We start from the raw sequence: 55,237 nt of genomic DNA on the forward strand, positions 1-55,237 counted from the left end.
AGGCAGATGGCTCTGGTCGGTCATCACATCTCTCCGTCTTGCCCCCATGGATAGGCCGCCGCTCAGGCCCTCGCGACCCGAAACCTGCGCCATCGGCGTTGCACCGGTCCCCGCCCCGCGCCAAAAGGGCCCATGGCCAAACAACTCCCCTATGCCGCGATGCGCGAAATCTTCGCCCGTTTCCAGGCCGCCGAGCCGGAACCCAAGGGCGAGTTGGAGCATGTGAACGCCTACACCCTGGTCGTCGCAGTGGCCCTGTCGGCACAGGCGACGGATGCGGGCGTAAACAAGGCCACGCGCGGGCTTTTCGCGCAGGCCGACACGCCACAAAAGATGCTCGATCTGGGGCTGGAGGCGGTGACCGAACACATCCGCACCATCGGCCTGTACCGCAACAAGGCCAAGAACGTCATCAAGCTCAGCCAGATCCTCGTGGATGACTACGGCGGAGAGGTCCCGTCAAGCCGCGCCGCCCTGCAATCCCTGCCCGGCGTTGGGCGCAAGACGGCCAATGTGGTGCTCAACATGTGGTGGGGTCACCCCGCGCAGGCGGTCGACACCCATATCTTCCGCGTCGGAAACCGCGCCGGTATCGCGCCCGGCAAGGACGTCGATGCCGTCGAACGCGCCATTGAGGACAACATTCCCGCCGAATACCAACGCCACGCGCACCATTGGCTGATCCTGCACGGCCGCTACACCTGCGTGGCCCGCAAACCGAAATGCGGTGCCTGCCTGATTGCAGACCTCTGCCAGTTCGAAGACAAGACCCCCTGACGACAAACCCACCCCCCTGTTTCTTCTCGGCGCAAATACTCCGGGGGTCCGGGGGCAGAGCCCCCGGCGGATCGGCCCGCGCCAGCGGGCCGAGACCCAGAAAGGACCCGACATGACCCATGATGTGATCGGCATCGGCAACGCGATCGTCGATGTGATTTCCCCCTGCTCCGACACGTTCCTCGACCAGATGGGAATCGAGAAAGGCATCATGCAGCTGATCGAGCGTGACCGCGCCGAGCTGCTTTATGCGGCGATGTCCGAACGGGTCGAGGCGCCGGGCGGCTCCGTCGCGAACACGCTGGCGGGGATCGGCGCGCTGGGGCTGTCGACGGCGTTCATCGGCAAGGTCAAGGACGATGCCCTGGGCCGGTTCTATGCCCAGACGATGCAGGCATCCGGCACCGCCTTCCCAAACGCACCCAAGGATGTGGATCTACCGACCTCCCGCTCCATGATCTTCGTGACACCCGATGGGGAGCGGTCGATGAACACCTATCTCGGGGCGGGTGCCGACATCGCATCTGCGGACGTGCCGGACGTCTTCGACGGCGGCGGCATCCTGTTCCTCGAAGGGTATCTTTTCGACAAGGACGACGGCAAGACGGCCTTCTCCGAGGCGGCGACCAGGATGAAGACGGCGGGCGGACGCTCTGCCATCACCATTTCCGACCCGTTCTGTGCCGAGCGTCACCGCGCCGATTTCCAGCGCCTGATCGCCGAGGACATGGACATCGCCATCGGCAACGCCGCCGAATGGATGACGCTTTATGAAACGGACGACCTGGACCGCGCGGTCGGCATGGCCGCCGACGTCTGCGAGGTCGTGGCCTGCACCCGCTCGGGCGAGGATGTCTGGGTCCGCTCTGGCAGCACCCGCGCCACGGCACCGGTCACGCCCGCCAAGGTGGTGGACGCAACAGGCGCGGGCGACCAATTTGCCGCCGGGTTCCTGTACGGCCTGGCCTCGGGCCGCGATCTGGAGACCTCGGCCCGCATGGGTGTCGTCTGCGCCCGCGAAGTCATCGGCCACATGGGCCCCCGTCCCGCCGAAGACGTCGCCGCACTGTTCCGGGCCGAGGGGTTGCTCTGATCCGGTGTGAACTGTTCTGCGAAAAGGTGTCCACCGATGGGGGCGTCCCGGCCCTGGGTGTGGTGCGGTCAGATGAGCATTTTTGCCGAGACGAGGACCAGGTTGGATAAATATCGCCAGGCCGGTCGATTGTCGCATCTGGTCCCGGGGCCGCGTCGCGCCTAGTTTGCCCCCGGGACAGGAGGACGGACCATGCATATTCTCATCACCGGCGCAGCCGGCATGATCGGGCGCAAACTCACCGAGGCGTTGGTGGCGCGCGGCACTCTGCGCGGAGAGCCGATCTCCGCGATGACGCTGGTGGATGTCGTGGCCCCCGTACTGCCCGACGGCATTCCGGGGGCGGCCTTGGCCGCGGACCTGAGCGACCCGGCCGCGGCTCCCGCGCTGACAGAGGCGCGGCCGGACGTGATCTTTCACCTGGCCGCAATCGTATCGGGCGAGGCCGAGGCGGATACGGCCAAGGGCTATGCGGTCAATCTGCAGGGAACGATATCCCTGTGCGAGGCGATTGCCGCGCAGGACGACTATGCGCCGCGCCTGGTCTTCACCTCATCCATTGCCGTCTTTGGCGTCCCCCTGCCGCAGGTCATCGGTGACGACGTGCAACCAAAGCCGCTGACGTCCTATGGCACGCAAAAGCTGATGGGAGAGCTGCTGATCAATGACCTCAGCCGCAAGGGATTGCTCGATGGCATCTCCCTTCGGCTGCCGACGATCTGCATTCGCCCGGGCAAGCCCAACGCGGCGGCGTCGGGCTTCTATTCCTCCATCCTGCGGGAACCGCTTGCGGGTCAGCGCGCGACGCTGCCGGTGTCGGAGGATACGCGGCACTGGTTTGCCTCGCCGCGCGCCGCCGTCGGGTTCCTGATCCACGCGGCGGAACTCGATACCTCCGGTCTGGGCCAGGACCGCGCGCTGAACCTGCCCGGCGTCGATGCCACGGTGGGCGACGAGATCGCGGCGCTGGCTCGGGTCGCGGGCACCGAGGCGGCGGCGCGCATCGACCGGGTCGCGGACCCGGCGGTGGCCGCGATCGTCGCGGGCTGGCCGCAGGCCTTCGATCCGGTGCGGGCCCGTGCCTTGGGGTTCAAGGCGGAGCCGAACATGGACACCATCATTCGCGTCCATATCGAAGATGAACTCGACGGTCAGATCGGCTGATCCCAGCCCTGCGGGCTCCTCGTCCCGCCGTCCGCGCCGCGCGGCGGTGCCCGGCCCGAACCCCGCGCAGCGGTCGGGGCCGCGCGTCCTACCAGTGCGGCGGGCGCTGATCGGCCAGGGCCGCGGTGCCGCCGGCATCCAGCTCGGCCTCGGCGGCCCGTTCCATCAACATGCGCACGCGACGTTCCAGCAGGGCGATCTCGTCCGATTGTCGGGCCACGACATCGGACAGGTCCTCGACCGCGCGGGTCAGGTGGGCGATGCGTTCTTCCAGTTGCTGCATGAGACGCGATCCTTGGTTGCGGCACGGGGGCGCGGCCCGTATTGGACGCGCGACGAAAGGAGGGCGAACCATGGCCAAGAAGCAGAAAATCCGCCGCCCCAGCGCACAGACGCCCAAGGGCTTCCGCGACTATTTCGGCGCTGAGGTCACCCAGCGCAAGGCCATGCTCGACCAGATCGCCCATGTCTACCATCTCTATGGGTTCGAGGCACTGGAATCCTCGGCGGTGGAGACGGTCGAGGCTCTGGGCAAGTTCCTGCCCGACGTGGATCGCCCCAACGAAGGTGTCTTCGCCTGGGAAGAAGACACCGACTGGCTGGCGCTGCGCTATGACCTGACCGCCCCGCTGGCGCGGGTCTATGCCCAGCACCGCAACGACCTGCCGACCCCCTATCGCCGCTATGCGATGGGGCCGGTCTGGCGCAACGAAAAGCCGGGGCCGGGGCGGTTCCGGCAGTTTTATCAGTGTGATGCGGATACGGTGGGCACGGCCTCGGTCGTCGCCGACGCGGAAATCTGCGCCATGCTGTCGGATGTTCTGGAAAAGGTCGGAATCGCGCGCGGCGATTACGTGGTGCGGATCAACGACCGCAAGGTCCTGAACGGCGTGATGGAGGTGGCGGGCGTGCTCGACCCCGCCGACCCGGACGCCCACGCCCGCGAACGCGGCATCGTGCTGCGCGCCATCGACAAGCTGGACCGGCTGGGGCCGGACGGCGTGCGCGCCCTGCTGGGCGAAGGCCGCAAGGACGACAGCGGGGATTTCACCGACGGGGCGGGTTTGGCTGCTGCGCAGGTCGAGACTGTCATGGCCTTCATGGACGCCCGCCGCGACACCGGGGCCGACACGCTGGCCCGCCTGCGCGAGATCGTCGGAGACAGCGCGACCGGTGCCGACGGCGTCGCCGAACTCGAACAGATCGCGGCCCTGCTGGACGCTCAGGGCTACGGCCCCGACCGCATCGTCATCGACCCCAGCGTCGTGCGCGGCCTGGGTTATTACACCGGCCCCGTCTACGAGGCCGAGCTGACTTTCGAGATCACCGACGAAAAGGGCCGCCCGCGTCAGTTCGGCTCCGTCGCGGGGGGCGGGCGCTACGACGATCTGGTGACGCGCTTCACCGGGCAGGCGGTGCCTGCCACCGGTGTCTCCATCGGGGTGGACCGGCTGCTGGCCGCACTGACCGCCAAGGGCCGGATCGACAAGGCGGCACCCGGCCCGGTCATCGTCACCGTCATGGACCGCGACCGCATGGCCGACTACCAGTCGATCGTCGCGACCCTGCGCCAGGCCGACATCCGGGCCGAGGTCTATCTGGGCAACCCCAAGAACTTCGGCAACCAGTTGAAATACGCCGACAAGCGGGCGTCGCCGGCGGCGATCATCCAGGGCACGGACGAAGCCGCGCGCGGTGTCGTGCAGGTCAAGGATCTGGTGCTCGGGGCGAAACTGGCGGCAGAGGCCAGCCTGGAGGAGTGGAAAGAGAACCCCTCTCAGACCGAGGTCCCCTTGGCCGATCTGGTGCCCTTCCTGCAAAGGTTGTTGTCATGATCACCGCCAGCGACCGGACCCGTGCCGCAGGCCTGCTGGCGCAGTTGCAGGCCGCCGGCGCCGCCACCGTCGAGACACCGATCCTGCAACCGGCGGGCACGCTGCTGGACCTCTACGGCGAAGACATCCGCGCCCGCGCCTTCACCACCACCGACCCGGCGGCGGGTGAAATGATGCTGCGCCCGGATTTCACCGTGCCCGTCGTTCAGGCCCATATGGACGGCGGTGCCGAACCCGCGCGCTATGCCTACATGGGCGAGGTGTTTCGCCGCCAGGAAGACGACCCCACCCGTGCCCGCGAATACCTGCAGGTCGGCTACGAGGTTTTCGACCGCGACCGCCCGGCGGATGCCGATGCGGAGGTTTTTGCCCGGATGACCGAGGTTCTGGCCCCCTGGAGCCCCGTGCCCGCGACCGGCGACCTGGGTATCCTGATCGCCGCCGTCGAAGGGCTCAGCACCAGCCCGCGCCGTCGCGCGGCGCTGCGCCGGCACCTGTGGCGGCCCGCCCGCTTCCGCCGGTTGATGGACCGCTTCACCGGCAAGTTGGAAACCCCGGCAAAACGCGCAACCCTGCTTGCGCGGCTCGCCGTGGATGGGCCCGAAACGCTGATCGCCTCTGCCGGCACCCATGTCGGCCTGCGCGACACGGGCGAGATCGCGGCACGCCTACAGGCGCTGTCGCAGGACGCCGCGGACGCAGCCCTGCACCCCGCCGAGGCCGAGGTGATCAATACGATCCTGACCATGGAAGGGACGATGACCGCCGCGCTGTCGCCGCTGCGCGACCTGGCGGTCGATCTGCCCGCCCTGACCCCGGCCGCCGACCGGCTGGAGGCCCGCGCCGAGGCGATGGCCCGTCGCGGCCTGACGCCCGATACCTTGCCGTTTGCGCCGGCTCGTGGTCGGACGGCCATGGAATACTACGACGGGTTCGTCTTTACCCTGTCCGCACGGGGGCGCCCAGGCCAACCGCCGCTGGCGACTGGCGGGCGCTATGATGCGCTGACGTCGGTGCTGGGTCGGGGACGATCCATCCCTGCCGTGGGCGGCGTGATCCGGCCCGGCCTGTTGGAGGCGCTGTGATGATTCTGCTTGGCGTACCGTCCAAGGGACGGCTAATGGAAAAGACCTTCGACTGGTTCGGCAAGCGCGGTCTGACGCTGTCGCGCAGCGGGTCGGAACGCGAATATGCGGGTCACGTCGACGGGGCGGAGGTCGGCCTCGTCCTGCTGTCGGCCTCGGAGATTCCGCGCGAACTGGCGGCGGGGCGCATCCATCTGGGCGTCACCGGCAGCGACCTCGTGCAGGAGAAACTGGTCGGTTGGGACCAACAGGTCGAGGCCGTGGCCCCGATGGGGTTTGGCCATGCGGACCTGATCCTGGCGGTGCCGAAGGTCTGGGTCGATGTCGATAGCCTCGACGATCTGGACGCGGCTGCCGCCCAGTTCCGGGCGACCCACGGTCACCGGCTGCGGATCGCCACCAAATACCACCGCCTTGTCCGCGATTTCCTGCGCGAAAAGGGCGTGGCGGACTATCAGCTGGTCGATAGCCAGGGCGCGACCGAAGGCACCGTAAAGAACGGCACCGCCGAGGCCATCGCCGACATCACGTCGACGGGGGAAACGTTGCGGGCCAATCACCTGAAGGTGCTGGACGATGGGCTGATCCACGCCAGCCAGGCAACGCTGTTTCGCGCGCGCAAGGCCACCTGGTCCGACGCGGCGCGCGCGGAAATGGCGCGCCTGATGCAGCAACTGACCTGAGGTTCGCGACCGCGGATCAGAGCGTTCGGATGCTCCGGTCAAATCCGCCGGGGATTTGCGCGCGCTAAAGCGGCGCGCGCCCGTCCGGTGCCTTGCGCGCCAGAAGCATCACGTTGTTCGCGGGCATCTCGACCACCTCTTGCGTGAAATCCAGGACGCCCAGCACGGTCTGCAGCACCGCGATGTCTTTCAAACCTACCTCTGCGTCCTTGGCCCGCAAAGCCGCGTCAAATTGCGCATCGCCCTCGCTGCTCGCCTGGCCGTCGCGCAGAAACGGTCCGTAAATCGCAAGAATCCCGCCCGGCGTCAGCGCCTTGGCCGCCTCATCCAACAGCACGGCCATCTCTGCATCCGAGATCAGATGCAGCAAGTTCACCACGACGATGGCGTCGGACGCCTGGGTGACGGCCCACCCCGGAACGCAGGCATCCAGGTCGCCCGCGGGCGCGACATTCTGCAACCCTGCGCAGCGTGCGTCGATCGCGACACGCCGCGCACTGTCGGGTTCTGTCGGGTGAAAGGTCAAATCCGGACGGTGCGCGGCCAGCGCCGCGATATGCTGCCCCGTGCCCGAGGCCAGTTCCAGCACCGCGCCCTTGCGTGGCAGGCGCGGCAACAGCACGTCCAGAATCGGCGCTTGGTTGCGCGCCGCCGCGGGCGCGGTCATCAGGCCGTCGGCCTCGACCGGTGGATCCATCCCCAACAGGCGCGGACGCCGCATCATGCGAAGCGCCTCGGGTCCAGCGCGGCCACCACGCTCGCGTCCAAGGCCGGGGTCCGGCCAGCCACCAGATCGGCCACCAGAGTCGAGGCCGCCGGTGCCGTCTGAAAGCCGTAGCCGCCCTGCCCCGCAACCCACCAGAACCCCTCGGTCCCGGACGGGCCAAGCGCGAGGGATCGGTCCGGGGTGAACGTCCGCAGGCCGGCCCAGCTGGCAATCGGGCGGGTGACCGGCTCGGTCACGGCCTGCGCATAGCGGTCCAATCCCTCGGCCAGGTCCATATCCTCGGACCAGGCGTCCATCGGGGCCGACGGCGTCTCATCCGCGGGGGAAACGATCAACGCGCCTGCGTCGGGTTTGGCGTACCAGCTTTCGCCTGCGCCCAGCATCATGGGCCAAGGGGCCACATCGTGCCCCCCCGGTGCCGCGATCCGCGCGACAGAGCGGCGACGCGGCACCAGGCCCAGGGGCCGCACACCCGCCAGCCCGGCCACCCCGTCGGCCCAGGCCCCGGCCGCGTTGAACACCATGCGCGTCGTCGTTGAATGCCCCTGCGAGGTCACACGCCAGCCCGCGCCGTCGCGGGTAATAGCGGTGACCGGGCGGTTGGTTTCCGCCGCGCCGCCAGATGCGCGAATCTGGCGCAAGGCGCGCTGTTGCAGCGCGTCGGTGTCCAGATCGAAGGCTTCGACATCATAGGCCGCGCGCGCCACGGTGCCCGACAGGATCGGAACAAGGGCGCGCGCCTGGTCGGTACCGATCTCCTCCATACCCATCGCTTTGATATCGTTCTGAAACGCCGTTTCCTGCCCGGCTTGGGCCAACAGCATCAGACCGCGTGGCGACAGATCCCCACAGGCCGCATGGGCCGCGTGCGAGGCGCGGTTGAGCGCGATGGTCGTTGGCAGGCCATAGCTTTCCTCGAACATGGCAGCAGAGCGGCCCGAGGCTTGCGTCCCGAACTGCGACTCCGCCTCCCACAAGACGACCCGTCCGATGCGTGACAAAGCGGCACCAACGGTCACCCCGGCAACGCCGCCACCGACGATTAAGAAATCGTTATCCATGCCGGCGAGTCATACATGCATGGCCCTGACGCTCCAAGCTCCGGGCCGGAAATGGTGGGTTTCCAGATCGTGTCACGCCTCTTCGAGGCGGTCCGTGGCGGGGGGCGGCGTGGGCGACAGCGCGGTTGTACGGGCATAGAGATCATCGTCCAGGGTGACCGACAGCGCCGCAAGGGATGGGGCCAGTTGCGCGGCGGACCGGGCCGAGATAATGGGCGCGGTCACGGCGGGATGACGCATGGCCCAGGCCACGGCGAGCGTCGCGGGATGCATCCCGGCCTCGGATGCGAGGGCGGACAGATCGACGGCGGCCCGGTGCATCCAGTCTTGCCCGTAACGCGCGGCGTAGCGGTCGTCAGTGCTGAGCCGGCCGGTATCTCCGGAGGCGTACTTGCCAGTCAGAAGACCGCCACCTAGTGGGGAATATGGCACGATATCAATATCTTGATCCTGCGCCATCGGGAAGATTTCGACCTCGGCCTGACGTTTGACCAAGGAATACATCGGCTGCATCATTTCGATCCGCAGATCGAAGGTCGCGGCGACGGCCTGGGCCTTCATCACCTGCCAGGCGGCGTAGTTGGACACCGCGATGTGACGGATGGTGCCCCGGTCCTTGAGACCGGCCAGGGTTCCGAAGGTTTCTTCCAGCGGCGTGCCCCCGTCCCAGCGGTGCATGTAAAGGACATCGACCGTGTCCAGCCCCATGCGCGACCGGCTTTCATCCAGACTTGTCAGGATGTTATCGCGACCGGCCCCGCCCGTGTAGCTGGCCTTGGTGGCAATGATCAGGCTGTCACGTTCGTCGCGGACAAAGCGCCCGAGGAAGGTCTCGGAGGTGCCGCCGGTATAGACGTGGGCCGTGTCGAAGAAGGTCACGCCTGCTGCGCGGCAGGCATCATACATCCCCTGTGAGGCAGCTTCGTCGGCGGTTCCGCCGAATTGCATGGCTCCGAAACAGAGGGGCGAGAGCGGGGTGCCATCGGGCGCGGTGATTTTGGTCATGGCGCGGAGTTTGCCCCATTTTGGGGGAAACGACAGCGGGGATTTTCACGTTTTGGGGGAAAATACCCATGCCGGAGACTGGCATTATTTAACGATTCCATTATTTAACAAATCGGTTTATAACAAGTGCCATGACCGACCCGCTCGACCTTGCTTTCGCCGCCCTCGCCCATCCGACCCGACGGGCCATCCTTGATCGCCTCTGCACGGGTGAGGCGACCGTCAACGAGCTCGCCGAGCCGTTCGAGATGAGCTTGCCCGCCGTGTCCCGGCACCTTCGGGTTCTGGAGGACGCGGGGCTGATCACACGGGGGCGCAAGGCACAGACGCGGCCCTGCCGGATCAACCCGGATGCATTGGCCCGGGTCGCCGCCTGGGCGGAGGGCTACCGCCCGATCTGGGAGCTGCGGTTCGACACGATGGCCAATCTGCTGGCCGCTGAACAGGAGAGCGACGATGACTGACGAACAGACCTGGGTGCGAATCATCCGCAACTTTGCTGCCCCGCGCGCGGCGATCTGGAAGATGTGGACGGACCCGGCGGCCTTTGCCCAGTGGTACGGGCCCCGTGGCATGTCAGTTCCGGTGGCGGAGATGGACCTGCGGGTGGGCGGCCTCCGGCGGATTTGCATGACAATGGACGCACCGGACCGGGACATGACCATGTGGTTCACCGGCGTCTTCAAGGAAATCCGGGCACCCGAACGGTTGGTCTACACCGAAAGCATGTGCACCGAAGACGGGACGCTGATTTCTCCCGCATCAATGGGCATGCCCGAGGGCACACCGGATGTAACCGAGGTGATCGTGGAGCTGTCGGAGACGGCAGACGGCACGCGCATGACGATGGTGCATGTGGGGGTCCCCGAAGGCTCCGCCGGGGCGGGCGGCTGGGCGCAGGCCTTCGATAAGCTGGACACGGTGCTGGCGAGCTGAAGCAAAGAAAACACCCGGCACCAAGGAGATGTCGGGTGTGTCTTGTAATGTGGGGCGGGGTATACCCCGCCCTGTTTGCCGGTCCCGATCAGTTCGGGATATCGCCGGTCAGACCTTCGACGTAGAAGTTCATGCCCAGCAGGGTGCCGTCGTCGGCGACTTCGCCGTCGGCCAGCCAGGGCGTGCCGTCCTGCTTGTTGATCGGGCCGGTGAACGGGTGGTAGCTACCGTCGGTGATCGCGGCGATCATGGCTTCGGCTTCGGCTTTTACCTCGGCGGGGACTTCGGCGGTGATTTCGCCGATGACGACCTCGCCCTCGGGCATGCCGCCCCAGCTGACGGTCTGCTCATAGGTGCCGTCCATCAACTCGCCCACGCGCTTGACGTAGTAGGGGGCCCAATCGTCGATGATCGAGGCGATGCGCGGGTTGGGCGCAAAGGCATACATGTCCGACGCCTGACCGAAGGTGAACACGCGGCCGCCGTTTTCGTTGGCCTCCTGCGCGGCGGCAGACGGTGCGGTCGAATCGGTGTGCTGCAGGATCACGTCGACGCCCTGGTCGATCATGGCGCGGGCGGCGTCGGCCTCTTTGGCGGGGTCGAACCAGGTGTAGGCCCAGGTCACGACCATCTCGACGTCGGGGTTCACCTTTCTGGCGTGCAGGAACGACGAATTGATGCCCTGAATGACCTCGGGGATCGGGAAGGACGCGATATAGCCGATCTTGTTGGTCTCGGTCATGTGGCCGGCGATGGTGCCAGTCACAGCGCGGCCTTCGTAGAAGCGCGCGTCATAGGTGGAGACGTTCGGATGTTCGCGCTTGAAGCCGGTGGCGTGCTCGAACTTCACGTCCGGGAACTTGGCCGCGACGTTGTTGGTCGGGTCCATGTAGCCAAAGGAGGTGGTGAAGATGATGTCGGCCCCGCCCAGCGCCATCTGGGTGATCACCCGCTCGGCATCGGCGCCTTCGGGGACGTTCTCCTGATAGACGGTCTCGACCTTGTCGCCGTAAGCTTCCTCTACGGCAAGACGGCCCTGGTCGTGCTGATAGGTCCAGCCGCCGTCACCGATGGGGCCGACGTAGACGAATCCGACCTTGGTCTTCTCGTGGCCATCGGCGAAGGCCGCGCCGGTCAGGCCCAGCGCGATGGCGCCGGCAAGTAGTGCCTTGAGTTTCATGATATCTCCCAGGTTGTTGGATGCCCGTGCGGGCGTGGTTGGAAGCCTCTCTCAGGTGGAGGCATGGAATGGTTTGCCAAGGCTGGCGGGCGCATCCCCGCCGCGTCCGGCACGACGGGAAATAAGCACGAGCACGAGGATGGTGACAAGGTAGGGGGCCGCCGACAGCAGCTCTACCGGGACCTTGGCCCCCGCCGTCTGCAGGTTCAGCTGCAACACCGTGATGCCGCCGAAAAGATAGGCACCGATCAGAACGCGCCCCGCCTTCCAGGAGGCGAAGACCACAAGCGCCAGCGCGATCCAGCCCGCGCCCGCGGTCATGCCCTCGGTCCATTGCGGCACCCGCACCAGCGTCAGGTAGGCCCCGCCCAGACCCGCGCAGGCCCCGCCAAAGGCAATCGCCAACAGGCGCACCCGGCGCACGTGATAGCCCAGCGCGTGGGCGGCCTCATGGCTTTCGCCCACCGCCCGCAGGATCAGGCCCCCGCGCGTGAACTTCAGAAACGCCCAGACCGCGACGGTCAGAGCGACCGAAACATAGACGATGGGGTCATGCCCAAAGACCACGCGCCCGAAGAAGGGGATGTCCGACAGCGGCCCCAGGTCGATCCGCGACAGGCTGTCGACCTTGATGCCCACGTAACCCTGACCCAGCAGAGACGACAGGCCCAGTCCGAACAGCGTCAGCGCAAGGCCTGTGGCCACCTGGTTCGACAGCAGAACCTGGGTCAGGAACCCGAACAGAAGCGCCATGACCGCGCCGCCCACCATCGCGGCCACGAACCCCGCAGTGACGGAGCCGGTCTCGATGGCGGCGATGAAACCGGTGACGGCGCCCATGATCATCATGCCCTCGACGCCCAGGTTCAGCACGCCCGCCTTTTCCACCACCATCTCGCCCAAGGCGGCCAGCAGGATCGGCGTGGCCGCCACCATCAGGGACGCGATCAGCAGGGTGGGGGAGATGGCGGAAAGATCCATTCAGAGAGTCCCGTGCAGGGTGACAAGGCAATGGGTGCAGATCAGCGCAAAGCCCGTGACCGCAGCCACCGCCATGGGGCGCGGCATCGCGGTGAGGGGCCGGTGCCGGGCGAGGCGCGCGCGCAAACCGGGCAGCAACAGCGCCGCGGCCGCAAGGCCCAGAAGCGCCCCGATATGGGCCAGGACGAAGGCCAGACCGGCCCCCGCCCAGGGACCATGGACCATCAGGGGCACCATCGCCCCCATCCCGAGGCCCATCAGCGGCGCCATATGTGCATGGGTCATGCCGCCCCCCCCTGTCCGATGCGCAAGCGGAAGTTCGAAAACACATCTAGCGCCAGCAGGAAGAACAGAAGCATGCCCTGAAACGCGCTGATCGCCGAGGCGGGCAGGCCGAGGTCCGTCGACGCATTGTCGCCCCCCACGTAGGTCAGCGCCATCAGCAGGCCCGCCAGCAGGATGCCCACCGGGTTCAATCGCCCGAGGAACGCCACGATGATCGCGGTGAACCCATAGCCGCTGGCGAAATCGATGGAGATCTGGCCCGCCGGTCCCGTCACCTCGAACAGGCCCGCCAGACCGGCCAGCACACCGGCAAAGCCCAGACAGAACACCACCAGTCGCGCAGGCCGCACGCCCGCAAAGGCCGCCGCCCGCGGGGCCGCGCCGGTCAGGCGGATCTGAAACCCCATGAGATGCCGCGCCAACAGGATCTGCGCAAAGATGACCGCAATCACCGCCAGCACCACGCCCCAATGAATCCCGGTGCCCGCGATCAGTTCCGGGTTGGCCGACGCGTCCCACCGGCTCAGGTTGCGCGACCCCGGAAAGCCCACCGCCTCCGGGTTGCGCAGCCAGGACACGGCTGCCGAGGCCAGCAGGTTCTCGGCCACATAGACCAGCATCAGCGAGACAAGGATTTCGTTGGTGCCGAACCGGATACGCAGAAAGGCCGGGATCATCGCCCAGGCGAACCCGCCCAGCGCCCCCGCAGCCACCATCAGCGGAAAGATCAGCACCGACTCGGAGGGATAGAAGGCCAGGCCCGCCGCCGCCCCGCAGATCGCACCGACGATGTATTGTCCCTCGGCCCCGATGTTCCAGATGCCTGCCCGGAACCCCATGGCCAACCCGACCGCGATCAAGATCAGCGGCCCGGCCTTCACCAGCAGCTGACCCCGGAAATACCAGGCAAATTCGCCAAAGACCGGATCCCAGAAAATCGTGCGGATCGCCTCGAACGGGTTCTTGCCCAGAAAGGCGAACATCAAACCGCCCGCGAACATCGTCAGCACGACCGCGACCAAAGGCGAGGCCGCCTGCCAGGCGCGCGACGGCGTCGGTCGCCGTTCCAGCCGGATCATGCGCGGCCTCCTGTTTCTGCTCGGCGAGAATACTCCGGGGGCCGAGCCCCCTGCCCGACCCGCCCCGGGCGGAGCGCAAATCCTTTCCAAAGGATTTGCTCAAAGTTTGATATCAAACTTTGGCTACCCATGGGCGACCTCCAGATCGTGGGCCCCGCCCAGCATCAGACCGATCCGTTCGATCGTCAGGTCCGCCGTCGGCACCGAAGACCCAAGCCGCCCTTCGTTCAACGCGGCAAATCGGTCGGATACCTCCAGCAGCTCATCAAGATCCTGCGAGATCACGATCACGCCCGCCCCCTCGGCCACGAGATCCAGCAGGGCCTGCCGGATCGCCGCCGCCGCCGAGGCGTCGACCCCCCAGGTCGGTTGGTTGACCACCAGAACGCGCGGATCCTGCAGGACCTCGCGCCCGATGACGAATTTCTGCAGGTTGCCGCCCGACAGGCTGCGCGCGGCCACGCCCGGGCCGGGGGTGCGCACGTCGAAGGCGGCGATCACCTCTTCGGCGAACCCCTTGGCCCGCCCCCAGTCCAGAAAACCACGGGTCAGCATGCCCTTGCGCGCCGCCCCGGTCAGGGCCGCGTTTTCGGTCAGGGACATGTCAGGCGCGGCGGCGTGGCCCAGCCGTTCCTCGGGGCCGGTCAGCAATCCGGCGGCGCGGCGCGCCGTTGGGCCTGCGCGCGACAGGTCCGCGCCCTCCAACGTGACGCAGCCAGAGGCCGACAGCCGCTCACCGGACAAAGCCGCCAGCAATTCGTCCTGACCGTTGCCCGCGACGCCACCGATGCCCAGCACCTCGCCGGCACGTAGATCCAACGAGACATCGCGCAGGGGCGTGCCGAACTGGCTCAGCGGGGGCAACGACAGCGATTTGACCGAAAGCAGCACCTCACCCGTGGCCCGGCCCCGCCCCTTGGGCGCGGTCAGCTTGGTGCCGACCATACGTTCGGCCAGTTCCGCGGCCGAGGTCTGGCGCGGGTCGCATTCGCCCACGACCTTGCCACCGCGCAGGATCGTCGCCGCATCGCAAAGCGCGCGGATCTCTTCCAGCTTGTGAGAAATATAGAGGATCGCCGTCCCCTCGGCCGACAGTTTGCGCAGGGTTGCAAAGAGGATCTCCACCTCCTGCGGGGTCAGCACGGAGGTCGGCTCGTCCATGATCAACAGGCGCGGATCCTGCAGCAGGCAGCGCACGATTTCCACCCGCTGGCGTTCGCCCGCCGACAGGTCACCGACGCGGCGTCCGGGATCCAGCGGCAGGCCATACGCCTCGGACACGTCGCGGATCCGGGCAGCCAGGTCGCGCATCGGGGGCGGATTTTCCATCCCCAAGGCTACGTTTTCGGCCACCGACAGGGCCTCGAACAGCGAAAAGTGCTGAAACACCATCGCCACGCCCGAGGCCCGCGCCTCGCGCGGCTCTGCCGGGGCGTAGGGCTGTCCGGACAGGGTCATGGTGCCGCGATCGGGCTTTACCAAGCCGTAGATCGTCTTGACCAAGGTCGATTTGCCCGCGCCGTTTTCGCCCAGCAGGGCATGAACCCCGCCTTCGGCGATTGCAAAGGACACATCCTCGTTGGCGACCACGCCGGGATAGGCCTTGGTCAGCCCGTCAAGTGTCAGCAATGGCGTCAAGCGGCCGTCCCTTCCTGCGCAGCCTCTGCGGGCAGCTGGGCAGACAGTAGACCCGCCGCGACGCCCACGGCAATGGCCTGTGGGTGACTGCCCAATTCGGGGGCACCGATGGGGCAGCGGATTCGCCCTATTTCCTTGGGGCCATGACCCAAACTTGCCAACCTTGTGCGAAACCGTGCCCATTTTGTAGGCGACCCGATCAAGCCGCAGGCGGAAAATCCATGGGTCAACGCGGCGTGGCACAGTGCCAGGTCGATTTCATGGCTGTAGGTCAGGATGAAATGCTCCGCCTCTGCCGGAGCCAGCGCCATGGCGCGCGGCATGTCGGCGGCGGCGAGTGGGGTGATGCCCGGCGGCAGGTCGGGCATCCGCGCGGGTTCGTCGATCACGGTGACGGCCAGGTCGGGCAATGGGGCCAGCACCGCGGCCAGCGCCTGGCCCACATGTCCCGCCCCCCAGATCCAGATAGGACGGCGGGCCTGCGCCCCTTCGCGCAACCAGCCATCGCGGAAACCATAGGGGCCCGCAGGCTCTGGCGCGGTGCCCTCGACCCGGCGCGCCCAGGGGGTCGCGGGCAGCGCCGCGATCCGTTCCACCACCAGGGTGACCGCGCCCCCGCAACACTGGCCCAGCGCGGGGCCCAACGGCATCCGCACCACCCGCGTCTGGCCGCAGGCCAGGACCGCGCGCGCCAGATCCAGCGCGCGCCATTCCAGCGCGCCGCCGCCGATCGTGCCCGCCACGATCCCGTCGCGCGCCAGCATCTCCGTTCCCGCCCCCCGCGGGGCGGAGCCCCGTGCCTCGGCCACCACGACACGCGCGACCGGTCCCCCGGCAAGCGCGCGCGCCAGTGCCTGCGCATCCAGCGTCACGCCAGCCCCCGCACCGCCTTCAACACCTGTTCGGCCGTCGCCGGGGCCTGCAGGTCGGGCCAGCCGTCGCCGCAGGCCCCGACCGCCTGGGCCAGGGCCGACCAGACGCTGATCCCGTGCATGAACGGCGGCTCGCCCACCGCCTTGGAGCGATAGACCGTGTCTTCCCGGTTCGCCCCCTGCCACAGCGCGACGTTGAACACTTCGGGCACGTCTGAGGCGCAGGGGATCTTGTAGGTCGAAGGCGCGTGGGTCCGCAGCCGCCCCTTGCCGTCCCAGACCAGTTCCTCGGTCGTCAGCCAGCCGGCCCCCTGGACGAAGGCGCCCTCGACCTGTCCGATATCCAGCGCGGGGTTCAGGGACGCGCCCGCATCGTGCAGGATGTCGGTGCGCAGAATGCGGTTCTCACCGGTCAACCGGTCGATCACCACCTCGGAACAGGCCGCCCCATAGGCGAAGTAATAGAACGGCCGCCCCCAGCCCGCTGCCCGATCCCAGGAAATGTCGGGTGTGGCGTAAAAACCGGTCGCGGACAGCGAGACGCGGGCGGCGTAGGCCTTGGCCGCCACCTCCTCGAAGCCGTAGCCCGCGCCCGCCACATGGACCCGGTCACCGGCAAAGACGACCTCTGCCGGGGCCACCTGATGCTCTGCCGCGAGGAACGCCGCCATCCGGTCGTGGATCGTATCGCAGGCCGCCTGCACCGCCATGCCGTTCAGATCCGCCCCCGATGACGCCGCCGTGGCCGATGTGTTGGGCACCTTGGCGGTATCCGTCGCCGTGATCCGCACCCGCGCCAGGTCGCACCCAAACCGACTGGCGGCGATCTGCACCACCTTGGAATGCAGGCCCTGCCCCATTTCGGTGCCGCCATGGTTGAGATGGACAGAGCCGTCGGCATAGACATGCACCAGCGCCCCCGCCTGGTTCAGATGGGTCAGCGTGAAAGAGATCCCGAACTTCACCGGGGTCAGCGCGATCCCGCGCTTTAGTCTCCCATTGTCCGCGTTCCACGCCGCCACCCGCGCCCGGCGCCCGGCATAGTCACACCGCTCCGCCAGTTCCCCCACCAGCCCGTTGAGACAGAAATCCGTCACAGCCTGGCCGTAATGGGTGCGCCCGTTGCGGCCCGGTCCTGGTTTCTTCTCGGCCGAAATACTCCCGCCGGAGGCACCGACATCGCCCTGCGCGTCGTCGTAGAAATTGACGCGCCGCACGGCCAGCGGATCCATGCCAAGCACGTGCGCCACGTGATCCATGATCCGTTCGATCCCGATCATCCCCTGCGGCCCGCCAAATCCCCGGAACGCCGTGGCTGATTGGGTATTGGTCCGCAGCCGCCAGGACGTGATTTCCATCGCGGGGATGTCATAGGCGTTGTCCGCATGCAGCATCGCCCGGTCCGCCACCGGCAGCGACAGGTCCTGCGCCCAGCCACAGCGCACCCAGTGTCGGAACCGGACGCCGACCAGGCGTCCGTCATCCTTGTAGCCGACGTCATAGGCGATGCGGAAATCGTGGCGTTTGCCGGTGACCACGAAATCGTCGTCACGGTCATACCGCATGCGGGTGGCGCGCCCGGTGCGCGCGGCGACCACGGCACAGGCCACGGCCAGCGCGTTGCCCTGGCTTTCCTTGCCGCCGAACCCGCCGCCCATGCGCCGCACTTCGGATCGCACCGCGTGCATAGGTACGCCCAGCGCATCGGCCACCTTGTGCTGGATCTCGGTCGGGTGCTGGGTGGAGGTGAGGATGTGCATCTCTCCGCCCTCGCCCGGCAGGGCCAGGGCGGCGTGGCCTTCCAGATAGAAATGCTCCTGCCCGCCCAGATCGAACTGACCTTCCAGACGGTGCGGGGCCGCGGCAAGGGTGGCGTCGACATCGCCGTCGGTCCAGGTCCGGGGGCCGTCGTCGAACCAGCTTTCGGCTGCCAGCGCATCCTCGATTGTCAGCAGGGCGGGCGTCTCGGTCACCTTCGCCCTGTGCAGGCGCGCGGCGCGGCGGGCGGCCAGGTGGCTGTCGGCCACGACCAGATACAGCGGCTGGCCCGCGTAATGGATCGTGCCGGTGCACAGCAGCGGCTCATCGTGCAGCGACGGCGAGCAGTCGGGCATCGTCGCAAAGTCGTCCGGCGTCAGCACCGCCACCACGCCGGGGGCCGCCCGCACCGCCGAGACGTCCAGCGCGTCGAGCGTGCCAGATGCCACCTCAGCCAGCCCGAACGCCAGATGCAAGCATCCTGCCGGGGCCGGGATGTCGTCGGTATAGCGCGCCGCGCCGGTGACATGCAGGCGCGCGCTTTCGTGCGGCAGGGGTTTCGCGACGCTCATGCCCGCACCTCCAGAAGGCCGGGGGCTTCCGGCGAGGTCAGCTTGTGGAACGTGCCCATGATCACGCCGCGCGCGGCCTGCAGCCGGTAGGCGGCGCTGGCGCGCATGTCGCTGAGCGGGGTGAAATCCCGGGCCAGTGCCTCGGCCGCGGCGGCGAAGGCAGCCTCGGTGACGGGCTGACCGTCGAGCGCCGTCTCGGCCTGACTGGCGCGTTTCGGGATGCCCGCCATACCGCCAAAGGCGATGCGCGGCGCGGTGATCTTGCCGTCCACGACGGGCAGGTTCAGCGCGGCGCAAAGCGCGGAGATATCCTGATCGAAGCGCTTGGAGATCTTGTGGCAGTGCAGGGTATCGGCTTGGCGCGGGATCGAGATGGCCTCGACGAATTCACCCGGCGCGCGGTCCTGTTTGCCGTAGTCGAGGAAGAAATCCTCCAGCGGCAGGGCACGGCGGTCGTTGCCACGGCGCAGATGCAGCGTTGCGCCCAGCGCGATCAGGGGCGGCGGGCTGTCCCCGATCGGGGAGCCATTGGCGATATTGCCGCCGATCGTGGCGGCATTGCGCACCTGCACCGATCCGTAGCGGCGCAGCAACTCGGCAAGGGACGGGTGGTGCGGGGCGATGGCGTGGCGCAGGGTTTCCATGTCGGTCATGGCCCCGACGCGGATGGTGTCCTCGGTGGTCGTCACCCCCTTCAGGTCGTCGCAACCGTTCAGAAAGGCGACCGGGCCCAGGTCCCGGAATTGCTTGGTCACCCAAAGACCCACGTCGGTGGCTCCGGCGATCAGGGTCGCCTTGGGGTTGGCGGCGAACCACTCTGCCAGGTCGTCGGCGCCGCGTGGGTGGAATGCGTCGGATGCGCGTATCTCGGGCCCCGTCGTGACAGGGTCGCGCATCTGGGGCGGGACCGGCGCGGTCTCGATCGCGCGGGCGGCGCGCAGGATCGGAGCGTAGCCCGTGCAGCGGCACAGGTTGCCCGCGATCTGATCGGCGTGGTCGCTGTCGCCACGGGCGTGGGCGGCGGCCAGCGTGGTCAGAAAGCCCGGCGTGCAAAAGCCGCACTGGCTCCCGTGTTCGTCGATCATCGACTGCTGGATCGGATGCAGGGTGCCGTCGGGGGCGGCCAGCCCCTCGACCGTGCGCACCGCACGGCCCGCCAGCTGTGGCAGGAACAGGATGCAGGCATTCAGCGCGCGGGGGGCCCCGTCGGGGCCGGTGACGACAACGGAACAGGCACCGCAGTCGCCTTCGTTGCACCCCTCCTTCGTACCGGTCAGGCCGCGGGCGCGCAGCCAGTCCAGCAGGGTCGTCGTGGGGTCGTCGGTCGTGGCGGTGACGTCTTCGCCATTCAGGCGGAAGGGGATCTCCATGGGGTCAGGTCCGTCGCGTTACCGGTCCGGCCCGGATGTCCCCCCCGATGCGACGTAGAGGAGGCGGGCGCTGACCTCATTAGGACCAGCGCCCGCCAGATTTGCAAGCGCGCCGTTACAGCCCCGTTGCCAGAGCGCCCAGTTGTTCAGCGGCCGTGCCCCATCCTTGGTCGAAGCCCATGGCGGCATGGGCCTCGGCGTCCTCTGCGCGGGCGTGGGACAGGGTCACCTCGTAGTGGGTGCCGCCGTCCTGCGGTGTCAGGCGGACATCGGCGGTGAAGACAAAGCCCCCCTCGGCGGGGGGCGGCGCGGGGACGAAGCCGGTTTGCAGCGCTGAGGTCCAGACCAGGCGCGTGCAGGGATCCGCCAGCAAGATGCAGCCGGGTGGCATCGGCATGTCGGTGCCGTCGGGCGACCGCATCGTGACCTGAAAGATGCCGCCCGGGGTCGGGTCGATCCGGACGTCGGGCGTGGTCCAGGGGGCGGGGGCGAACCAGCGCTTCAACAGATCCGCCTCGGTCAGGCAGCGCCAGACGCGCGCGGGATCGGCAGGCAGGTCGCGGGCAAGGCGGAGCGTCGTCATGTTGCAAGAAAGGCGTCGAGCCCCTCCAGCGCGGCGGTCCAGCCGCCCTCTACCTCGCCCAGAACCTCTGGCGCGTAGGCCAGGATCTGCAGCGTCAGGTCCAGGCGCGTCCCGTCGTCCCCGGCCACGATGTCCGCGTTGGCCAACGTGATGGCGAGCGCGGCACCTTCGGCCTGGAGGGTTTCGGCATAGGCCACGCGCGTGGCGGGTTCCAGGACCAGCCAGTCGGTCTGCACGGTGACATAGGGATTGCCCTTCGGCCCGCAGAGCGCGGTCTCGCGCGCGCCCTCGACTGCGGGGGGCACCGTGCCGATCTCGACGACCATGTCGGGCCCGGGGGTGCCCCATACCTCCCGCGCGCGGGGGTCGATCAGGGCGTCATAGACCCGGCCCGGCGCGGCCTTGAACCGGCGGGTGAGGGTCAGCGTCGTCGTTTCGGTCATCTGTCTGTCCTTTCGGGGTCTGTCTCTTCGAGCAGCAGTTCCAACCGGTCCAGCCGCGCCCCCCAGCTGGCACGCTGTCGGTCGATCCAGGTTGTCGCCTCGGCCAGCGCCTCTGGATGGAGGGTGCAGATACGGATGCGTCCCTGTTTGCGGGACCGGACGAGGCCCGCCGCCTCCAGCCGGGCGAGGTGCTTGAGAAAGCTGGGCAGCGCCATGTCATGCGGGTCGGCCAGGGCCGACACACTGGCCTCGCCCGCCGTCAGGCGCGCGACGATGGCGCGGCGGGTCGGGTCGGCCAAGGCGGCAAAGAGGGCGTCGAGGGATTGGTTATCCATGTGGCTATGTATTCTGCAAACAGCCGCGACGTCAAGGATAGTTTCCCAATTGGCTAAGCGTTGTGCCCCTTACGGTGCGCCGGTGGGCGGGCTACATCTGGGCCATGTCTGATCCCCGATTCATCCACCTGCGCCTGCACACCGAATACTCTTTGCTGGAGGGGGCGGTGCGGCTCAAGAAACTGCCCGATCTGGTCGCGGGCGCGGGCATGCCCGCCGTGGCCGTCACCGACAGCAACAACATGTTCGCCGCGCTGGAGGCGGCGACCGGGCTGGCGGGGCGTGGCATTCAGCCGATCATGGGCTGCCAGATCGACCTGATGCACGACCCCGCCCAGCCGGGCGAGAAACCCCGTGCCCCCGCCCCCATCGTCCTGCTGGCCAAGGACGAAGGCGGGTACGAGAACCTGATGCGGCTGAATTCCTGCCTGTACCTGTCGCGGCCCGACATGCTGCCGCAGGTCACGGTGGAGGAGCTGGAGGAGTTTTCCGCCGGGCTGATCTGTCTGACCGGGGGGCCGGACGGGCCGCTGGGGCGGCTGGTCACGGCAGGGCAGGAGGCGAAGGCAGAGGCATTGCTGGACCGGTTGCACGGGATCTACGGCGACCGGCTGTATGTGGAGCTGCAGCGGCATCGCCAGCCGGAACCGACGGAGCGATTCCACGTCGAGGCGGCCTATGCCAAGGGCCTGCCGCTGGTTGCGACCAACGACGTCTATTTCCCGGATGCAAAGATGCACGAGGCGCATGACGCCCTGCTGTGCGTGGCCGAAGGGGCCTATGTCGACCAACAGGCCCCGCGCCGCCGGGTGACCCCCGAACACCGGTTCAAATCCGCGCGCGAGATGGCGGCATTGTTTGCCGATCTGCCGGAGGCGTTGGAAAACACGCTGGAAATCGCGCGGCGCTGTGCGTTCAAGACCTATGGCCGCGATCCGATCCTGCCGAAATTCGCCGAGAACGAGATCGAAGAACTGCGCCGTCAGTCGCAAGAGGGGCTGGAGGCGCGGCTGGCCGTGATTCCCCACGCCGCCCCGGTCGAGGAGTATCAGAAGCGGCTGGAATACGAGCTGGGCATCATCGAGGGCATGGGCTTTCCGGGTTACTTCCTGATCGTGGCCGATTTCATCAAATGGGCTAAGGACCACGACATTCCCGTCGGACCGGGCCGGGGGTCAGGCGCGGGGTCGCTGGTGGCCTATGCGCTGACGATCACGGATCTGGACCCGCTGCGCTATGCCCTGCTGTTCGAGCGGTTCCTGAACCCCGAACGGGTGTCGATGCCCGACTTCGACATCGACTTCTGCATGGACCGCCGCGAAGAGGTCATCCGCTACGTCCAGGAGAAATACGGCCGCGACAAGGTAGGGCAGATCATCACCTTCGGCGCGCTTTTGTCCAAGGCCGCCGTGCGCGACGTGGGCCGCGTGCTGGGCATGCCTTACGGCCAATGCGACGCCCTGTCGAAGATGATCCCGGTCGAAGGCGTCAAGCCGGTCAGCATCACCAAGGCCCTGGCCGAGGAACCCCGCCTGCGCGAGGAAGCCCGCGAGAGCGAGCAGGACCGCCGCGAGGGGCGCACCAACCCGGTCAAACGCCTGCTGGACTATGCCGAAAAGCTGGAAGGGCTGCTGCGCAACGCCTCCACCCACGCGGCGGGCGTGGTGATCGGGGACCGGCCGCTGGACCGGTTGGTGCCGCTCTACAAGGACCCGCGGTCGGACATGCCGGCGACGCAGTTCAACATGAAGTGGGTGGAAAAGGCCGGATTGGTCAAATTCGACTTTCTGGGCCTGAAGACCCTGACGCAGGTGCAGAACGCCGTCGAGCTGATCCGCGCGCAGGGACGCAACCTGCATGAGGCCGCCGATGGCCGCCGCCTGTATGATCCGGCGCCGGGGACCGAGAACGACATCAACCTGATCCCGCTGGACGACGAGGCGAGCTATGCGCTCTATTCCGCCGCGCGGACGGTCGCGGTGTTCCAGGTGGAATCCACGGGGATGATGGACGCGCTGCGGCGGATGAAACCCACCTGCATCGAGGACATCGTGGCGCTGGTCGCGCTCTATCGTCCGGGCCCGATGGAGAACATTCCGAAGTATTGCGAGGTCAAGAACGGGTTGAGCAGCCGCGACACGCTGCATCCGTCCATCGACCACATCCTGGACGAGACCCAGGGCATCATCGTCTACCAGGAACAGGTGATGCAGATCGCGCAGGAAATGGCGGGCTATTCGCTGGGCGGCGCCGACCTGCTCCGCCGGGCCATGGGCAAGAAGATCCAGGCCGAGATGGACGCGCAGAAGCCGATCTTCCTCGAAGGCTCCGCCAAGAACGGGGTCGATGCCAAGAAGGCCGACGAGGTCTGGGCGCTGCTCGACAAATTCGCCAACTACGGCTTCAACAAGTCCCACGCGGCGGCCTATGCGGTCGTCAGCTATCAGACCGCCTGGCTGAAGGCGAACCACCCGGTCGAGTTCATGGCCGGGATCATGAACAGCGACATCCACCTGACCGACAAGCTGGCCATCTATGCCGAAGAGGTCCGCAAATCGACCGAACGCGGCGGTCTGGGCCTGGAGATCGTGCCGCCCTGCGTCAACCGGTCCGAGGCGCGGTTCACGGTGCGCGACGGCAAGCTGGTCTATGCCTTGGGCGCGCTGAAAAACGTGGGCGCGGATGCCATGGGCCTGCTGGTCGAGGGGCGCGGCGAGACGCCGTTTGCCACGCTCTATGACTTCGCGCGCCGGGTCGACCTGAAGCGGGTGGGCAAGCGCCCGCTGGAAATGCTGGCGCGCGCCGGGGCCTTTGACGAATTGGATGGCAACCGCGCGCGGGTGCTGGATTGCCTCGACGGGTTGGTCGGCTATTCGGCGGCGATCCATGAACAGCGGGCCTCGAACCAGGTGTCTCTGTTTGGCGAGGCAGGCGAGGATCTGCCCGAACCCCGCCTGCCCCACCGCGACGACTGGCTGCCTGCCGAACGGCTGGGCGAGGAATTCAAGGCCATCGGCTTTTACTTGTCCGGGCACCCGCTGGACGACTACATGCCCGCGCTGAAACGGCAGGACATCAAGACCCTGGCCGAGGTGCAGGAAATGACGGTCGCGGGACCGCGGCTGGCCAAGATGGCGGGGATCGTATCGGCCCGGCAGGAACGTAAATCGGCGCGCGGCAACCGGTTTGCCTTTGTGCAGGCGTCGGACCCGACGGGGGCCTACGAATGCATGGTCTTTTCCGACACGCTCGACGCATCGCGCCACCATCTGGAGGCCGGTTGCCGTGTGATCCTGCAATGCGAGGCCACGCAGGAAGCCGACCAGTTGAAACTGCTCGCCCGTGCCGTCACCCCGATGGACGAAGCCGTGGAGGCCGCGCCCCAGGTCGGCCTGCGCATCTTCGTCGAAGGGGCCGCGACCCTGGCCCCGCTGGCCGGCTTGCTGGACCGCGTCTCCTCCGAAAGCACGACGCGGGGGCGGGGACCGGTGCGTCTGTGCCTGCTGGGCGACGACCTGCCCGGCGAAGTGGAGCTGGAGCTGCCGGGCGACTACCCGGTCAATCCACAGATCAAGGGGGCCCTGCGGTCCCTGCCGGGCGTCGCGCTGGTGGAGGAGGTGTGACCCGGCGCGACCTGCCGTCGGAGACTGTGCCACGATGCCCTTGCCAGTCTTTGGTTTGGATGGCCTGATCCCCGCATGAAAGCGATCCTGCGACAGAACGAGACCTCCCGCTACCGCGACGAACCGGGCGTGCGCTATCATTTCCCGAACCAGTATCTCGGCGTGCTGTCGGAGTGCGTGGGCGATTGGGTCGTCATCTATGGCAAGGTGAACGGGGCGCTTGGCTATCATTCAGTGCAGAAGGTCCGGTCGATCCGCCCAGATCCCGACCTTGCCGATCATTCCTTCGCCGAGCTGGACCGCGCCACGCTCCAGCAGTTCGAAACCTTCGTTCCCCGGTTCCGGCCCGGCGGCCTCCCCTACGAGACCAGTATGACGCGCGCCCGGGGCATCAACACCGCCTCCGTCCGCCGCCTGACCGAGGCAGAGTTCGCGGCCATACTCGACACCGGCCTACAAGAGATCGCGGACATCGACGCCCACCCCCGCAGCGGCCCGCTCTATGACATGGCGGAGGCGCAGGTGCCCTACGCCATCGACCGACACCAGATCCTCACCTCGCGCCCGCGGCGCGACGCGGCCTTTGCCCGGATGGTCCGCCGCGCCTATCGCGGACGCTGTGCCATCTCCGGGTTGCGCCTGCGCAACGGCGGCGGGCGGGCCGAGGTCCAGGCCTGCCACATCATGTCCGTCGCCGACGGTGGCCCGGACACGCCCGACAACGGGATTGCCCTGTCAGGCACGCTGCACTGGATGTTCGACCGCGGGCTGATCCGCGTGGCCGACGATCATTCCCTGCTGATTTCGCACAACAAGGTGGATCTGCCGACGGTGGAACGTCTCGTGAACCCCGAGATGCGACTGATGCTGGATGACGTGGAGCCCAGAGACCGCCCGCACCCCGCCTATCTGCGCTGGCATCGGGAGAAAGACTATGCCTGACCCCGCCCGCTTCCTCGCCGACCTGCACGCGCTCCGCGCTATCGGCGCGCAAGGCACCGGCGTCGTGCGCCGGGCCTTCGACGCGGACGACATCCGCGCCCGTCTCTGGCTGGCGGACCGTTTCGCACAGGCCGGGCTCGACGCCCGCATCGACGACGCCGGCAATGTCTGGGGCCTGGGCGGCCCGCTTCTGATCGGCTCGCACACCGACACCCAGCCCGAAGGCGGATGGCTCGACGGGGCCCTGGGCGTGATCGCAGGGTTGGAGGTGGCGCGCGGCAATCCAGGCGTCTCCGTCGTCAGCTTCCAGGATGAGGAGGGGCGCTTTGGCGCGACCACCGGATCCGAAATCTGGTCCGGCGCGCTGCCGCTCGCGCAGGCCGACGGGCTCGCCGATCTGGACGGCGTGACCTTTGGTGCGGCGCGCGCGGCCTTGCCCGCAACCGGCACCGCCCCCCTGCCCGCGCGGTTCAACGGATATCTGGAACTGCACATCGAACAGGGCCCGGTTCTGGACACCGCGGACGAAACGGCGGGCGTGGTCACCGCCATCGTCGGCCTGCGGCAGGTGACGGTCACCCTGACCGGGCAGCAGAACCACGCGGGCACCACGCCGATGCCTCTGCGCCGGGACGCGATGACCGGTCTTGCCGCCGCCCATGAGGCCGTGGCGCAGGCGCTGCGCAATGTGGCGACGCCGCTGTCGGTCTGGACAATCGGCCACGTGACCTTGCACCCGAACGCGCCCTCGGCGGTGCCGGGCCGGGTCCGCTTTACCGTGCAATGGCGCGACGCGGAGGCGGCCCGACTGGACCGGATGGAAACGGCCATCCGCGCCGCCCTGACCCGGATCGCCGGGACGCTGGACCTGACCCTCGACATATCCGACACCGCCGGCCTGCCGCCGGTTGCCATGGACAGGGCACTGCGCACCGCGCTGGCCCAGGCCGCCGAAACGCAGGTGCCGGGCCGCTGGCGCGAGATGCCGTCGGGTGCCTTGCATGATGCGACCAATGTGTCCCACCATCTGCCCGTCGCGATGCTGTTCGCCCCCTCCATCGGGGGCATCAGCCATGATTTCGCCGAAGACACCGCCGAGGCCGATCTGATCGCCTGCCTCAAGATCCTCGACCGCGCGGCCCGCACGCTCGTCTGATCTTCCTCTGGCCATAAATACCTCCGCCGGAGGCCACGGCCGGGCGGGGGCTCGATGCCCCCGTCCGGCCGCATCCCGCGCGACGCCGGACAGGCGGCGCAACCTCAGATCGGCAGCTCCGTCGTGTCCTTGATATCCTCCATCACGAAGCTGGCGGAGATGTCGGCGATGGGCACACGCGCGATCAACGCCTTGTAGAAGCGGTCGTAATCCGCCACGTCCGCCACCCGGACCCGCAGGACATAGTCCAGGTCCCCGGTCATGCGGTGCGCGCCCTGGATTTCCGGCATCGCGGCAACCGCCTGCTGAAACCGGTCCAACCAGCCGGACTCGTGCTGGCCCACTCGGATCAGGACGAAAACGGCCAGGCCGAGGCCCAGGGCATCGGGGTTCAGGTGGGCCACGCGGGCGCGGATCACGCCTGCCTCTTCCATCCGCCGCACACGCCGCCAACAGGCGTTGCGCGACAGGGCCACCCGGTCGGCCAGCTGATCAAGGCTGAACGTGGTGTCTTTTTGCAGCAACCGCAGGATTCGGCGATCTATCTGATCAATTTCTGGACGCATTCGTGGGATATTATCCCAATATTTCCTCCCTGAACAGGACGATTTGAGACGCCTTCGCGGACCATTCCGTCCAGACTGATCGAAATCGCAGCAAGGAGACCCTCGCAATGGCCCAGATCGACAGCTTCATCCGCGCGTTCCGCGACCACCCCGCCTCGGTCGACGAAACCTATTTCGGGCACATGCGGTTTGCGCTGGGCTTTGCGGGGGCGCTGTTCCTTGCGGGTGGGGCCGCCCTGTTGCATGCCTTCCTGCCGCCGGTCTGCGAGACGACGGCCAGCCGCAAGGTCAAGGAACTCCACGCCCGCATCCACAACCGGCACTGATCCATGTGCCGGATGCTTGGCTACGCCGGCCCGCCCATCGCGCTCGAGCGGATCGTCACCCGGCCCCGCCATTCCCTGCTGGAACAGGCGCAGCACGCCGATGAGGCCAAGCTGGCCGTCAATGGCGACGGCTTCGGCATGGCCTGGTACGCCGACGGCGTGGACGAGCCGGGGGTCTACCGCGACGTCATGCCCGCCTGGTCGGACAGCAACCTGACCAGCCTGTGCCGCGTCATCCATTCCGGCCTGTTTCTGGCGCATGTGCGCGCGGGCACGACCGGCGGCACCAGCCGGGCCAATTGCCACCCCTTCAGCCATGGCCGCTGGAGTTTTTGCCACAATGGCCAGTTGGGCGACTTCGGCGCCCGGCGGCGGGTGCTGGAGGGGCTGCTGCCGGACGATCTGTTTGCCCGGCGGCAAGGGGCGACCGACAGTGAGCTGCTGTTCCTGCTGATGATCGCCAACGGCCTGAACCGGGACGCGCCCACGGCCATCGCCGAAACCCTGGCGATGATCGGGCAGGGCCAGGCCCCGGACCGGATCACCTGCGTCATGTCCGACGGTGCGCGCATCCTGGGGTTCCGGCATGCCAGCGACGGGCGGGCGCCGACGCTTTATGTCAGTCGCGGCACGCTGGACCACGGCGGGCGGGCGCTGGCGTCCGAGCCGCTGGATGGGGTGCCCGCGAACTGGATCGCGGTGCCCGAAAATACGCTCGTCACGCTCGCGGGGGGCGTTCCGGCCCTGTCGGCGCTGGACCTGCCGGCCGCCTTGACGGCGCCGACAGACAGATCGCCACGGCAGGTCAGTCCCAACTGACGTCGCCCAGAAACAGATAGCCCGCGCCGTAGATCGTCTTGATCAGTTGCGGGTTGCGCGGGTCCTCGCCCAGCTTGGCCCGCAGGCGCGAAATGCGCACGTCGATGGCCCGATCGAAGGCTTCGGAGGCGCCCCCTCCCAAGGCGTCCTGCATCTCGGCCCGCGTCAACAGGCGCCTGGGCCGGTCGAGGAACAGGCGCAGCACCGCCCCCTCGGCCTGGCTGAAGGTGGTCTCGCCGTCCGGTCCCGACAGGGTGTAGCCGTCGAAATCCACGGTCCAGCCGTTGAACCGCGCCCGGCTGCCGCCCTGAGGCGCTGGCGTCTTGCGCAGACGCGCGCGGACGCGGGCAACGATTTCGGCCGGCGCAAAGGGTTTGACCACATAATCGTCGGCCCCCAGTTCCAGACCGGTGATCCGGTCCTGCACCTGCCCCCGGCCTGAAATGATAATGATCGCCGCCCCGCCTTCCAGCGCCAAGCGCGAGACGACGGCCAACCCGTCACGGTCCGGCAGGCCCAGATCGACCAGGCAGACATCGGGCGGCGCACGGCGGATCGCGGCCTCGAAGGCGTCGGCGCGGGCATGCGCGGTCACCTGCATGCCCGCGTCGGTCAGGGCGCGGCTGAGGCTGTCGCGGATGACCGGATCGTCGTCCAGAATGGCGATTGCGGCGCTCATCGCGCCGCCCCGGCGGGGGGCCAGCCCCCCGCACCCCCCGGGATATTTTCGAAGCAGAGAAATGGGGTCATGCCAGCACCGCCGAGAGTTTTTCGACCGAAAAGGGTTTGCGCACCACGGGCCAGTCGGCCGCCGCCTGCCGGTGCAGCGGCGCATCGTCCGGCAGCGAGGTCATCAGGGCCACGGGCAGGCCGCGCGTCGCCGCGTCGCGGGCAAGATCGAGACCGGTTTCGGCCGTGCGCAGCATGATGTCCGACAGAACCAGGCCGATGCCGTCGACGTCGAACAAGGCCCGAGCCTCGGCGACGCTGGCCGCCTCCAGCACGGTGTGGCCGGCGGCCAGCAGGCGGTCGCGCACGGCTTCGCGAATATGGACCGCGTCCTCGACCACCAGAACCAGCGTCGGCGGCAAGCCCGGCGGCGGTTGGCGCAGCGGCAGGCGCAGCACGACCTGCGCGCCGCCATCGCGGGCATTGCCCAGCCGCGTGCGTCCGCCCGCCAGTTTGACCACGTCATAGACCATCGACAGGCCCAGGCCGGTCCCGTCCTCACCTTTTTCGGTAAAGAACGGCTCCGCCCCCTTTTCCAGCGCCTGAGAGGAAAAACCGGGGCCGGTGTCGTGGACCAGGATCTCTAGCCAGGTATCGCGGTGCGGGCGGGCGGTCAGGGTGATCGTGCCCCGACCGGCCAAGGCATCGCGGGCGTTCAGGATAAGGTTCAGGATCGCATCGCGCAGCGCGTCGGGGTCCAGCAGGACCGGCTCATCCAGCCCGTGCACCCGCGTATCCAGCCGGATCCCCCGAGGCAGGGACGCCCCGCCCAGCGTCGCCAGCTCGGCCAGAAACCCGCGCAGGTCGACGGCGCGCGGGCGCAGGTCGCGGGGACCCGACAGGCCCTGTATCTGATCGATCAGCGTGCCGCCCCGCGTGGCGGCCACACCGATGGCCTCGACCGCCTCGCGCGCTTCGAGCGGCAGGTCCAGGGTGCCCAGCCGGTCCTTCAGCCCCAGGATCACCGTCAGCAGGTTGGCGAAGTCATGGGCCATGCCCGATGTCAGCTGCGCGGCCACCTGCCGACCCGCCGCCTGGGACAGGGCGGCGCGGGCCTGCGCCTCTTCGGTGACGTCCATCGACAGGGCGTAGACGGCGATCACCTCGCCCCCGTCCCCCGCCCGTTCCGGGGTGAAGCTGACGCGGATGCGGCGGCCCGTGGGGTCGTGGGTCATCTCGAACACCGGCTGCTCTCCGGCGAGGGCCGCGTCGAGGTGCGGCGCGATGGTTGCATAGGGGCCAGCCCCCAACGCCTGTTCCATCGTCAGCCCCACGATGTCGGCGCTGGCCCCCGGAAAGACGGCGGCCAGGCGGCGGTTGGAAAAGGTATAACGCCTGTCGCGATCCAGGCGCGCGATATGCGCGGGCAACATCTCGGTCGTAAGCCGGATGCGGGCGGCCATCTCGGTGGCCTCGTGCCGGGCCTGCCGCAGGGCGGCATTCGCGGCCCCGAGTTCGCGGTTGGCCTGGGCCAATTCTTCGTGGCGGGCCAGCAATTGGTCGGTCAGCACCTCGGAGCGGCCGCGCAACAACTGCTCCTGCGACTTGATGGCGGTGATATCGGTATAGACCGTGACCCAGCCGCCTTCGGGCAGCGGAGAGCCCTCGACGGCAATCACCTGACCGTTGGGGCGGCGGCGTTCCAGATAATGCGGCTCGAACGCGCGGGCCTGGGCCACGCGGTCGGCGATGACGGATTCCGGGTCCTCGACGGGCCCGTATTCGCCCCGCTCGATCAGATGGCGAATCGTCGCCTCGAAACTGACGCCGGGTTGGGTGAGGTGGTTGGGGATGTCGAACAGGGTCGCATACATGCGGTTGCAGACCGCAAGCTTCAGGTCGCGGTCATAAATCGACAGCGCCTGACCGATCAGGTTCAGACCCGCCTGTGTCAGGCGGGCGGTGGTCTGGCCGCCGTGATCTGGCATCTCTCCTCCGTGGGGGCAGGTTGGCGCAGCCGCGCGGCGCGGGCAAGAGAAGCGCTGCGGAAGGGCGTGTTACAATTCGTTAGAATCCGGAAACATCCACGCAGGAATCACCCCCCATGCTGACCAGAAGGAAGGACGCCGGAGGGTGCCCATCCATGGGGAGGACATGAATGACCGAGACCGCCTTGCGGACCATTCCGCAATTCCTGGAACGGAACGCGACCCGGTTCGGCGCGTCCGCCGCCTACCGCGAAAAGGAATTCGGGATCTGGCAGGAATGGACCTGGACCCAGGCCCGGACCGAAATCGAGGAAATGGCCCTGGGCCTGATCGCCCTGGGCATCGAGATCGGCGAACATGTGGCCGTCATTGGCCGCAACCGCCCGCAGCTTTATATGGCGATGGTGGCCGCGCAATGCGCCGGCGCGATCCCCGTCCCGCTGTACGCCGATGCGGTGGGCGAAGAGCTGGCCTATGTGCTGGGCCACTGCGGGGCCAAGTTCGTCATCGCCGCCGATCAGGAACAGGTCGACAAGGTGCTGGAGGTCCGCGAACAGATCACCGGGCTGCGCCATGTGCTGTACCTCGACGGGCGGGGCATGCGGAAATACGACCATTCCGCCATGTCCTCGCTGGAGGGTCTGCGCGAATTGGGCCGCGGGGCCGACCGGTCCGAGATGGACCGCCGCCGCGCCCAGCAGACCGGCGAGACGACCTGCGTGATGCTTTATACCTCGGGCACCACCGGGCGGCCCAAGGGCGTGGTGCTCAGCCATGACAACATCGTCGCCACGTCCCGCGCCTCGTCCGAATTCGACCGCCTGCGCCAGACCGACGAGGTTCTGGCCTATCTGCCGATGGCCTGGGTGGGGGATTTCATCTTTTCCATCGGTCAGGCCATGGTCACCGGGTTCACGGTCAACTGCCCCGAAAGCGAGCACACGATCATGCACGATCTGCGCGAGATCGGGCCAACCTATTACTTCGCCCCGCCCCGCGTGTTCGAGACCCAGCTGACCAACGTCATGATCCGCATGGAAGACGCGGGCCGCTTCAAGAAGGGCCTGTTCGATCGCGCCATGGCCCACGCCAAGACCATCGGCCCCAAACTGCTGGACGGCGAAGAGGTGTCGTTCGGGGATCGTCTGAAATACCGCATCAACGAATTGCTGGTCTTCGGCCCGCTCAAGAACACCCTGGGCCTGAGCAGGGTGCGCGTGGGCTATACCGCCGGGGAGGCGATCGGGCCGGAACTGTTCGATTTCTACCGGAGCATCGGGATCAACCTGAAACAGCTTTATGGTCAGACCGAGGCCTCGGTCTTCATCACCCAACAAAAGGACAACGAAGTCCGATCCGATACCGTGGGCACGCCGACGCCGGGGGTGGAGTTGAAGATCGCCGAGAACGGCGAGGTGTTCTACCGTTCTCCGGGGACCTTTGTGGAGTATTACAACAACCCGGAATCCACCGCGTCCACCAAAGACCCCGAAGGCTGGGTGGCCACCGGCGATGCGGGTTTCATCGAGGAGGCCTCGGGCCACCTGCGGATCATCGACCGGGCCAAGGACGTGGGCAAGATGGGCAACGGCGCGCTGTTCGCGCCCAAGTTCGTCGAGAACAAGCTGAAGTTCTATCCCGACATCTTCGAGGCCGTGGTCTTCGGCAACGGGCGCAACCGCTGCGTGGCCTTCATCAACATTGACCTGACGGCGGTGGGCAATTGGGCGGAACGCAACAACATCGCCTACGCCTCCTACCAGGAACTGGCGCAGCACCCCCGCGTGCTTGAGACGATCACCAGCCACGTCAACGCAGTCAACAAGCTGGTCGCCCAGGACGAGATGCTGTCGTCCTGCCAGGTCCACCGCTTCCTGGTGCTGCACAAGCAGCTGGATGCCGACGACGATGAGATGACGCGCACCCAGAAGGTCCGCCGCCGGATCATCGAGGAGAAATACGCCGACCTGATCGAGGGGCTCTATAGCGATGTGGGCGAGGTCTATACCGAGACCGAAGTGACCTACGAGGACGGCCGCAAGGGCCTCATCCGCGCGACGGTCAAGATGTGCGATGCCAAGGTCGTGCCGGTGGCCGTCAAGACGTTGGAGGCGGCGGAATGAAGGCGACAGTCGACCGATCCACCTGCGCCCGTAGGGTGGGTGAAACCCACCACGACCCCATCCGCCAACGGTGGGTTTCACCCACCCTACAAGGGATGTCCCATGCTTGACGCCACCCCCCACACCACCCCCGACGGGCGTACCATCGGCGGCACCGTTCTGGACCTGCGCAACATCACCCTGCGCTTCGGCGGGGTGGAGGCGATCAAGGATATCTCCTTCGACATCCGCGAGGGCGAGATCCGGGCGATCATCGGGCCCAACGGCGCGGGCAAGTCGTCCATGCTCAACGTCATCTCGGGCTTCTATGTCCCGCAGGAGGGCGAGGTCTGGTTTCGGGGCAAGCCGCGTCCGCAGATGAAACCCTATCAAGTGGCGCAGCAGGGCATCGCCCGGACGTTCCAGAACATCGCGCTCTTCGAGGGGATGACGGTTCTGGACAACGTGATGACCGGGCGTCTGGGCTTCATGTCGACGAACCTGTTCAGCCAGGGCCTTTGGTGGGGTCGTGCCGCCCGCGAAGAGGTCGAGAACCGTGCCGCCGTCGAACGCGTCATCGACTTCCTGGAGATCCAGGCCATCCGCAAGACGCCGGTGGGCCGCCTGCCCTATGGATTGAAGAAGCGGGTGGAATTGGCCCGCGCCCTGGCCGCCGAGCCGAAGCTTCTGCTGCTGGACGAACCCATGGCCGGGATGAACGTCGAGGAGAAGGAGGACATGTCCCGCTTCATCCTGGACGTGAACGATGAGTTCGGCACGACGATTGCATTGATCGAACACGACATGGGCGTGGTCATGGACCTGTCGGACCGCGTCGTGGTCATGGACTACGGCCGCAAGATCGGGGACGGCACGCCCGACGAGGTGCGCAACAACCAGGATGTGATCGACGCCTACCTGGGGGTGGCGCATGATTGAGCCGGGGGTCCCGCGTGCCGCGTTGCGCCGCCTGGCGGCGTCGCGCCGGGCGAGGGGCGCTGCCCCTCGCGCTCCCCGAGGTATTTATGGCCAGAGGAAGGGGGCGGCCCTCGTCTGTGTTCTGGCGCTGGCGGGCCCTGTCGGGGCCGGGCCGCTGTGGGAGACATTCGCGGCGCGCTGCCTTACGCCCTATGAGCATCTGGCCCTGCCCGACACGCGTGGGCTGACCCAGGCCGTGGGGCGCTGGTCGGACGGCGATGCCATCGATCTGGAACTGACGCCGGAGACCTGCACCGCGTTGGGTGTTGCCGAGGGGTCGCTGGGCGACCTGCTGGCCACGCGCGAACACCCCTACGAAGAGGTCGCGCCGGGTATCTGGCATTCCGACCGCTGGCGTGAACCCCGACTTGAAGTGACCGCAGGCCCGGATCGTTTTACCGCGCGGGAGACCGACCTTGAAAGCTGACGTCACCGACCCGGGACGGCCCGCCCCAGCGCGTCGGCCGAACCCGAGCCCGATTTTATTCTCGCGCAGGGCACCCCAGGTGCCGCGCCCGCAACCGAGGGTCTGAGACATGCCTGACCAACTCCTTTTCGCAATCGAGGTCTCGCTCAACGGGCTGATGGCCGGGGTGATGTATTCGCTCGTGGCGCTGGGCTTCGTGCTGATCTTCAAGGCCTCGGGGATCTTCAACTATGCTCAGGGGGTCATGGCGCTGTTCGCGGCGATGACGCTGGTGGGCATCCAGAACGGGCAGGTCCCATTCGCGCACCTGATCAACGCCACCTTCGGGACCAACATCCACCACTTCGGCTGGCACGTGCCCGCGCTGGCGGCGATCCTGCTGACGGTGGTGGTGATGGCGGGATTTGCCTGGGCGGTGAACCGCTTCGTGTTCCGGCACCTGGTCAATCAGGAGCCGATCATCCTGTTCATGGCCACCATCGGGCTGGCCTATTTCCTGGAAGGCGTGGCCGACCTGATGTGGGGGGCCGAGATCAAGAAGCTGGACGTGGGCCTGCCGCAGGGCATCAACGACTGGATCGACACCACCACCTTCGAGATCTTCGGCTACGGCTTCTTCATCGACAACCTCGACCTCGTGGCCACAGTGATCGCGGCGCTGCTTGTCGGGGGGCTGGTGATCTTTTCGCAGTACACCAAGCAGGGGCGCGCGCTGCGGGCGGTGGCCGATGACCATCAGGCGGCGCTGTCGGTAGGCATCTCGCTCAACTTCATCTGGGTGCTGGTCTGGTCGATCGCGGGCTTCGTGGCGCTGGTTGCGGGGATCATGTGGGGGGCCAAGTCGGGGGTGCAGTTTTCGCTGTCGCTGATCGCGCTCAAGGCGCTGCCGGTCCTGATGCTGGGCGGCTTCACCTCGATCCCGGGCGCCATCGTCGGCGGGCTGATCATCGGGGTCGGCGAAAAGCTGTTCGAGTTCGCCATCGGCGCGCCATTTCTAGGCGGCGCGACCGAGAACTGGTTCGCCTATGTGCTGGCCCTGATCTTCCTGGTGTTCCGCCCGCAGGGCCTGTTCGGGGAGAAGATCATTGAGAGGGTGTGAGGTGGCGCTTGACCGGCCCCGCAAACGCCGCGGCTTGGCCGTGTTCCAGACCAATTCTCTTCCGATAGGTCGGCCGGAATCTGTGCAGAAGCCATGGGAGTCGCGGCGTGGGACGGATAATCGGATACGTCTTTCTTACCTTGGCTGCGCTAACCGCCGTGTCGGGGATCGCAGATCTGATGGCCCTTCGCGTCAATCGCTCCCTGCTCTTCCCCTTTGGCCCGCATCTCGCGCAATTCCTGATCGCCGCCTATGCCAGCTCGATCTTTTGCCTGCTCTTTTCCGCATGGCTGAGCTTCGCAATCCAGGCGATCCGGGATGCGCAGGACGAGATCCTGGAACGTCTTTCAGGGCGACGTCCGGACGTCATGACCCGAAGGTTCGAGCCGCAGCTAAACCGAAACCCCGGACCGACCTGAGGCAGCGCACAGTCCACCTCGACGTCGCCTTCGGAACGACACAGAGAGGGGCCGTCTGATGCTCTATCGCGAGGCCGGAGACTTCAAAACCTCCTACACCGCCGACAACCAAACCTTTCCGATCAAGTTCGACCGCTGGGGATATTGGGCGATCCTGGCCATCGGCGCGGTCGTCATCCCCTTTCTGGTCAGCGACTACTGGGCCAGCTCGTTTCTGGTGCCGTTCCTGATCTACGCCATCGCCGCCCTGGGGCTGAACATCCTGACGGGCTACACCGGGCAGGTCAGCCTGGGCACCGGCGGGTTCATGGCGGTGGGGGCCTATGCGTCCTACAAGCTGATGACCGCCTTTCCCTGGATGGACATGTTCACCGTGACGATCCTGTCGGGCGTCGTCACGGCCATGGTGGGCGCGGCGTTTGGCCTGCCGTCCCTGCGGATCAAGGGGTTCTACCTGGCGGTCGCCACACTGGCGGCGCAGTTCTTTCTGGTCTGGCTCTTCAACAAGGTGGGCTGGTTCTACAACTACTCCGCCTCGGGTCAGATCAACGCGCCAGAGCGGGAGGTGTTCGGGATCATCGTGACCGGGCCGAACACGCAGGCCTGGGCCCAATACACGTTCTGCCTGATCTTCGTGGTGGTGCTGGCCTGGCTGGCGCGCAACCTGACGCGGGGCACCGTGGGGCGGCAATGGATGGCGATCCGCGACATGGACATCGCCGCCGAGATCATCGGGGTGAACCCCCTGCGCGCAAAACTGACGGCCTTTGCGGTGTCGTCCTTCTTCATCGGCATCTCGGGGGGGCTGTTCTTTACCGTCTATCTGGGCGCGGTCGAGGTGGGCGAGGTCTTCGGCATCCAGAAATCGTTCCTGGTGCTGTTCATGATCATCATCGGCGGCCTGGGCAGCATCTTCGGCAGCTTCGCGGGCGCGGCTTTCCTGGTGCTGTTGCCTGTGATCCTGAAACTTGTGGGCGTGGACCTGCTGGGCTGGCCCACGGATATCGTGGCGCACCTCAACCTGGTGATCGTCGGCGCGCTGATCGTCTTCTTTCTGGTGGTGGAGCCCCACGGCCTGGCGCAGCTTTGGCGGCTGACCAAGGAAAAGCTGAGATTGTGGCCCTTCCCGCACTAGCGGGGGCGGCCGCCAAGACCGGGGCGCAAACGCTCCGACGCGAACAAGACCAAAATCGGAATACCTTAGGGAGGAACTACCGATGAAACTTGGAACTCTGACAGTGGCGGCAATCATGGCCGCAAGCCCGGTGATGGCGGACCTCGTGTTCCCGTCGCTGAGCTACCGCACCGGCCCCTACGCAGCGGGCGGCATCCCGTTTGCGGATGGTTATGCCGACTACTTCACCCTGCTCAACGAGCGCGACGGCGGCATCGGCGGCGTCATGGCCAACGTCATCGAATGTGAAACGGGCTACAACACCGAGAAGGGCGTCGAGTGCTACGAATCGACCAAGGGCGAAGGCGCGCTGGTCTATCAGCCGCTGTCGACAGGCATCACCTACCAGCTGATCCCCAAGACCGCCGCCGATGGCATCCCGCTTCACACCATGGGCTATGGCCGGACGTCCGCCGCCAATGGCACGATCTTCAACAACGTCTTCAACTATCCGGCGAACTATTGGGACGGAGCCTCGATTGCGGTCAACCATCTGCTTGACGAGAACGGCGGTGACTTGTCGGGCAAGACCATCGCTCTGGTTTACCACAACTCCGCCTACGGCAAGGAGCCGATCCGCACCCTGGAGGAGCTGTCGGAGAAGCATGGCTTCGATCTGACGACGCTGGCCGTCGATCACCCGGGTCAGGAGCAGAAGTCCCAGTGGCTGCAGATCCGCCGCGAGCGTCCCGACTATGTCGTGATGTGGGGCTGGGGCGTGATGAACCAGGTCGCCATCCAGGAAGCGGCCAACATCCGCTACCCGATGGAAAACTTCATCGGCAATTGGTGGGCCGGGTCCGAAAACGACGTGCGCCCGGTGGGCGAGGCCGCCGACGGCTACAAGTCGCTGGCCATGCACAACGTGGGCGATGACTTCCCGATCTATGCCGACCTGGAGCAGCACGTCTTCGGCGCGGGCAAGGCCGCAGGCAACGGCGATCAGGGGGGCACGGTCCTTTACAACCGGGGTCTTTATGCCGCGATGCTGGCCGCCGAGGCCGCCAAGACCGCGCAGGAAATCCACGGCGAGGCCGACATCACCCCAGCCATGATGCGCGACGGCATGGAGGCTCTGGTCATCGACGAGGCCAAGATGGATGCCCTGGGCATGCCGAACTTCGGTCCCGCCTTCTCGGTCTCCTGCGAAAACCACGGCGGCTCCGGCCAGGCCAAGGTGCAGCAGTGGGATGCCGCCGCCGGTGAGTGGAAGATCCTGACCGACTGGATCTCTTCCGACCGCTCGGTCATCGACCCGCTGATCGCCGAGGATTCGGGGGCCTATGCCGCCGAGAACAACATCACCCCGGGCTGCAGCTAAGCCTTCCCTGGCGGGCCGCGCGCACAACCCGGGCGCGGCCCGCCACCGCCCAAGATCCCTGCCCCGCAGGCGGCAAGACCCGCATGCGGATCGCACCCCTGAAAGAGGTCCCCATGCTCGACACCGCACCGGCCCCGGAGAAGACCAAACAGCAAGGCGAGGACCTGCTGGAGGTCAACAACATCGAGGTGATCTACAACCACGTCATCCTGGTGCTGAAAGGCGTCAGCCTGTCGGTCCCCAAGGGCGGCATCACCGCCCTGCTGGGCGGCAACGGCGCGGGCAAGACCACCACGCTCAAGGCGATTTCGAACCTGTTGCGGTCGGAACGCGGCGACGTCACCAAGGGGTCCATCGTGTATCGCGGGGAACGCATTCAGGATCTCAGCCCCGCCGATCTGGTCAAGCGCGGCGTCGTGCAGGTGATGGAAGGACGGCATTGCTTTGAGCATCTGACCGTCGAGGAAAACCTGCTGACCGGGGCCTACACGCGGTCGGACGGGTCAAAGGCGACCGCCGACGACCTGGAGATGGTCTATACCTATTTCCCCCGACTGAAGGAGCGGCGCAAAAGCCAGGCGGGCTATACCTCGGGCGGGGAACAGCAGATGTGCGCCATCGGTCGCGCCATGATGGCCCGCCCCGAGACGATCCTGCTGGACGAACCGTCGATGGGCCTGGCCCCGCAGCTCGTCGAGGAAATCTTTGGCATCGTGAAATCGCTGAACGAAGAACAGGGCGTCAGCTTTCTGCTGGCCGAGCAGAACACCAACGTGGCGCTTCGGTTTGCGCACTACGGCTATATCCTGGAATCCGGTCGCGTCGTGATGGACGGCCCGGCCAAGGCCCTGCGGGAAAACCCGGACGTCAAGGAATTCTACCTGGGCATGTCCGACGAGGGCCGCAAATCGTTCCGCGACGTGCGGTCCTATCGCCGCCGCAAACGGTGGCTGTCGTGACCCGCGAGGGCGCGCTCAGCCGCGACCCGCGGTCTAATCCGGGGACCAGGCCCGTCGTCCACGGCCACCACATGACCGCGCGCACGGTGACCACCTGATGAGAGCCTTCGTAGGTCTTCCCCTGCCCGAGCCATGGATCGCCCCGCTGGTGCGCGCCCAGGGCGTCCTGTCCGGTGGGCGGGCGGTGCCGGTCGACGACCTGCATCTGACCCTCGCCTTTCTGGACGACCAGTCAGAGCCGCAGTTGGAGGCCCTGCACGACGCCCTGGACCTGGCGATCTTTCGCCCCGTCACCCTGCACCCCGTGGCCTGGTCCAGCTTCGGCGGCAAGCGGGCGCGCCGGGTTGCGCTGGACGTTCGACCAACATCCGAATTGGCCGATCTGCGCGACCGGGTCCGCCGCGCCGCGCGCGCCGCCGGGATCGACCTGTCGCGCGACCGGTTCCGCCCGCATGTCACGCTGCTGCGCTATCCCGCCAGCGCCCCCGCCGATCCGGCCCGGCTGACCCGTGCGTTGTCGGGTCTGGGGCGTGCCGATCTGCCCGGCGTCGCGGCCACTCAGGTCACGCTCTGGGCGTCGCAGCTGACACCCGAGGGACCGATCTACGATGTCCTGAGCAGCTATCCGATACGGGCCATGGCATGACCGGGCGCAGGTCTGTCCGGCCCCATGCGGGTCCAGGTGGCACGATCATCCCTACGTGGTCGATCGACGCCTGCCGGCGCGAAACCGTCCGCGCGGGCACAGGGAACGCGGCCGCCGCGCGTCGGGCGATGGATCTTCGCAAGGGGACCGGCCGCGCGCCCTGCGCCCGCGTCCATCTGTCCCTGGTCGAACCGAATGGGGGGGCCGCGCGTTGACAGCCAAGCCCAACGATTCGGAGAAAGCCATGACCAGCGCGCTGAAATCCCTTGCCCTGCCCCTTGCCCGCAAGGCGGAAACCCTGCTCGAACGCATCGGGGATCAGGACGATTCCACCCCGGTTCTGGAGCCTTACTTCGGCTATGCCGCCCCCGAGGGCCTGGTTCTGCGGGGCCGCGTTCTCAGCCATATCCGCAAGAACGATCCCCAAGCCGCGCAATCGACCTTGACCAATGTGCGCCAGATGATCCGCCTGTTCGTCACCGACGAGGTCGCGGATGTTCCCGTCTCTGCCGCGGGAACAGAGGCGACTTCGGACACAGAGGGATATGTCCGCCTGATCGTCCAGCGTGACGCATCGCCGGGCTGGACCGATGTGCCCGTGCGCCTGAGCGCCGACGAGAGTGCCTTTACCCCGTTTCCGGTGCGCGTTCCGGGGCCCGAGGCGCAGCATATGATCATTTCCGACATCGACGACACGATGATCGAGACCGGGGCGCACAGCCTTGCCCGCAACCTCTGGACCACCTTCACCGGCTCTGCCCTGACGCGCGAGGCGCACCTCGATGCCAAGCACCTGATGCAGGCGATGATCGCCGGTGAAATGAACCCGGTTTTCTACGTCTCGTCCTCTCCGTGGAACCTGCACGGGTTCCTTGACGCGCTTTTCACCCGGCAGGAGCTGCCGCGCGGACCGATGTTTCTGCGCGACCTTGGCATCACCGACGAAGGCGTCGGCAAAAGCCACGGCACCCACAAGGGCAATGCCATTGACGAAATCCTGCGCGCCAACCCCGACCTGCCCGCCTACCTGATGGGCGACAGCGGTCAGAAGGACGCCTTTGTCTACCTTGATGCCGCGCGTCGCCATCCGGGCCGGATCAAGGGTGTGGCGCTGCGCGAATCCGCGCCGGGCGTAGGCGACGACGATGCCGCGGCAATCAAGGAAATCGAAGCCATGGGCGTGCCATGCTTTCACGCGCCGTCGTTTGACGGGGCCAGACACCATTGGGGGCTTGAATGAAGCACTACGACGACCTGGAGACGCGCTCTTCGGACGAACGAACCGCTGCACAGTTGGTGGCCCTGAGGGCCCAGTTGAACCAGGTCACCGAAAGCCAGGGGAATTGCCTGCCCGAGGCCGAGATCACCGATCTGTCCGACCTCGCCCGTCTGCCGGTTCTGCGCAAATCGCAGTTGTCGGACTGGCAGGCGGCGCAGCGTCCCTTCGGGGGCATCCGTGTCTCGAACCTGGCACATGTCTTTCAGTCGCCCGGCCCGATCTATGAACCCGGTGGCGTGTCCCATGACTGGTGGCGGATGGGCCGGTTCCTGCATGCCTGCGGGATCGGGCCGTCGGACATCGTGCAGAACTGCTTCGGCTATCACCTGACCCCCGCCGGCATGATCTTTGAAAGCGGCGCGCGCGCCGTGGGCGCCGTCGTCCTGCCTGCGGGCACCGGCCAGACCGACCTGCAGGTCCGCGCCGCCGTCGATCTGTCGACCACCGCCTATGCGGGCACGCCCGACTACCTGAAGATCATCCTCGACCGCGCCGACGAGATGGGCGAACGCCTGTCGATCACCCGCGCGGCTGTGGGCGGTGGCGCGTTGTTCCCGTCGCTGCGCCAGGAATACGCCGACCGGGGCATCGCCTGCCTGCAATGCTATGCCACCGCCGATTTGGGCAATATCGCCTATGAAAGCCCCGCCTTGGAGGGGATGATCCTCGACGAAGGCGTCATCGTCGAAATCGTCCGCCCCGGCACCGGCGACCCGGTGGCCGAGGGCGAGGTGGGCGAGGTTGTCGTCACTTCGCTCAACCCCGACTATCCGCTGATCCGCTTCGCGACCGGGGATCTGTCTGCGATCCTGCCGGGTGCGTCGCCCTGCGGGCGCACCAATACCCGGATCAAGGGCTGGATGGGCCGCGCCGATCAGACCGCCAAGATCAAGGGCATGTTCGTGCGCCCCGAACAGGTCGCCGAATTCGTCGCCCGTCACCCCGAAATCCGCGCCGCCCGCGTCACCGTCACCCGCGAGGGCGAGATGGATGCGATGGACGTGGCGGTCGAGGCCGAGGGCGGCGACGAAGCGGCCTGGTCCACCTCGGTCGTTCAACTGCTGAAGCTCAGGGGCCGTGTGACCCGCGTGGACAGCCTGCCCAACGACGGCAAGGTCATCGACGATCAACGCGTCTACGACTGAGGTGTACATGCCCCAAGGCCGCGGGGACGCCGTTTCCTGAACGGGGTCCCCGCCAATCCGACGATGTCATCGACCGATCATGGGTCGGGCATCACGCCCGCCCGCCTGACATGGTGGCGCGCCATGGCCGTCCGGGGACACATGACGAAAGCCCAGTATCCAGGCCGCTCACAACGTCATGCACATCTCATGCCAGGCCATTCCCCCGTGGTCAGAGGCAGAGGGCCGGACATAGCGATATCCGAACCTTTCATAAAGCGGCACGTGATGATCCCGGCAGATCAGGTGGATCTCGCGCTTGCCCCTCTGTCTAATCTGTTCGACGAAGGCGGACATCAACGCGCGTGACAGCCCCCTGCCCTGCTGCGCCGGATCGACGACGACCGACATGATGACAACATTCGGGGCATCGGGGTCATGTCCGACAAGCTCCTTGAAGGCCTCGTCCGACAACACGACCTGATCGGCGCAGCCGGAATTGATGAAACCCGCGATCTGCCCTTCTGCCTCCAGTATGAGAAAACCTTCGGGATACAGCATGATCCGTTTCAGGATCTTTTCTCGTGTCGCCGCCGCGCTGCTTGCGTAGGCCGAAACCTCGATCGCATGGCAACGATCGGCGTCTTCGGCGCGGGCGTGTCGGAGTGTGTGCATCCGCTGACGCTAGCCCAAAAGCACTCCGTCGGCCAAGGCCGCGCGGGGCCAGATCGCCGCGCGACCGGTGCCTGGCCTACCGGGGGTGCGGGCGACAGATACCTGCGCCCGGTCTGCGCAATCGGCATGGACAGTTGGATCGTCGACCGGATCGGGACCGGCCAGATTGCCGGATGGGATGGCCGCACCCTGCCTTGGGGGTTTGCCGGCAAGGCACCCGGATGCCCGGTGCCCCCCGGGTCCGCCCCGAAACAGCCGCGGGCCGGCCATGGGGCCGACCCGCGTTTCGCGCCCGTCGCGGCCCTTGTACAAGGCCGGCAAACTCAGTCCGCTGCCGTCGCCTCGATCTCGAACATCAGGCCCGGAATCGCCAGACGGGTCACCCCCAGCAGAGTCATCGGCGGGGCCACCTGGAACCGGCCAAACCGCATTCCAAACAGGTCGAAGTTCTTCAGTGCCGCGTCCACATCGGTCGCATAGACGCCCAGCTTGATGACATTGCCCAGCGTCATGTCCGCCCCGGCCAGGACCGTCTCCAGGTTGTCCAGTGCCAGCGCGATCTGGGCGCGCATGTCGCCGGGGTGCTGCGGGGCACCGTGGCCGTCAACCGCCGTCTGACCGGCGCAGATCACCTGACGGGACGGGCCTTCGATCACTTCGGCCTGATTGTAGCCCAGCTTCAGCGACCAATCCCAGGGGTTCACAGGGGTGCGTTGCATCGTCGTTTTCCTCTTGTTGATGTCTCTGAGACGGTCCTAGATCTCAACGGTGCCAAAAACTGGCACCAAATACGGGGAACGGCGAAAATGAATATCCGGCACCGCCACGACGCCATCGTCCGCCGCCTGCGCCGCGAGGGCAGCGCGACCATCGACGCCTTGGCGCAGGAGGTCGGGGCCTCGCGGCGGACATTGCTGCGCGACATCTCCGCGTTGCGCGATCAGGGCTTTGTCATCCATTCCGAATGCGGTCGCGGCGGCGGGGTGCAACTGGACCCGCAGTCGATGCAAACCACCGCCCGGCTGTCCGTGGCCGAGGTCTTTGCCCTGCTGATCAGCGTGGCCGCCATGCGTGCGGGGCAAAATCTGCCGTTCTCTGACCTGGCCGACACGGGACTGGCCAAGATCGAACGCGCGCTGCCCTCGGACAAGGTGCGCGACCTGCGGCGGTTTCTGGAATGCATGCACATCGGTTGCATCTCGCCGCATCAGGACCTGTCGGATCTGGGGCCCATCGACCCGGACCTTTTGCCCGCCTTCGAGGCGGCCTTTCTGGACCGGCAACTGCTGTGCTTCGACTATCGCGATGCCAAAGGGGCCCATACCCGGCGGCAGGTCGAACCGCAGGCCATGCTCATCCTGCAACCTCTGTGGTATCTGGTCAGTTGGGATCCCACGCGCGACGGTTTCCGCCATTTTCGCATGGACCGGATCAGCAACCCGGCCTGCGTCGCCGGCACATCGTTCCGGCGCAGACATGTCCCGTGGGAAGGGGACGTGCGCCCCTATACGCCGCCGCCCCCATCGTCCGGTGTCCCGACGTCCCGGCGCAGCCATTGAGCCAACCGCTCCGGCCCCCTAGGTTCCCCGTGACCGTCACCCTGTTCGGGAGGATCCGCCCCATGATCGCCTATGTCACCGTCGGGGCCGACGATATTGCCGGTGCAAAGCGGTTCTATTCCGCGTTCCTGCCCGCCCTGGGCTATTTGTCGGACGAAGGACCGGAGGGGTTGAGCTACGTCCTCCCGCCCATCCCGGGCCAATCGGCGGCCCTGCCCGATTTCTACGTCAAACCCACCTTCGACGGCGGGCCCGCCTCAGCGGGCAACGGCGCGATGACCGCATTCCAGGCGACAACCCAGCAACAGGTACGCGACCTGCATGCCGCCGCGCGGGCAGCGGGCGGTGCGGACGACGGCGCGCCCGGCTTTCGCGCCGCCTATGGGCCGCGTTTCTACGTGGGGTATCTCCGCGATCCGCAGGGCAACAAGATCGCGCTGTTTTCCAGCAACCCGGAGGAGCCGGGGCGCGACGACTGACGCCGCCGCGCGCCCACCTGGTCAGCCGCGCAACTCGCCGCCGGTGGCCTTGGTGACCTTCTCGACGATCTTGGCCGCGACGGCCTCGATCTCCTTGTCGGTCAGGGTCTTCTCGGTCGGTTGCAAGCGCACGGTCATGGCGAGCGATTTTTGCCCCTCGCCCAGCGATCCACCCCGGAACTCGTCGAAGATCCGCACCTCGGTGATGAGGGACTTGTCCGCCCCCTGCGCCGCCTGCACCAGCTTCTGCGCCTCGACGTCCGTGGCCACGACAAAGGCAAAGTCCCGCTCCACCGCTTGCAGGTCCGACAGGGCAAGCGCCCCCTTGGAGGCTCCGCTGGCCTTCGGGAAGGGCACCTCGCCGGGGAAGATCGTGAAGCCCACGGCCGGGCCCTTCACGTCCAACGCGCGGAGGATCTTGGGGTGGATCTCACCAAACTCCGCCAACACCTTCTTCGGCCCGAGACAGATCTTGCCCGACCGCCCCGGATGCCACCAGTCGGCGGCCCCGCGCAGGATCTGTGCCTTGGCGGGCGCGCCGATGGCGGCCAGCACCGCCTCCGCGTCGGCACGGGCGTCGTAGACGTCATGGGCGCGGCGGCTGCCGTGCACGTCTTTCGGCCCGGAATGCCCGATCAGCACGCCGGACACCTGCAATGCCTGCTCGCCCGGCTCTCCGCCGGAAAAGGCGGCACCGACCTCGAACAGCGCCAGGTCCGCGAACCCTCGCGCCTGGTTGCGCGCCGCCGCCTGCAACAGCCCCGGCAAAAGCGAGGGCCGCAGATGGCTCATGTCCGAGGAAATCGGATTCTCCAGCTGCGTCGCCGCATCGCCGCCGCCGAACAACACGGCAGCATCCCGGTCAATGAAGGAATAGGTCACGCATTCGTCGTAGCCGAGGCTGGCCGCCGTGCGCCGCGCCACCCGCTCGCGCATCTGCGCGGGCGTCAGCACGGGGCGCAACACCTGCGCGGGGCGCGTCAGGGGCCGCCCCTCCAGCTTGGTCAGGGACGCGATTCGCGCCACCTCTTCGACCAGATCGGCCTCGCCCAGCACGTCGGGGCGCCAGGACGGCACATGCGCCATGTCACCCTCCAGCGTGAAGCCGAGCGCGCTCAGCGAGGCGCGCTGCTCCTCCGCCGGGATCGACATGCCCACCAGGCTTTCAACGCGCGCCGTGTCCAGTTTGTAGGCGCGCGCCACGTCGGGCACCGCCCCCGCGATCACCATCGCCGACGGCTCTCCTCCGGCATGGTCCAGGATCATCTGCGTCGCGTGGTCCAACCCCTCGGGCGTGAAGGCCGGGTCGATCCCCCGTTCGAACCGATACCGCGCGTCCGAGCTGATCTTCAGCGCGCGTCCCGTCAGGGCGATCTGAACATTGTCCCAGAATGCGCTTTCGACCAGAACGTTCACCGTGTCCTCGGTGACGCCGGAATGGGCCCCGCCCATGATGCCCGCGATGCTTTCGGGGCCGGTGTCGTCGCTGATCACCATCGCCCCTTCGGTCAGGGTGTACACCTTGTCGTCCAGCGCGGTGATCGTCTCGCCGCCGGCGGCGCGATGCACCCGCAGGTCGCCCTTGACGACATCCGCGTCAAAGACGTGCAGCGGCCGGTTCAGGTCGTAGGTGAACCAGTTCGTCACATCCACGAGAAAGCTGATGGGGCGCAGCCCGATGGCGCGCAGCTGGTCCTGCAACCACTCGGGCGACGGCCCGTTCTTTACCCCCCGGATCAGGCGCAGCGCGAACACCGGACAGCCGTCCTGCGTGTCCGCGTCGATGGTGACCCCCACCGGGCAGTCATAGGCGCCCGTGATCACCGGGCTGTCCAGTGGTTTCAGAACACCGAGACCGCGCGCGGCCAGGTCGCGGGCAATGCCGCGCACCCCCAGGGCGTCGGGTCGGTTGGGTGTGATGGCGATCTCGATCACCGGGTCGACCTTGGCCGGATCGTTCTGGGCCAGCCAGTCGACAAAGCTCTGGCCGACCTCGCCCGAGGGCAGCTCGATGATGCCATCGTGTTCGTCCGACAGCTCCAGCTCCCGCTCGGAGGCCATCATGCCGAAACTCTCGATGCCCCGGATCTTGCCGACGCTGATCGTGGTATCCAGACCGGGGATGTAGGTGCCGGGCTTGGCCACGACCACGGTGATGCCCTGCCGCGCATTGGGTGCGCCGCAGATGATCTGTTGCAGCCCGTCGTCGGTCTGCACCTGGCAGACGCGCAGGCGGTCGGCGTCGGGATGCTTTTCCGCGCTTTCGACATAGCCCAGAGTAAAGTCGCGCAACCGGGCCGCGCGGTCTTCGATGCCCTCGACCTCCAGGCCGAGATCGGTAAGCGCCTCGGCGATGTCATCGACGGAGGCGGAGGTGTCGAGGTGGCGCTTCAGCCAGGAGAGGGTGAATTTCATCGTTCAGATCCCGCGGAAAGGTTTGCGACCGCCTAGCGCATCGGGCGGGCGGTTTGAAGGGTCCGGCGCGCCTGCGGCGGGGCGGGATCAAATCCTTCGATGGATTTGACCAGACTTTTCGAAAAGTCTGGCTGCGCCCCGCCCTCAGCCCAGCGTGAAGTCGATGCGGCGCGCCTGGACCGGATGCCCCACCAACATATCGCTCACCGGCCCGCCATCCGTGCCCCCCTGCGCAAGATAGAAGGCAAGGGCGCGCGGATTCGATTCCAGCACCGTCAGATAGGCGTGGCTGTGGCCCATCGCGGCCAGCGCCCCTCGGATCCGGGCCAGCAAGGCCGCACCGGTGCCCTGCCCCCGCAGATCCGGCCGGACATGCAGGTTGTCGATCAAGGGCGGGTCCCGGTCGCACAGCGCACAGACGAACCCCGCCAGCCCGGTGCCCTCTGCCACCAGCGTCACCTCTGGGTGCGCGAACCGTCGGGCCGCCCATTTCTCGGCCATCGCCCTTGGCAAATCATTCCGCAGATAGGCCGCGGGCAATTCCGCGCCGTAGCTGTCCTGCCAGGACGCCAGATGCAGCGCACAGATCGCATCGCGGTCGGCAGGGGTGGCCGCGCGGATCATGCGGCCCCCGGCGTCAGCGCGGCCCCCAGCGCGATGTGGCCCGGCGTGACGACCTCGGCGCACCAACCGCCATGGTGGCGCACGGCGGAATAGCCGCCGGTGCCCAGCGCCTCCTCCATCCGCGAACAGGGGGCGCAGGGTACGATCAGCCGCAGCGTCGCGGCCCCGAGCTGGACCACCTGCCCGCGCAGGGCCGCCAGGTTGATCCCCGAGACGACGAGGTTTCGGCGCAGCACCTCCGGCGTGACCACCCCATCGCAAAGCGCCGCGATGGCGGGAAGGTGTTCCGCCTGGATCAGGGTCACCGCCCGCTTGCCTGCCCGCCCGTGGTCGCCCTGCAGCCCCGCGTCGGTCACCTCCGCATCCGGCACTGAAACCACCCCCTGCCGTCGGGCGGGCCGCAGGCCGATCCAGTCAAGCCGTCCAGGGCGCGCATGGGTCGCCATCAACTCGCGCAGCGTTCTCATCGCGCAAAGGTCGCCGCCAACAGGCGCGACAGCTCTGTCGCATCCGTCTGGGTAAAGGCATCTGGCTGATCGCTGTCGATATCGAACACCGCGAGCAGCGCGCCAGTGCGATCGAACACGGGCAGCACGATCTCCGACCGGGTCGATGACGCGCAGGCGATGTGCCCCTCGAACGCCTCGACGTCCGCGACCAACTGCACCTGTCCGGTCCGCGCTGCCGCCCCGCAAACCCCACGCGCAAACGGGATCACAAGGCAGCCGTGGCCGCCTTGATAGGGTCCGATCTTCAACATTTCAGGCCCGACGACGCGGTAGAATCCGGTCCAGTCAAAGCGGTCGTCGGCGTGGTGCACCTCGCAGGCCAGGGTCGCCATCAGGGCCACGACATCATCCTCGCCCTCGGTCAGGGCGGCGACGGTCTTGTGCAGGCTGGGGTAATCGATCATCGCGCGCCCCCTGCCTGCGTCACGTCCGACCCGGATCCCCCGCAGATCACCCCTGGATCACCCATTGATTCTCCAGCCATCACGGACGCTCGATCGCAATCGCGGTGCCTTCGCCCCCGCCGATGCAGATCGCCGCCACGCCGCGTTTGAGCCCCCGCGCCTCCAATGCATGCAGCAGGGTCACCATGATCCGCGCCCCCGAGGCCCCGATCGGATGGCCAAGCGCACAGGCCCCCCCGTTGACGTTCACGATCTCTGGCGACAGCGCCATTTCGTGCATGAAGGCCATGGGCACCACGGCAAAGGCTTCGTTCACTTCCCACAGGTCGACATCGTCCCTGGACCAGCCGATCCGGTCCAGGAGCTTTTGCGCGGCGGGCACAGGGGCCGTGGTGAACAGGCCCGGCTCCTGCGCGTGCGACGCATGGCCCAGAATGCGCGCGCGCACGGGCAGATCCTCCGCCTTCGCGACCGCGCCGGAGGCCAGGATCAGCGCCGCCGCCCCGTCCGAAATCGACGAGGAATTGGCCGCCGTCACGGTACCATCCCTGCGGAAGGCAGGCTTGAGATGCGGGATCTTGTCGGGCCGCGCCGTGCCCGGTTGTTCATCCTGCGCTATGACGAGATCTCCCTTTCGGGTCTGTAACTTATAGGCCGCGACTTCGGCGTCGAACCCGCCCGAGGCGATGGCCTCCTGCGCCCGGCGGAGCGAGCGCAGCGCGAAGTCATCCTGTGCTTCTCGGGTGAACTGATAGGCCTCGGCGCAGTCTTCTGCGAAGGTGCCCATCAGGCGCCCCTTGTCGTAGGCATCCTCCAGACCATCGAGGAACATGTGATCGACGGTCACCCCATGGCCCAGCCGCGCACCGGACCGCATGTTGGGCAGCAGATAGGGCGCGTTCGTCATCGATTCCATTCCGCCGGCGACCATCACTCCGGTCTGGCCCAGGGCGATCTGGTCATGCGCAATCATCGCCGCCTTCATCCCCGATCCGCACATCTTGTTGAGCGTGGTGGCGGGCACCTCCTTGGGCAGGCCTGCATGAAACCCCGCCTGCCGCGCCGGGGCCTGGCCCTGACCTGCCGGCAGGACGCAGCCCATCAGCACCTCTTCGATCCGCGCGGCGGAAACACCGGCATCGACAAGCGCCGAAGCAATGGCCGCGCCCCCCAGTTCCGCCGCCGTGGCGGGTGCCAGCGCCCCCTGAAATCCACCCATCGGCGTGCGCCGCGCGCCTGCGATGACAACCTGTTCCATGGCCGGTTACCCTTTCGTAAGATTCTTGCCCTAGCCTGCCAAAGCAATTGCCGGGGCGCCACCGCGTTCGGCGTGGTGGAAGGACGCTTTCATGGAGATCTCGCGTGAAACACACGGTGACATGCTCGCCCTGACGCTTTGCACCCGTAGGCTGGACGCCGCGGGGGCCCTCTCCTTCAAGGAACGGTTCCGCAGTGAGACGGCGGATCATACCGGGCGGGTCGTGCTCGACATGGATGAGGTCGATTTTCTCGACAGCAGTGGGCTGGGTGCCCTGGTGGCGGCAATGAAATCGCTGCCACCTGATCGCAAGCTGGAGCTGGCGCGTTGCGGGCCGATCGTGTCCAAGGTTCTGAAACTGACGCGGATGGACAGCGTCTTTGTCATGCACGACGCGCTGCCCTGGTCGTCCAGTGGAAAGGACGCGGCATGACCTCTGGCGGGCATGCCCTGCTGCGGCAACGGATTCCCGGCACTGCGGAGGCCGTGCGAACCCATCTGGAACGGCTGGAAACCGTGACCAACGATCACGATCTTGGCGGCGAACGTTGCGCAGACATGCTGGTCGTCCTGGCCGAGGTGCTCAACAACATCGTCGAACATGCCTTCGAGGAACAGGAAGCCGGGTGGATCGACTGCAAGATCAGCCGAAAGCCGGGTTGCTTCGCCATAGAGACTTGCGACAACGGCATCCCCCTGCCCCCCAGCCTGCTGAGTTCCGGAACCCTGCCCGACATGGGCGCGGACCGCGATGACCTGCCCGAGGGTGGATTCGGGTGGTTCATCGTTCACAGTCTAACGAATGACATGATCTATGAGCGGGAGGATGGAAAAAACCGGCTGAGCTTTTCGTTGCAAATCGGGTAGAGGCAAGATCGCATCGGACCTGTGACCCGGCCCGCACCGTCCGCGCCGATTCTGAGCCAATGGGCTGGACGGGCACCGTTTACGCGCTGACCCGAACACCCCCGGGGTCAACAGCGGGCCTTCGGGGCATCGTAAATCGGTCATCTGATTGGCAATCTGATCACCGCGCTCTAGCCTTTGGCCAGAACCGAATTCGAGGCCATGATGCGCGACTTTCAAACCCCCGGACGCTCTGCCGTTTTTGCCACCAACGGAATGGTGGCCACATCGCACCCGATCGGGGCACAGGTGGCGCTGTCCACCCTGATGCGCGGGGGCAATGCGGTTGATGCCGCCATCGCCGGGGCCATTGTCCTGGGCGTTTGCGAGCCACAGATGACCGGGCTGGGCGGCGATTGCTTCGTTCTGGTCAAACCCGCCGGCTCGGACGAGGTGCTGGCCATGAACGGCTCCGGTCGGGCGCCGGCGGGGGCGACGGGCCAATCGTTCCGCGCCCAGGGCCTGACCAAGGTCCCCTCGACCGGTGCGCGGGCCGTCACGACGCCGGGCGCTGTCGACGCCTTCTGCAAGCTGTCAGACGCGCACGGAGCCCTCGGGCTGGAGGATACGCTCGCCCCCGTGATCCCCTATTTCGAAGCAGGCGTTCCGATCGCCCCCCGCGTCGCTTTCGATTGGCACCTGGCGCGCGACAGGCTGCAAGGCGGGGCCCGCGACAGCTATCTGTTCGATGGCAAGGCCCCCTCTGTCGGGGCGCATTTTGCGTTGCCCGGACAGGCGGAGGTTCTGCGCCGGATCGCGGCAGAGGGGCGCGATGGGTTCTACAAGGGTGAGGTCGCCGAAGACATGGTCCAATGCCTGCAGGCAGACGGTGGCACACATACGCTGGAGGATTTCAACGCCACGGTCTGCAATTGGACGGACCCGATCAGCGGCACCTACGGCGGCACGGAGTTGGTCGAACATCCGCCAAACGGACAGGGCGCGACGGCGATCTTGATGGGGAACATTCTGGCCCGTTTTGACATCGCCGGACTGGATCCGATAGGGGCCCGCCGTGCCCACCTGGAGGCGGAAGCGGCCAAGCTGGCCTATGACGCGCGCAACCGTTTTCTGGCCGATCCAGACCACGACGTAAGCGCCCGGATGCTGTCGCAAGCGACGGCTGATGCGCTGGCCGACCTGATCCACCCCAAGCGCGCAATGGCAGCCGCCGCGCCGCTGACGGAGGCGGTGCACAAGGACACGATCTACATTACTGTCGTCGATCGCGACGGCATGGCCGTCTCGTTGATCTATTCGATCTTCAGCAGTTTCGGCGCGGGCCTCGCATCGGACAAGTTCGGCATCCTGTTCCAGAACCGTGGGTCGGGGTTCAACCTGACGCGCTGGCACCCGAACGAGCTGAACCCCGGGAAGCGGCCGATGCACACGATCATCCCGGGCATGTTGCGTCAGAACGGCCGGGTGACGATGCCCTTCGGCGTGATGGGCGGTGCCTATCAGCCATGCGGGCATATCCGGTTTCTGTCGAACATGGTCGATTTCGGCATGGATGCGCAGACGGCGATCGACGCACCCCGGACCTTTGCCGATGACGGCATCCTCAAGGTGGAACGCGGCTATTCCGACAAGGTCCGCGCCGAGCTTTATGCAATGGGCCACGACGTTGTCGTGCCAGATGGGCCGATCGGGGGCGCGCAGTCGATCCGGATCGATGCATCGGGGTATCTGGAGGGGGCCAGCGACCCGCGAAAAGACGGCTTGGCGCTGGGCTACTGACGTCGAAAGGGTCTTGTGGGAACCTTTCGACAGGACTTTTCGGCGAAAGGTCCTTTACCCCGTGCGTTCGATGGCCAGCGCGATGCCCTGACCGCCGCCGATGCACATCGTGATCAGGGCGCGCCGCCCGCCAGTCCGTTCCAACGCAGCAAGTGCCTTGACCGTGATGATCGCGCCTGTGGCCCCGACCGGATGGCCCAACGCGATGGCGCCGCCGTCCGGGTTCACCCGATCCGGGTCAAGGCCCAGCGCGGCTGTGACCGCAATCGCCTGTGCCGCGAAGGCCTCGTTCGATTCCACCAGGTCGAAATCGCTGGCGGACAGGCCTGTGCGCGCCAGAAGCGCCTGAACCGCCGGGACCGGGCCGATGCCCATCACCTCGGGCCGGACGCCCGCCACGGCGTAGCCGATCACACGTGCGCGCGGGGTCAGGCCCGCCGCAGCTGCCGCGTCCGCGCGCGCCAGCACAAGCGCCGCCGCCCCGTCATTGATCCCAGAGGCGTTGCCCGCCGTGACAGACCCGTCCTTGCGGAACACAGGTCGGAGCGCGGCCAAAGCCTCTGGCGTCGTGGCGCGCGGGTGTTCGTCGGTGTCAAAGGCGACCTCGGCGCGGTTGCGGCGGATCTGGACCGGAACGATCTGCGATGCGAAATGGCCTGCTTCGATCGCCTCTGCCGCGCGCGTTTGCGAGGCCAGGGCAAAGGCATCCTGCGCGGCACGGCTGACGGCATGTTCACCGGCCACATTCTCGGCGGTGACCCCCATATGGCCGGTTCCGAAGGGGCAATTCAGGGCCCCCAGCATCATGTCGAGCGACCGCACGTCCCCCATCTTTGCGCCCCACCGCGCGTCCGGAAGGATAAAGGGGGATCGGGACATGCATTCCGCCCCGCCGACGAGCGCGAAATCCGCATCGCCCAGCATCAACGCCTGCGCGCCGGACACGATGGCCTGCACCCCGGATCCACAGAGGCGATTGACGTTCATCGCCGGCACCGTGTCGGGCACGCCCGCCTGCATCGCCGCGACACGCGACAGATACATGTCGCGTGGTTCCGTGTTGATGACATGCCCAAAGACGGTGGTGCCGATGCGGTCCGCCTCGACTCCCGCGCGGTCAATCGCGGCGCGCGCGACGGTCGTGGCCAGGTCGATGGGCGGGATCGCCGCCAGGCTGCCGCCGAAGGTGCCGATGGCGGTACGCGCGCCGGACAGGATGACGATGTCGGACATGAAAAGACCCCCGCGATGGACGGGGGCCCGGGACGCACGGCGCGCGCCCCCAAAGCGTGCCGCGCCCCATCCTGAAACAGCCGGGGCGACGGCGAAAGCGGGACGTTACGTCCCGAAGCCTCAGACGTCGAAGCGCAGCGGGGCCACGTTCTGGAACAGGCCGGTCGCTTTCAGCTTGTCCAACACGGTCTGCGGCGGCTGATCGTCGAGGTAGAGCAGCGCGATGGCGTCCTTGCCCCGGTCCGACCGACCCAGGGTAAAGTTGGCGATGTTCACGCCATTCTCGCCCAGCGTCTGACCAAGCGTCCCGATGACACCCGGTTCATCATGGTTCGTGGTATAGAGCATGTGCGCGC

The 55,237-nt window shown here is 67.1% G+C and carries 57 protein-coding genes (2 of these 57 running past the window's edge); 29 read left to right on the top strand and 28 right to left on the bottom strand.

The features are described from left to right. On the bottom strand, positions 1–24 hold the beginning of the coding sequence (locus K3551_RS17675) for a bifunctional helix-turn-helix domain-containing protein/methylated-DNA--[protein]-cysteine S-methyltransferase (protein ID WP_259916345.1). It extends 843 nt beyond the left edge of the window; the window shows 24 of its 867 coding nt (coding positions 1–24); the start codon lies at positions 22–24; the stop codon falls past the left edge of the window. Positions 25–132: 108 nt separating this feature from the next. On the opposite strand from K3551_RS17675, the gene nth reads away from it, so the two are divergent. The 3 genes from nth to denD all read left to right on the top strand — a co-directional run bounded on the left by nth (position 133) and on the right by denD (position 3,034). Continuing rightward, positions 133–777, top strand: a complete 645-nt coding sequence (gene nth / locus K3551_RS17680; protein ID WP_259916348.1) for an endonuclease III — start codon at positions 133–135, stop codon at positions 775–777. Positions 778–889: 112 nt separating this feature from the next. Further along, on the top strand, positions 890–1,870 hold the full coding sequence (locus K3551_RS17685; RefSeq protein ID WP_259916349.1) for an adenosine kinase: 981 nt from the start codon (positions 890–892) through the stop codon (positions 1,868–1,870). Between the two features lie 192 nt (positions 1,871–2,062). Next, positions 2,063–3,034 carry a D-erythronate dehydrogenase gene (gene denD / locus K3551_RS17690; RefSeq protein ID WP_259916351.1) on the top strand — a complete coding sequence of 324 codons (972 nt, stop codon included), beginning with the start codon at positions 2,063–2,065 and terminating at the stop codon, positions 3,032–3,034. Between the two features lie 88 nt (positions 3,035–3,122). On the opposite strand, the gene K3551_RS17695 is transcribed toward denD, so the two are convergent. Next, positions 3,123–3,317 (bottom strand): SlyX family protein, encoded by a 195-nt coding sequence (locus K3551_RS17695; RefSeq protein WP_259916353.1) that lies wholly within the window; start codon positions 3,315–3,317, stop codon positions 3,123–3,125. Positions 3,318–3,387: 70 nt separating this feature from the next. Between K3551_RS17695 and hisS the strand changes: the two genes are divergently transcribed. From hisS to hisG, 3 genes are read left to right on the top strand one after another with little or no spacing between them, the layout of a single operon-like run. Then, positions 3,388–4,869 carry a histidine--tRNA ligase gene (gene hisS, locus K3551_RS17700; protein ID WP_259916355.1) on the top strand — a complete coding sequence of 494 codons (1,482 nt, stop codon included), beginning with the start codon at positions 3,388–3,390 and terminating at the stop codon, positions 4,867–4,869. Continuing rightward, positions 4,866–5,954, top strand: a complete 1,089-nt coding sequence (locus tag K3551_RS17705) for an ATP phosphoribosyltransferase regulatory subunit (protein WP_259916357.1) — start codon at positions 4,866–4,868, stop codon at positions 5,952–5,954. The genes hisS and K3551_RS17705 overlap by 4 nt, the downstream gene beginning before the upstream one ends. After that, entirely contained in the window at positions 5,954–6,637 is a 684-nt protein-coding gene (hisG, locus tag K3551_RS17710) for an ATP phosphoribosyltransferase (RefSeq protein WP_259916360.1), read from the top strand. The genes K3551_RS17705 and hisG overlap by 1 nt, the downstream gene beginning before the upstream one ends. A 64-nt stretch (positions 6,638–6,701) precedes the next feature. Here hisG and K3551_RS17715 read toward each other — a convergent pair whose 3' ends face one another. The 3 genes from K3551_RS17715 to K3551_RS17725 form a co-directional block, all read right to left on the bottom strand. Then, complete coding sequence (locus K3551_RS17715; protein WP_259916365.1) at positions 6,702–7,361, bottom strand: class I SAM-dependent methyltransferase; 660 nt, start codon at positions 7,359–7,361, stop codon at positions 6,702–6,704. Next, positions 7,358–8,425 carry an FAD-binding oxidoreductase gene (locus K3551_RS17720; protein ID WP_259916369.1) on the bottom strand — a complete coding sequence of 356 codons (1,068 nt, stop codon included), beginning with the start codon at positions 8,423–8,425 and terminating at the stop codon, positions 7,358–7,360. The genes K3551_RS17715 and K3551_RS17720 overlap by 4 nt, the downstream gene beginning before the upstream one ends. A 72-nt stretch (positions 8,426–8,497) precedes the next feature. After that, on the bottom strand, positions 8,498–9,430 hold the full coding sequence (locus K3551_RS17725; RefSeq protein ID WP_259916372.1) for an aldo/keto reductase: 933 nt from the start codon (positions 9,428–9,430) through the stop codon (positions 8,498–8,500). Positions 9,431–9,561: 131 nt separating this feature from the next. Between K3551_RS17725 and K3551_RS17730 the strand changes: the two genes are divergently transcribed. Continuing rightward, positions 9,562–9,894 (top strand): helix-turn-helix transcriptional regulator, encoded by a 333-nt coding sequence (locus tag K3551_RS17730; protein WP_259916376.1) that lies wholly within the window; start codon positions 9,562–9,564, stop codon positions 9,892–9,894. Next, positions 9,887–10,366, top strand: coding sequence for an SRPBCC domain-containing protein (locus K3551_RS17735; protein WP_259916379.1), 480 nt, complete (start codon positions 9,887–9,889; stop codon positions 10,364–10,366). Before K3551_RS17730 ends, K3551_RS17735 begins: the two co-directional genes overlap by 8 nt. An 88-nt stretch (positions 10,367–10,454) precedes the next feature. On the opposite strand, the gene K3551_RS17740 is transcribed toward K3551_RS17735, so the two are convergent. The 11 genes from K3551_RS17740 to K3551_RS17790 form a co-directional block, all read right to left on the bottom strand. Next, complete coding sequence (locus K3551_RS17740; protein ID WP_259916382.1) at positions 10,455–11,546, bottom strand: BMP family ABC transporter substrate-binding protein; 1,092 nt, start codon at positions 11,544–11,546, stop codon at positions 10,455–10,457. 51 nt (positions 11,547–11,597) lie between these two features. Continuing rightward, entirely contained in the window at positions 11,598–12,527 is a 930-nt protein-coding gene (locus K3551_RS17745; RefSeq protein ID WP_259916385.1) for an ABC transporter permease, read from the bottom strand. Then, positions 12,528–12,812, bottom strand: coding sequence for a hypothetical protein (locus K3551_RS17750; protein ID WP_259916388.1), 285 nt, complete (start codon positions 12,810–12,812; stop codon positions 12,528–12,530). It abuts the gene before it with no gap. Next, positions 12,809–13,891, bottom strand: coding sequence for an ABC transporter permease (locus K3551_RS17755; protein WP_259916391.1), 1,083 nt, complete (start codon positions 13,889–13,891; stop codon positions 12,809–12,811). The genes K3551_RS17750 and K3551_RS17755 overlap by 4 nt, the downstream gene beginning before the upstream one ends. A gap of 123 nt (positions 13,892–14,014) precedes the next feature. Then, positions 14,015–15,529, bottom strand: a complete 1,515-nt coding sequence (locus K3551_RS17760; protein WP_259916394.1) for an ABC transporter ATP-binding protein — start codon at positions 15,527–15,529, stop codon at positions 14,015–14,017. Continuing rightward, positions 15,526–16,401 (bottom strand): xanthine dehydrogenase accessory protein XdhC, encoded by an 876-nt coding sequence (xdhC, locus tag K3551_RS17765; protein ID WP_259916397.1) that lies wholly within the window; start codon positions 16,399–16,401, stop codon positions 15,526–15,528. Before xdhC ends, K3551_RS17760 begins: the two co-directional genes overlap by 4 nt. Then, the gene (xdhB, locus tag K3551_RS17770; protein WP_259916400.1) at positions 16,398–18,731 is read right to left on the bottom strand and encodes a xanthine dehydrogenase molybdopterin binding subunit; all 2,334 of its coding nucleotides are present in this window, start codon (positions 18,729–18,731) and stop codon (positions 16,398–16,400) included. Before xdhB ends, xdhC begins: the two co-directional genes overlap by 4 nt. Continuing rightward, positions 18,728–20,101, bottom strand: coding sequence for a xanthine dehydrogenase small subunit (gene xdhA, locus K3551_RS17775; protein WP_259916402.1), 1,374 nt, complete (start codon positions 20,099–20,101; stop codon positions 18,728–18,730). Before xdhA ends, xdhB begins: the two co-directional genes overlap by 4 nt. A gap of 115 nt (positions 20,102–20,216) precedes the next feature. After that, positions 20,217–20,684, bottom strand: a complete 468-nt coding sequence (locus K3551_RS17780) for an SRPBCC domain-containing protein (protein WP_259916404.1) — start codon at positions 20,682–20,684, stop codon at positions 20,217–20,219. Further along, positions 20,681–21,127 carry an SRPBCC domain-containing protein gene (locus K3551_RS17785; protein WP_259916406.1) on the bottom strand — a complete coding sequence of 149 codons (447 nt, stop codon included), beginning with the start codon at positions 21,125–21,127 and terminating at the stop codon, positions 20,681–20,683. Before K3551_RS17785 ends, K3551_RS17780 begins: the two co-directional genes overlap by 4 nt. After that, complete coding sequence (locus tag K3551_RS17790; protein ID WP_259916408.1) at positions 21,124–21,462, bottom strand: helix-turn-helix transcriptional regulator; 339 nt, start codon at positions 21,460–21,462, stop codon at positions 21,124–21,126. Before K3551_RS17790 ends, K3551_RS17785 begins: the two co-directional genes overlap by 4 nt. Positions 21,463–21,566: 104 nt before the next feature. Between K3551_RS17790 and dnaE the strand changes: the two genes are divergently transcribed. From dnaE to K3551_RS17805, 3 genes are all read left to right on the top strand, one after another. Continuing rightward, positions 21,567–25,085, top strand: coding sequence for a DNA polymerase III subunit alpha (gene dnaE / locus K3551_RS17795; RefSeq protein ID WP_259916409.1), 3,519 nt, complete (start codon positions 21,567–21,569; stop codon positions 25,083–25,085). Positions 25,086–25,160: 75 nt separating this feature from the next. After that, on the top strand, positions 25,161–26,027 hold the full coding sequence (locus K3551_RS17800; protein WP_259916411.1) for an HNH endonuclease: 867 nt from the start codon (positions 25,161–25,163) through the stop codon (positions 26,025–26,027). Further along, positions 26,020–27,183: a hydantoinase/carbamoylase family amidase gene (locus tag K3551_RS17805; protein WP_259916413.1), complete on the top strand. Its 1,164-nt coding sequence runs from the start codon at positions 26,020–26,022 to the stop codon at positions 27,181–27,183. The genes K3551_RS17800 and K3551_RS17805 overlap by 8 nt, the downstream gene beginning before the upstream one ends. Before the next feature lie 104 nt (positions 27,184–27,287). Here K3551_RS17805 and K3551_RS17810 read toward each other — a convergent pair whose 3' ends face one another. Further along, positions 27,288–27,749: an Lrp/AsnC family transcriptional regulator gene (locus K3551_RS17810; protein WP_259916415.1), complete on the bottom strand. Its 462-nt coding sequence runs from the start codon at positions 27,747–27,749 to the stop codon at positions 27,288–27,290. A 107-nt stretch (positions 27,750–27,856) separates the two neighbouring features. Between K3551_RS17810 and K3551_RS17815 the strand changes: the two genes are divergently transcribed. Continuing rightward, positions 27,857–28,075, top strand: coding sequence for a DUF6356 family protein (locus K3551_RS17815; protein ID WP_259916416.1), 219 nt, complete (start codon positions 27,857–27,859; stop codon positions 28,073–28,075). Between the two features lie 3 nt (positions 28,076–28,078). Next, complete coding sequence (locus tag K3551_RS17820) at positions 28,079–28,894, top strand: class II glutamine amidotransferase (protein ID WP_259916418.1); 816 nt, start codon at positions 28,079–28,081, stop codon at positions 28,892–28,894. Here K3551_RS17820 and K3551_RS17825 read toward each other — a convergent pair. Both K3551_RS17825 and K3551_RS17830 read right to left on the bottom strand, forming a co-directional pair. Continuing rightward, positions 28,881–29,573: a response regulator transcription factor gene (locus K3551_RS17825; RefSeq protein WP_259916420.1), complete on the bottom strand. Its 693-nt coding sequence runs from the start codon at positions 29,571–29,573 to the stop codon at positions 28,881–28,883. The genes K3551_RS17820 and K3551_RS17825 overlap by 14 nt on opposite strands. A gap of 67 nt (positions 29,574–29,640) precedes the next feature. Then, positions 29,641–31,551, bottom strand: a complete 1,911-nt coding sequence (locus tag K3551_RS17830; protein WP_259916423.1) for a PAS-domain containing protein — start codon at positions 31,549–31,551, stop codon at positions 29,641–29,643. Positions 31,552–31,721: 170 nt separating this feature from the next. Here K3551_RS17830 and K3551_RS17835 point away from each other — a divergent pair, with 170 nt between their 5' ends. The 11 genes from K3551_RS17835 (at position 31,722) to K3551_RS17885 (ending at position 43,100) form a co-directional block, all read left to right on the top strand. Further along, positions 31,722–33,674 (top strand): AMP-binding protein, encoded by a 1,953-nt coding sequence (locus K3551_RS17835; RefSeq protein ID WP_259916425.1) that lies wholly within the window; start codon positions 31,722–31,724, stop codon positions 33,672–33,674. 102 nt (positions 33,675–33,776) lie between these two features. After that, positions 33,777–34,592, top strand: coding sequence for an ABC transporter ATP-binding protein (locus K3551_RS17840; protein ID WP_259916428.1), 816 nt, complete (start codon positions 33,777–33,779; stop codon positions 34,590–34,592). Then, entirely contained in the window at positions 34,585–35,058 is a 474-nt protein-coding gene (locus K3551_RS17845) for a hypothetical protein (RefSeq protein ID WP_259916431.1), read from the top strand. The genes K3551_RS17840 and K3551_RS17845 overlap by 8 nt, the downstream gene beginning before the upstream one ends. A 109-nt stretch (positions 35,059–35,167) precedes the next feature. Then, positions 35,168–36,157 (top strand): branched-chain amino acid ABC transporter permease, encoded by a 990-nt coding sequence (locus tag K3551_RS17850; protein WP_259916432.1) that lies wholly within the window; start codon positions 35,168–35,170, stop codon positions 36,155–36,157. Between the two features lie 107 nt (positions 36,158–36,264). Beyond that, entirely contained in the window at positions 36,265–36,576 is a 312-nt protein-coding gene (locus K3551_RS17855; RefSeq protein WP_259916435.1) for a hypothetical protein, read from the top strand. Positions 36,577–36,634: 58 nt separating this feature from the next. Then, positions 36,635–37,711: a branched-chain amino acid ABC transporter permease gene (locus K3551_RS17860; RefSeq protein WP_259916437.1), complete on the top strand. Its 1,077-nt coding sequence runs from the start codon at positions 36,635–36,637 to the stop codon at positions 37,709–37,711. An 82-nt stretch (positions 37,712–37,793) separates the two neighbouring features. Then, entirely contained in the window at positions 37,794–39,071 is a 1,278-nt protein-coding gene (locus K3551_RS17865; protein WP_259916439.1) for an ABC transporter substrate-binding protein, read from the top strand. A gap of 113 nt (positions 39,072–39,184) precedes the next feature. After that, a complete protein-coding gene (locus K3551_RS17870; protein WP_259916441.1) occupies positions 39,185–40,030 on the top strand; it encodes an ABC transporter ATP-binding protein in 846 nt (281 codons plus the stop codon). 97 nt (positions 40,031–40,127) lie between these two features. Further along, complete coding sequence (gene thpR / locus K3551_RS17875) at positions 40,128–40,676, top strand: RNA 2',3'-cyclic phosphodiesterase (RefSeq protein ID WP_259916443.1); 549 nt, start codon at positions 40,128–40,130, stop codon at positions 40,674–40,676. Positions 40,677–40,920: 244 nt separating this feature from the next. Then, entirely contained in the window at positions 40,921–41,916 is a 996-nt protein-coding gene (locus K3551_RS17880; RefSeq protein ID WP_259916445.1) for a phosphatase domain-containing protein, read from the top strand. Beyond that, complete coding sequence (locus tag K3551_RS17885) at positions 41,913–43,100, top strand: phenylacetate--CoA ligase family protein (protein WP_259916447.1); 1,188 nt, start codon at positions 41,913–41,915, stop codon at positions 43,098–43,100. Before K3551_RS17880 ends, K3551_RS17885 begins: the two co-directional genes overlap by 4 nt. Before the next feature lie 168 nt (positions 43,101–43,268). Here the strand turns inward: K3551_RS17885 and K3551_RS17890 are convergent, their stop codons facing one another. Continuing rightward, positions 43,269–43,754, bottom strand: a complete 486-nt coding sequence (locus tag K3551_RS17890; RefSeq protein ID WP_259916448.1) for a GNAT family N-acetyltransferase — start codon at positions 43,752–43,754, stop codon at positions 43,269–43,271. Between the two features lie 323 nt (positions 43,755–44,077). Next, positions 44,078–44,473 carry a RidA family protein gene (locus K3551_RS17895; RefSeq protein WP_259916451.1) on the bottom strand — a complete coding sequence of 132 codons (396 nt, stop codon included), beginning with the start codon at positions 44,471–44,473 and terminating at the stop codon, positions 44,078–44,080. 87 nt (positions 44,474–44,560) lie between these two features. On the opposite strand from K3551_RS17895, the gene K3551_RS17900 reads away from it, so the two are divergent. Both K3551_RS17900 and K3551_RS17905 read left to right on the top strand, forming a co-directional pair. Further along, the gene (locus tag K3551_RS17900; RefSeq protein ID WP_259916453.1) at positions 44,561–45,313 is read left to right on the top strand and encodes a YafY family protein; all 753 of its coding nucleotides are present in this window, start codon (positions 44,561–44,563) and stop codon (positions 45,311–45,313) included. Between the two features lie 62 nt (positions 45,314–45,375). Next, entirely contained in the window at positions 45,376–45,792 is a 417-nt protein-coding gene (locus tag K3551_RS17905) for a VOC family protein (RefSeq protein ID WP_259916455.1), read from the top strand. 21 nt (positions 45,793–45,813) lie between these two features. On the opposite strand, the gene pheT is transcribed toward K3551_RS17905, so the two are convergent. The 5 genes from pheT to K3551_RS17930 form a co-directional block, all read right to left on the bottom strand. Next, entirely contained in the window at positions 45,814–48,207 is a 2,394-nt protein-coding gene (gene pheT, locus K3551_RS17910) for a phenylalanine--tRNA ligase subunit beta (RefSeq protein WP_259916458.1), read from the bottom strand. Between the two features lie 144 nt (positions 48,208–48,351). Beyond that, entirely contained in the window at positions 48,352–48,831 is a 480-nt protein-coding gene (locus K3551_RS17915; protein ID WP_259916460.1) for a GNAT family N-acetyltransferase, read from the bottom strand. Beyond that, positions 48,828–49,298 carry an MOSC domain-containing protein gene (locus tag K3551_RS17920; protein WP_259916461.1) on the bottom strand — a complete coding sequence of 157 codons (471 nt, stop codon included), beginning with the start codon at positions 49,296–49,298 and terminating at the stop codon, positions 48,828–48,830. The genes K3551_RS17915 and K3551_RS17920 overlap by 4 nt, the downstream gene beginning before the upstream one ends. Further along, complete coding sequence (locus tag K3551_RS17925) at positions 49,295–49,744, bottom strand: GAF domain-containing protein (RefSeq protein ID WP_259916463.1); 450 nt, start codon at positions 49,742–49,744, stop codon at positions 49,295–49,297. Before K3551_RS17925 ends, K3551_RS17920 begins: the two co-directional genes overlap by 4 nt. Positions 49,745–49,823: 79 nt before the next feature. Continuing rightward, the gene (locus K3551_RS17930) at positions 49,824–51,002 is read right to left on the bottom strand and encodes an acetyl-CoA C-acyltransferase (protein WP_259916465.1); all 1,179 of its coding nucleotides are present in this window, start codon (positions 51,000–51,002) and stop codon (positions 49,824–49,826) included. A 91-nt stretch (positions 51,003–51,093) separates the two neighbouring features. On the opposite strand from K3551_RS17930, the gene K3551_RS17935 reads away from it, so the two are divergent. From K3551_RS17935 to K3551_RS17945, 3 genes are all read left to right on the top strand, one after another. Beyond that, positions 51,094–51,435, top strand: a complete 342-nt coding sequence (locus K3551_RS17935; protein WP_259916467.1) for an STAS domain-containing protein — start codon at positions 51,094–51,096, stop codon at positions 51,433–51,435. Then, positions 51,432–51,869: an ATP-binding protein gene (locus K3551_RS17940; protein ID WP_259916470.1), complete on the top strand. Its 438-nt coding sequence runs from the start codon at positions 51,432–51,434 to the stop codon at positions 51,867–51,869. The genes K3551_RS17935 and K3551_RS17940 overlap by 4 nt, the downstream gene beginning before the upstream one ends. Before the next feature lie 204 nt (positions 51,870–52,073). After that, positions 52,074–53,648: a gamma-glutamyltransferase family protein gene (locus K3551_RS17945; RefSeq protein WP_259919679.1), complete on the top strand. Its 1,575-nt coding sequence runs from the start codon at positions 52,074–52,076 to the stop codon at positions 53,646–53,648. A gap of 54 nt (positions 53,649–53,702) precedes the next feature. On the opposite strand, the gene bktB is transcribed toward K3551_RS17945, so the two are convergent. Together bktB and serA are read right to left on the bottom strand one after the other, a co-directional pair. Beyond that, entirely contained in the window at positions 53,703–54,881 is a 1,179-nt protein-coding gene (gene bktB, locus K3551_RS17950) for a beta-ketothiolase BktB (protein ID WP_259916472.1), read from the bottom strand. A 120-nt stretch (positions 54,882–55,001) separates the two neighbouring features. Continuing rightward, positions 55,002–55,237, bottom strand: partial view of a phosphoglycerate dehydrogenase gene (serA, locus tag K3551_RS17955; RefSeq protein ID WP_259916474.1) — the end only. The gene runs 1,357 nt beyond the window's last position; the window shows 236 of its 1,593 coding nt (coding positions 1,358–1,593); the start codon falls outside the window, past its right edge; it ends in the stop codon at positions 55,002–55,004.

The organism is Jannaschia sp. M317 (assembly GCF_025141175.1).
Taxonomy (GTDB): Bacteria; Pseudomonadota; Alphaproteobacteria; order Rhodobacterales; family Rhodobacteraceae; genus Jannaschia.

Excerpts from the sequence above, each read along its gene's own strand:
- nth (WP_259916348.1), top strand. The coding sequence starts at position 133 with ATGGCCAAACAACTCCCCTATGCCGCGATGCGCGAAATCTTCGCCCGT.
- K3551_RS17685 (WP_259916349.1), top strand. The coding sequence starts at position 890 with ATGACCCATGATGTGATCGGCATCGGCAACGCGATCGTCGATGTGATT.
- denD (WP_259916351.1), top strand. The coding sequence starts at position 2,063 with ATGCATATTCTCATCACCGGCGCAGCCGGCATGATCGGGCGCAAACTC.
- K3551_RS17695 (WP_259916353.1), bottom strand. The coding sequence starts at position 3,317 with ATGCAGCAACTGGAAGAACGCATCGCCCACCTGACCCGCGCGGTCGAG.
- hisS (WP_259916355.1), top strand. The coding sequence starts at position 3,388 with ATGGCCAAGAAGCAGAAAATCCGCCGCCCCAGCGCACAGACGCCCAAG.
- K3551_RS17705 (WP_259916357.1), top strand. The coding sequence starts at position 4,866 with ATGATCACCGCCAGCGACCGGACCCGTGCCGCAGGCCTGCTGGCGCAG.
- hisG (WP_259916360.1), top strand. The coding sequence starts at position 5,954 with ATGATTCTGCTTGGCGTACCGTCCAAGGGACGGCTAATGGAAAAGACC.
- K3551_RS17715 (WP_259916365.1), bottom strand. The coding sequence starts at position 7,361 with ATGATGCGGCGTCCGCGCCTGTTGGGGATGGATCCACCGGTCGAGGCC.
- K3551_RS17720 (WP_259916369.1), bottom strand. The coding sequence starts at position 8,425 with ATGGATAACGATTTCTTAATCGTCGGTGGCGGCGTTGCCGGGGTGACC.
- K3551_RS17725 (WP_259916372.1), bottom strand. The coding sequence starts at position 9,430 with ATGACCAAAATCACCGCGCCCGATGGCACCCCGCTCTCGCCCCTCTGT.
- K3551_RS17730 (WP_259916376.1), top strand. The coding sequence starts at position 9,562 with ATGACCGACCCGCTCGACCTTGCTTTCGCCGCCCTCGCCCATCCGACC.
- K3551_RS17735 (WP_259916379.1), top strand. The coding sequence starts at position 9,887 with ATGACTGACGAACAGACCTGGGTGCGAATCATCCGCAACTTTGCTGCC.
- K3551_RS17740 (WP_259916382.1), bottom strand. The coding sequence starts at position 11,546 with ATGAAACTCAAGGCACTACTTGCCGGCGCCATCGCGCTGGGCCTGACC.
- K3551_RS17745 (WP_259916385.1), bottom strand. The coding sequence starts at position 12,527 with ATGGATCTTTCCGCCATCTCCCCCACCCTGCTGATCGCGTCCCTGATG.
- K3551_RS17750 (WP_259916388.1), bottom strand. The coding sequence starts at position 12,812 with ATGACCCATGCACATATGGCGCCGCTGATGGGCCTCGGGATGGGGGCG.
- K3551_RS17755 (WP_259916391.1), bottom strand. The coding sequence starts at position 13,891 with ATGATCCGGCTGGAACGGCGACCGACGCCGTCGCGCGCCTGGCAGGCG.
- xdhB (WP_259916400.1), bottom strand. The coding sequence starts at position 18,731 with ATGAGCGTCGCGAAACCCCTGCCGCACGAAAGCGCGCGCCTGCATGTC.
- xdhA (WP_259916402.1), bottom strand. The coding sequence starts at position 20,101 with ATGGAGATCCCCTTCCGCCTGAATGGCGAAGACGTCACCGCCACGACC.
- K3551_RS17780 (WP_259916404.1), bottom strand. The coding sequence starts at position 20,684 with ATGACGACGCTCCGCCTTGCCCGCGACCTGCCTGCCGATCCCGCGCGC.
- K3551_RS17785 (WP_259916406.1), bottom strand. The coding sequence starts at position 21,127 with ATGACCGAAACGACGACGCTGACCCTCACCCGCCGGTTCAAGGCCGCG.
- K3551_RS17790 (WP_259916408.1), bottom strand. The coding sequence starts at position 21,462 with ATGGATAACCAATCCCTCGACGCCCTCTTTGCCGCCTTGGCCGACCCG.
- dnaE (WP_259916409.1), top strand. The coding sequence starts at position 21,567 with ATGTCTGATCCCCGATTCATCCACCTGCGCCTGCACACCGAATACTCT.
- K3551_RS17800 (WP_259916411.1), top strand. The coding sequence starts at position 25,161 with ATGAAAGCGATCCTGCGACAGAACGAGACCTCCCGCTACCGCGACGAA.
- K3551_RS17805 (WP_259916413.1), top strand. The coding sequence starts at position 26,020 with ATGCCTGACCCCGCCCGCTTCCTCGCCGACCTGCACGCGCTCCGCGCT.
- K3551_RS17810 (WP_259916415.1), bottom strand. The coding sequence starts at position 27,749 with ATGCGTCCAGAAATTGATCAGATAGATCGCCGAATCCTGCGGTTGCTG.
- K3551_RS17815 (WP_259916416.1), top strand. The coding sequence starts at position 27,857 with ATGGCCCAGATCGACAGCTTCATCCGCGCGTTCCGCGACCACCCCGCC.
- K3551_RS17820 (WP_259916418.1), top strand. The coding sequence starts at position 28,079 with ATGTGCCGGATGCTTGGCTACGCCGGCCCGCCCATCGCGCTCGAGCGG.
- K3551_RS17825 (WP_259916420.1), bottom strand. The coding sequence starts at position 29,573 with ATGAGCGCCGCAATCGCCATTCTGGACGACGATCCGGTCATCCGCGAC.
- K3551_RS17830 (WP_259916423.1), bottom strand. The coding sequence starts at position 31,551 with ATGCCAGATCACGGCGGCCAGACCACCGCCCGCCTGACACAGGCGGGT.
- K3551_RS17835 (WP_259916425.1), top strand. The coding sequence starts at position 31,722 with ATGACCGAGACCGCCTTGCGGACCATTCCGCAATTCCTGGAACGGAAC.
- K3551_RS17840 (WP_259916428.1), top strand. The coding sequence starts at position 33,777 with ATGCTTGACGCCACCCCCCACACCACCCCCGACGGGCGTACCATCGGC.
- K3551_RS17845 (WP_259916431.1), top strand. The coding sequence starts at position 34,585 with ATGATTGAGCCGGGGGTCCCGCGTGCCGCGTTGCGCCGCCTGGCGGCG.
- K3551_RS17850 (WP_259916432.1), top strand. The coding sequence starts at position 35,168 with ATGCCTGACCAACTCCTTTTCGCAATCGAGGTCTCGCTCAACGGGCTG.
- K3551_RS17860 (WP_259916437.1), top strand. The coding sequence starts at position 36,635 with ATGCTCTATCGCGAGGCCGGAGACTTCAAAACCTCCTACACCGCCGAC.
- K3551_RS17865 (WP_259916439.1), top strand. The coding sequence starts at position 37,794 with ATGAAACTTGGAACTCTGACAGTGGCGGCAATCATGGCCGCAAGCCCG.
- K3551_RS17870 (WP_259916441.1), top strand. The coding sequence starts at position 39,185 with ATGCTCGACACCGCACCGGCCCCGGAGAAGACCAAACAGCAAGGCGAG.
- thpR (WP_259916443.1), top strand. The coding sequence starts at position 40,128 with ATGAGAGCCTTCGTAGGTCTTCCCCTGCCCGAGCCATGGATCGCCCCG.
- K3551_RS17880 (WP_259916445.1), top strand. The coding sequence starts at position 40,921 with ATGACCAGCGCGCTGAAATCCCTTGCCCTGCCCCTTGCCCGCAAGGCG.
- K3551_RS17885 (WP_259916447.1), top strand. The coding sequence starts at position 41,913 with ATGAAGCACTACGACGACCTGGAGACGCGCTCTTCGGACGAACGAACC.
- K3551_RS17890 (WP_259916448.1), bottom strand. The coding sequence starts at position 43,754 with ATGCACACACTCCGACACGCCCGCGCCGAAGACGCCGATCGTTGCCAT.
- K3551_RS17895 (WP_259916451.1), bottom strand. The coding sequence starts at position 44,473 with ATGCAACGCACCCCTGTGAACCCCTGGGATTGGTCGCTGAAGCTGGGC.
- K3551_RS17900 (WP_259916453.1), top strand. The coding sequence starts at position 44,561 with ATGAATATCCGGCACCGCCACGACGCCATCGTCCGCCGCCTGCGCCGC.
- K3551_RS17905 (WP_259916455.1), top strand. The coding sequence starts at position 45,376 with ATGATCGCCTATGTCACCGTCGGGGCCGACGATATTGCCGGTGCAAAG.
- pheT (WP_259916458.1), bottom strand. The coding sequence starts at position 48,207 with ATGAAATTCACCCTCTCCTGGCTGAAGCGCCACCTCGACACCTCCGCC.
- K3551_RS17915 (WP_259916460.1), bottom strand. The coding sequence starts at position 48,831 with ATGATCCGCGCGGCCACCCCTGCCGACCGCGATGCGATCTGTGCGCTG.
- K3551_RS17920 (WP_259916461.1), bottom strand. The coding sequence starts at position 49,298 with ATGAGAACGCTGCGCGAGTTGATGGCGACCCATGCGCGCCCTGGACGG.
- K3551_RS17925 (WP_259916463.1), bottom strand. The coding sequence starts at position 49,744 with ATGATCGATTACCCCAGCCTGCACAAGACCGTCGCCGCCCTGACCGAG.
- K3551_RS17930 (WP_259916465.1), bottom strand. The coding sequence starts at position 51,002 with ATGGAACAGGTTGTCATCGCAGGCGCGCGGCGCACGCCGATGGGTGGA.
- K3551_RS17935 (WP_259916467.1), top strand. The coding sequence starts at position 51,094 with ATGGAGATCTCGCGTGAAACACACGGTGACATGCTCGCCCTGACGCTT.
- K3551_RS17940 (WP_259916470.1), top strand. The coding sequence starts at position 51,432 with ATGACCTCTGGCGGGCATGCCCTGCTGCGGCAACGGATTCCCGGCACT.
- K3551_RS17945 (WP_259919679.1), top strand. The coding sequence starts at position 52,074 with ATGCGCGACTTTCAAACCCCCGGACGCTCTGCCGTTTTTGCCACCAAC.
- bktB (WP_259916472.1), bottom strand. The coding sequence starts at position 54,881 with ATGTCCGACATCGTCATCCTGTCCGGCGCGCGTACCGCCATCGGCACC.